Raw genomic sequence first — 57,671 nt, 5'->3', positions numbered from 1 at the left:
TGAACAGATAAGCCTTCTTTTTTCCATTTTTTATTTCCCGAATCATAGGCAGGTGCCGCTTCAAACTGAAGCGGAAATTGATTTTTAATGTTCCATGCCTTTTGAATGTACCCTAATGGCATACTGAAATTTACATCTTCATTTAAAACAAATCCCAGATCACCACTGCTTTTAAAAAGAACACCAACTCCATAAGTGGGATTGATATATTGGTTCATAAGGTCTCCGTTTTTAGTCTGAAAACCATTTAAAATATCCGTAACAGCTAAAGTAATCTGTTTTTTGTCATCAGCAGTCTGGGCATTGGAAAAGCTAAAGCTGCAAAGCAGAAATAGCAGAGTGTATATAATATTCTTTTTCATATCATGAGTTTAAAAATTCACCAGAAACATAATACCAACGTTCATGCATTTTTTGGAAGATGGAAAATTCATGGTGAATTTGTGGATGTCCATCCTCATCGGTATAGTAGGCTTTAAATTCTACCTGATTTAAAGCGGGTGTCCGGATAATTTCCAGTCGGGTCCATTGGTTGATTTCTCCCCACTCCTGAAGATCGCGGGTATTGTGGTATTTCCTTTTTCCGGGAAGAGTGGTTTCCATTAGATATTCACCATTCGGAATAGCGAATGCCGAAAATCGGGAACGCATCAATGCTTCTGCAGTGGGAGCATGTTTTTCTCCGGTATGATAGGGCTTACAGCATTCTTCATAGGTTTTTCCTGAGCAACAGGGACAATCCATATATCTGGTTTTAAATTTGAACCACAAAAATAATAAATATCAATAGAAACAGGCTTAGTCCGTTAAAAAAGATGAATAAATAAGTGATTGGGCAAAACATAAAAAAAGACGCATTCCTAAAGAATACGTCTGATTGTTTTATTTAATAAACCCTCTGTTTCTTAATAAAGGTTTGATATCCGGATCATGTCCTGTGAAATCTCTGAATGCCTGGTTAAGATCTACAGAATTTCCTACAGAAAGAATATATTTTCTGAAGCGGTCACCGTTTTCTCTGGTTAATCCGCCATTATTTTTAATCCATTCCCATGCATCGTTATCTAATGTTTCAGACCATAAATAAGCATAATATCCTGCTGAGTAGCCACCGCCCCAAATGTGAGCGAAATAAGGAGTATGGTATCTTGGAGGAACGGTTGATAACGTAAAGCCATGATTAGTTAAGGACTGTTTTTCAAAATCCAAAACAGGGATCAGCTGGCTGTCATTGGTTACAGAATGCCAGTCCATATCCAACGCTGCGGCAGAAACCAATTCTGTGGTCATATACCCCTGGTTGAAGGTAGACGCTTTTTTAATCTTTTCTACCAAAGTCTGTGGAATAGGTTGTTTTGTTTCAAAATGAACGGCATAATTTTTTAAGACAACCGGATCTAATGCCCAGTGTTCGTTAATTTGTGAAGGGAACTCTACAAAATCTCTCGGTACATTGGTTCCTGAAAGAGAAGGGTATTTCTGACTTGCAAACATCCCGTGGATAGAGTGACCAAATTCATGGAAAATAGTGGAAACATCATCATAGCTAATTAATGATGGTTTTCCAGGAGCTGGTTTCTGATAATTATAGCAGTTTACAATCACTGGTTTTGTTCCCATCAGATAAGACTGCTCTACAAAGTTGCTCATCCATGCCCCTCCATTTTTAGAATCTCTTGTATAGAAATCCAGATAGTAGATCGCAATAGATTTTCCATCATGATCAAAAACTTCATAAGTAACTACATCAGGATGATAAACAGGAAGGTCAGTTCTCTTTTTAAATGTCAGTCCATAGAATTTTTCAGCAGCAAAGAAAACTCCCTTTTCCAGAACTGTTGTGATTTCAAAATAAGGCTTTATTTCACTTTCATCAAGATCAAATTTCGCTTTTCTTACCTGTTCTGCATAGAAAGTCCAGTCCCATGGTTCTACTTTGAAACCACCTTTCTGCTGATCGATAAGATCCTGGATATCCTTGGCTTCCTGTCTGGCTGTTTCCACGGCAGGAGTGGCCACCTGATTCATCAGTTTGGTAGCTGCTTCCGGAGTTTTTGCCATCTGATCCTGAAGTTTCCATTCAGCGTAATTCTTTTTACCTAAAATCTGAGCTTTTTTAAGTCTGAGTTTAGCCAGTTTTTCAATGGTTTCTCTGGTATCGTTAGCATCACCCTTTTCTGCTCTTGTCCATGAAGCCTTAAACAGTTTTTCTCTGGTAGCTCTGTTTTTTAAATTTTGTAGAAGAGGCTGCTGTGTAGTATTCTGTAAAGCTAAAAGGTATTTTCCGGGCTGGCCTGCAGTTTTGGCATCGGCTGCTGCAGCAGCAATTTCATCAGCAGAAAGTCCATCCAGTTCTTTTGCGTCAGAAAAGAAGACCCCCCCTTGCTTTCTTGCTTCCAGCAATTTATTGGCATATTGAGTGGAAAGAGAAGCCAGCTCCTGATTGAATTGTTTTAATTTCTCTTTATCCGCTGCAGAAAGGTTAGCCCCTGCAATCTCAAAATTTTGTTTATAATATTGTACAAGTCTTTTACTTTCAGAATCCAGACCCTCTTCTTTGATGGATTTTATTCTTTTATAAAGATTTTCATTCAGGTACATTTTGTCTGAATGCGCAGCAAAGATAGGAGCATATTCCTCATCCAGGGCTTGTAGTGTAGGATTGGTATTGGCACTGGTAAGATTTGAAAAAACAATTTGTGCCCTTCTCAGGACTTCACCACTTTTTTCCAATGCTACAATAGTATTTTCGAAAGTAGCAGCAGCTGGATTATTTGCAATTTTTACAATTTCAGCTTCATGCTGTTTTAACCCAAAATCAAAAGCAGGTTTAAAATGTTCATTTTTAATTTTATCAAATTCCGGAGCTTCATATTGAAGTTTACTTTTCTTCATGAAAGGATTGGAAGATAAAGAGGGATCCGGTGCAGGAAGTTCCTGCTGAGTATCAGTTGGTTTCATTGTGGTACAAGATTGATTAAACGCCAAAGCAGAAATTAATAATACCGATGAAATATTCTTCATAAAATAGTTGTTATTAAAGTATAAAGATATTAAAAACTTGCATCATAGAAAGTATTTTACCCAAATGTATTTAGTGAAAAGACGGTATAGATATTTTCAAAGCTGACTTCACTTTTTACCTCACAGGAATCTTGGATATATTTTATCCATAAATGTCAGAAAAGCTTTTATTCTAAATACTTTAATTATTTTAAAATGATGTTATATACAAAGTTGACACAAGAAGAAAATCAAAGATTTTCGAAAAAAACCGTGTACTGATGTATGCTCTATGCATGTGACGTAAAAACCACTCAAGTGTCTGATATTTTGTGTTTTTATTGAAGAGTTTAACAGCCTTTTTAAATAAAATAAGATTAAATAATTGGTAAAATAAACTTAGTCATTCATCGTTTAGTGATGAGCAATAACAGGATTTTTGAAGAAGATGTAATATTTTTCATAATTTAGTTGTCGTTAAATAATACGATCAAAGTAATAATCTATAAAATAAATAAACATGAAAAAAAGGACTCTTTTTATTTTTTCTGCCTTAGTGGTATTGGCCTCATGTAATGAAAGACATGAGAAAAAAAACAGAGAAAAAGGTGATTGGGTAGATAAGGTGATCAATAAAGATAGCGGACCGGTACAGCAAAAGGAATTTAATGGTGATTTTGATGAAATTCAGGTTTCTCAGGCGATTGATGCTGAGGTAATAAAATCTGAAACAGAGAAAGTTGTTATTTCGGCTCCTCAAAGTATCATTAATGAGATTCTTGTGGACAATGAAGGAGGAAAGCTTCATATTCATTATAAGCCGGGGATCAGAGTGATGAATATCAATAAGGTGACTGCAAAAATTTATACCAAAGACTTTACAAAACTGATTGCAGGATCAGCCGCAAAAATAACGGTAAAGGATAAATTTACTCAGGAAAAAATAGATATTGAGATATCCAGTGCAGGAAGTGTTTCCGGGGATCTGGAAGCTAATGATTTTGAGATTACAGCAGGTAGCAGCAGTAATTTCAGTGGAAAAATCTGGGCTGTCAACCTTGATATAGAATCTTCATCAGGATCGAGTATTGAAATTTCAGGTAAGGCTAAACATGCGGATATCAATTCTTCTTCAGGAAGCAGCATATCGGCAAGAAGCGTTATTGCAGATAATGTAGAGGCTGAGGCTTCAAGTGGGGCAAGCGTTCAGATTAGTGCTGTTACGAGTGTAAAAGCAAGCGCTTCATCAGGTGGAAGTGTAGATATTACTAAAAAAGGAGAACTTAAAAATGTTACTAAAGAAGAAAGTAGTGGGGGAAGTGTAAATATTCAATAAATTAATCCTGGGATTCTTCCTCATCTTCTTCATCAGCAGATGAGGATCCTTCCCAATTTTTATTATCAAAATTAAGATTATCATAAGCTAATAATTCCTCCTCTCGCTGGAGGATTTCTTTTGTCGTAAATAATGCTATATCGTCATCATCCTTTGCCCTTGCCAGTTTTCTGATAGAAGCCTTATCAATAGCCATAAATCTTTGGCCAAGACGTCTGGCGGCATATTTTCTCATCCCTGCTTCATGAAGTACATCTACAGCCATATCTACCGCGGTACCTAATGTTTCCCGATAAATATGATTGATTCCGTTATTCAGGTAATTATAAGCATCAATTCTGTTTTTTGCTCTTACAAAAATCTTCACCCCCGGATAATGTTCACGGACAAGTTCGGCAATGAATTTATTGTCATCGGGATCATCCAGACATAAGATCAGAATTTCGGCGTCTTCAATACCTGCTGCCCTTAAAATTGGGATTCTGGTAGCATCACCGTAATATACTTTAAAACCATAGCTTCTCAGCAGCTTTACACGGTCTGAATCTCTGTCCAGAACTGTTGCTGACATTTTGTTTGCCTTTAAAAGACGTCCTACGGTACTTCCAAAATGTCCGAAACCTACAATAATAATTTTCTTTTGACTCACATCACTGTCCAGAATATTGAAATCATGTTCCTCCTCAGGAATTTCTTTAATGAATTTTGGGGTAATAAACTTATCATTTACAATAAGAAGGATAGGAGTGATGCACATGGTAATTGCTGTAACAGCCATTAATTGTGCATTCAGTTCAGGGCTCAACAGATAAAGGTCCGAAGCATAATTGATCAGGACAAAGGCAAATTCTCCCACCTGGGAAAGCGCAAATGCATAGAAAAGGCTTTGTGGAGTATCTATCCTGAAAAACTTCCCGATAGCGTATAAGACAATAAATTTTACCGTTACCACTGCAAAAACGGTACTAAATATAAATAAAGGATCCTGCTGGATAATATTAAAATTGATGGTAGAGCCTACGCTCACAAAAAATACAGCCAATAAAAGACCTTTAAAAGGATTGATCTGCGCTTCAAGCTCATGACGGAATTCACTGTTGGCCAGCATTACTCCTGCAAGAAAGGCACCCAATGCGGGAGAAAGACCAATAACGATCATTAGCTCAGAAACACCAATCACTAAAAATAGGGAAGAGGCAGTTAAGAGTTCTGTCATTCCTGATTTTGAAACATAGCGTAAAAAAGGAACAAATACATATCTTCCTAATAAAATCAACAGAGCTACTCCTATAATTACTGTTCCGGCCTGAAGCCACTCCGGAAGTTTTTGAATCAGAATCTGAATTTCATTATCATGATGTTTCGCTTTGTAGTTGGCAATGATGGGAAGTATTGCCAGAATAGGAATTACCGAAATATCCTGAAATAGCAACGTAGAGAATGAAGCTTCTCCTGCTGTCGTTTTAAAACTGTTTTTTTCCTGTAAAGTCTGCAGTACAATTGCTGTAGAAGAAAGAGCAAAACACATGGCCACGGCCACGGCCTTATCTACTCTCCAACCCACACTGATGAATATCACAAAAAGTAAAGAAATCGTAAGGACCATTTGTGTGAGACCCAGGCCCATGATTTTCTTACGCATATCCCAAAATTTTCGCGGTTCCAGCTCAAGTCCTACCAGAAATAAAAGCATGATCACCCCAAACTCACTGGCGTGCATAATATCATTTACATTATTTCCTGTAAGCCTGAGAACATAAGGACCAATGATGATCCCCCCTAAAATATAACCGATCACAGAACTTAGGCCGAATTTTCGGGCCAGTGGAACCATGATAATAGCTACACCTAGGAAAAGTAATGTGTTCATTGCTAAACTGGATTCCATATTCTATTGGTTGAGAAGTTCTGTAAATTCTTTTTTATGTAAAATGATTTCTTTTTTTGAAAGCTTATTGGCTTCGTAAACAATCTTAATATGTTTGATATCTGCTTTGAAAACCTTTAAAGAAACGATCAGTCCGCTGATCAGTTCATCAACGGTGTATTCATACGTTCCTGTTTTGCTGAAAGATCTTTCCTTTCCTCCGGTAGTGATCAGGATATAAACTTCTTTATTTTCTAAAGGATTATTTTTTCCCGGCTGAAGCCAATCTCTATCGAAAACTTCATCGATCCACAATCTTAATAATGGAGGCATTCCAAACCATATCAGTGGAAACTGGAAGACAAAGCGGTCATAATTGGCAAGACGTTTTCTCTCTCTGAAGGCGGCGATATGAAAATCGGGATATTCTTCATAAAGATCTCGTAAGGTATAATGCTGGTGGCGAACGTAGAAATTGATGAGCTCTACATTCGAATTAGAGTGCTCCAGATAGGGGTGAGCAAATACTACCAGCGTCTTCTTCATAATCCTGTTTTCAGTAAATATAGTAAAAAAATAATGGATAAAAGGTGGGTTTTGGTTTGATTTATTAATTTTTTAATATGGAAAAGGTAATTTACTGTTGAGAAAAAGCAAAAAAACAATAGTATTTTGAGTTTTTAAATAAAAAAATCAGGCCATACTGGCCTGATCTGTTTCTATGTATTGTTTCTGTGTTAAAGGGTTACCATCCGCCTGATGCGCCGCCGCCTCCAAAACTTCCGCCACCGCCGAAGCCTCCAAAGCCGCCGCCTCCACCGCCGGAACTTCCACCACCGAAGCCTCCGCCTCCAAAACTTCCAGGGAATGGGAAGAATCCACCAGGATAGTTTCTGCGTCCTCTTCTTGTGATAATGACATCATCATCGTCATCGTTGTTCCCTCTACCGGGGCCACCACCTCTGTTGCCAAAAAGAATGGCAATAATGATGAAAATGACAAAAGCAATGAGGAGTACTTTAAATGCGCTTCCATTACCGGACGGGGTTGTCGTTTCTTCAGGTTTAAATTTCCCCTGAACAGCTTCCATAATGGCTGAGGTACCGCGATTGATACCCTCATACCAAAGTCCTTTCCGGAAATTAGGGGTCACAATATAATCCAGAATCTGTCCTGCTACCGAAGCTGTGAGATATTGCTCTACAGCTCTTCCCTGCTGGATAGACATTGTTCTGTCTTCTGTAGCAACCAGGAAAACAACTCCATTATCTACTCCTTTTTTTCCGATCTTCCATTTCTGACCAAACATGGTGGCCAGAAAGTTCACATCTTCTCCTTTCGTAGACTTGATGATTACGACTTCAATTTCCGTTGAGGTTGAATCTGCAAATTTGATCAGCTTATTATTAAGCTCATCCTTTTCCTGCTGAGAAAGCAGTCCGGCTTCATCAAAAACCGGATATAGCACTGCCGGCTTTTCAGGAACAGTATATTGTGCTGATACAAAACTGTACAAGCAGATCAATAAAAATGAAAATACTATTTTAAGAGAACGTAATTTCATTCGGGAGTTGGTTTGGGTTTTCTCCTTCCACAGGAAAATATTTTTTGAGTTCAAGGCCTGTTTCCAGGATGGCACTTTTTAGTGCCTGGTGATAATTTCCTTTGGCAAATTCAGAGGTCACATAGTCATGCAAATGATCCCAGTAAGATTGCTGTACCTTTTCATGTATCCCGATATCTCCAATGATGGTCAGATATTTTTGTTCGAAATTAATATGAAAAAGCACGGCGTTTCTATCCGCTGTTTTATCCATACAAAGCTCTTTGAATACTTCAAATGCAGTTTTTGCATTTCGTTCTTCCGTATTGGAATCGATATGCACCCTGATCTCGCCTGTAGAATGATCTTCTGCTGACTGAATCGCTTCCACAAGGGAAGCGATTTGTTGATTTGTAAGGAAATTACTCATTATTTGAATACCTCAGGTGCCTTTTGAGCTCCTGCTTCAGCTTTGAAATAAGGTTTTTCTTTAAAGTTGGTAAAATTCGCCAAAATATTATTGGGGAAAGTTTTGATGGAGGTATTGTAATCCTGCGCAGCCTCATTGTAATATACAGTTTCTGTTCTGATACTGTTCTCAATAGCGGTATATTCTCTTTGGAAGTTGATATACTGCTGGTCTGCTTTTAGATTTGGATAAGACTCCACAACGGCCATCAATCGGCTTAAAGCTCCGGATAATTCTCCTTGTGCAGCCTGGAATTTAGCAATGTCAGCATCTGTCATATTCGTAGGGTCAACATTGATAGAAGTTGCTTTGGAACGTGCCTCAACCACTTGTGTTAAAGTTTCCTGTTCAAATTTTGAATAAGACTTAACTGTTCTTTCCAGGTTCGGGATAAGATTGGCTCTTTTCTGATATACGGTCTCTATATTAGACCATTTTGTGTTCACAGTCTGTTCTTTGGTCACGAAGTTATTATATCCGCTTTTTCCCCAAAAGAATAGAATTGCAACAATAACAAGGAGGGCAATACCAATTGTTCCGGCGCCCAGACATCCTTTATTTTTCATAGTTTATTTTTTTTTAATTTTTTGTGCTAATCAAATATACAAATTATGTGCTAATTTTGTAGAAAATTATTTGAATGACAACAATAGTGGTGGCAATGGGAGAGAAAAATGAAATTGGTTTTGAAAACCAGTTACTTTGGCATCTTCCCAAAGATTTAAAACATTTTAAAGATCTTACTTCGGGGCATCCGATTATTATGGGGAGAAAAACGTATGAAAGTATCGGGAAGCCTCTTCCTAACCGTACCAATATTGTTGTTTCAAGAAAGAAAGATTGGTTTGAAGAAGGAATTCTTATTGTAGGCAGCCTTAAAGAAGCGGTGAAGTTTGCAAAAAAAATAGATGAAGAAGTTTTTATTATTGGTGGTGGCAATATCTATGAGCAGACGATGGATGTGGTAGATAAACTTGAGGTAACCTTAGTAAAAGCTGATCTGAAGGCTGATACATTTTTCCCAAAAATTGATGGGAAGATCTGGAAAAAGACCAATGAAATCTGTCATGAGAAAGATGAGAAAAACGCTTATGATTTCTGCTTCCAGACGTTTGAAAAAATAAAGACCGAAGAGAAGGTGTAAACATCAATAGTCAGTTTTTGCTCTGCAAATGAATAGTGAATGTCTTTAGCTTACATAAAAATAAACAGACTAAGCATATTGACAATTCATAATTGACTTTTTTGGACTGTAAACCTTAAACTCTAAACCTTAAATTTATTATCTTTGCACTTCTAAAATTTAATAATGAATAAATACATAAAAATTGTAATAGCAGCTCTTCTTATCCTTACGGGAGTTTATATGATGTTTTTTACAAGAAATCTGGGCTGGGGGATTGTTGTTTTTCTTCTTGCAGCATTTCCGATCCTTCTTTTCTTTAAAAATGAATATATCCTTTTGGCTTTCTGGCAACTGAGAAAGCAGAATATGGAAAAAGCTGCAGAATGGCTGACTAAGATTACCAACTATCAGTCACAGCTTCACAAAACCCAATATGGATATTTCCACTATTTACTGGGATTAACGCAAGCTCAGGATCATCCTACCAAAGTAGAACCTTTGATGAAAAAAGCATTGGAGTACGGTTTAAATATGAAGCATGACAGAGCTATGGCTACTTTAAATCTTGCTGCATCGGCTATCTCTAAAGGAAGAAAGCAGGAAGGTCAGAAATTGTTGGAAGAAGCAAAAAGATTAGATACGGCAGGAATGATGACAGATCAGATCAAAATGATGAAAGATCAGTTGAAAATGCCTACGATGCAAAAGCATATGCATAATCCTAATATGAGACAAAGAGGGAAGTTCTACTAATTGATTTTCTCTTATACATTATAGACAAGGTCCTGATTTTTTCAGGACTTTTTTTTGTACTTATAGCGGAGGTCAAGTTTCTTACCGGAAAAAGGATTTGTAGGATAAATATTTTCTTTTACAAAGAGTAAAGGATCCCGTTTTTTGAATTTGTCCCGGCGACCATCGTCGTAAAAGTTATGTTTCCGATTTTTGTAGTGAACAGAACCCTATAGAAAATTACATTTCCGAATTATGGTCATAGCCATAAAACTTAGGCATCTGCCAGTGATATTTTACGGCAAAGGTTCTGATGGCAACGATCAGTAAAATAGTAAAGATCTGTATAAAAGTATAGGATAGTGGAGTGTATTTTGTCATCAGTAAAAATGCTGCCCCACCTACAATACAGGCGGTAGCATAGATCTCTTTTCTGAAAATCAACGGAATTCTGTTCAGTAATATATCCCGGATAATCCCACCAAAACAGCCGGTAATGGTTCCCAGTCCGATACAGATCAAAGGATGAATCCCTACGTTTAGCCCTTTTTGAATCCCAATAATGGTAAATAACCCCAATCCGAAACTATCAAAGATAAACAGGGTTACTTTAAAATTCTTTTCAAGAGATTTGAAGACCATTGAAAATATGCTGGTAATGAGGATCAATGCACACATGAGAAGATCATGCATCCAGAATACAGGAATGTCCAGCAGGAGATCCCTCACCGTTCCTCCACCTACAGAAGTAACAAAGGCAATAATAAGTACCCCAAACGGATCAAGCCGTTTTTGCATCGCTGCAAAACTTCCTGACATGGAAAAGGCAATGGTTCCAAGTACTTCTATGGCGAAATTGAACTGTTCGTGCATATAGTTATAAGTGATGAATAATAAGTAATGAGCAATGAGTAATAAAAATTATGCCATTTAAATTTGTGATAGTTTGAACTTATATTTGGTCATGACTTTTACTAATTCTTCACATTCTGTTTTTAAATATAGAATTTTTTCAGGATTTACATATTCTAATTCTTCAATGATCTTAAGCCAAAGCTGAGTTTGATCAATTTCTTCAACAATAATACATATTTTAGCAAATTTTTCTTTTTCAGATCTTGCTCTTGAAACAGCTCTGTAATTTGCTGCTACAAAAGTAGCTGACCGGATGATCTGTTTCCTTATTATTGAAAGGTCATCAGAATAGGGTAGTGAAGAAAGTGTTCTAATGATAGCAATAGAAAAGTTTTTAAAATCCATACTATCAAAATTACTTATTACTCATTGCCAGTTACCTATGTTTTATCTCTTCACTCTCACGGAATCGGGAACCATCAGTTCGTATTCTCCTCCGTGGGTGATGATTTCTCTTACAATGCTACTGCTGATAAAAGATTTACCTGATGAAGTTAATAAAAATACGGTTTCCAGTTTTTTGTGAGCTAATGTCCTGTTGGTATGAGCGATTGCTTTTTCAAATTCAAAATCAGCAGGATTTCTTAAACCTCTTAGAATGTACTGGGCATTTTTTTCAAAACAGTAATCTACTGTTAATCCTTCAAATGAATCTACTTCTACATTGGGGAATTCTGCCACAGAGTTTTGAATAAATTCCATCCTTTTTTCAAGAGGAAACATATATTTCTTCTGAGAATTCTGCCCAATGGCAATAATTAACTTATCAAATAGCGGTGCCGCTCTTTCTATAATATCGTAATGTCCCAAGGTAATAGGATCAAAAGATCCTGGGAAAACAGCAATTTTCATATCCTAGTTGTTTTCGTTTGATTTTTCGTAGAACAGCCTTAGGTTTTCAAGATTTAGGCTGCAGTTGTTATTTATAACCTGATTGGAAGATAGATTTAAAATCAAATCATTTCTTCCTATAACTTTTGAATTTGTATAAATTTTATCAATTGGATGAAATGTAATCTTACTTTCAAAATTCCCGTCCGCATTTTTTCTTATTATACCTGAAAACAATACTTTATTGTCTAAAGAGCTAATTTCAAAATAATTGGGAACTGTTTCATTATCAATAATCACATTTTGCTTTTTGACATAGCTGAAACACTTTTGGTCATCCAGGTAGATTGCTTCATTAGCAAAATTGATATGCTTCGGCTCAAGCTGATTTTTTGGCAAATGCAGTTTAAGCGGAGTAAAATCTTTTTGAGCTGATGCCAAAGAAGAAATAAATATTGAAATGGTAAGAAGTCTGATCATTGCATTTATTTATTAAGTGCTTTTTCAACTTCATTTCCGCAAAGATCCAAAAGGGAAATTCCATAATATTTTGCCTGCTGTGGAAGAATACTTGCAGGAGAGAATCCTGGATTGGTATTCATTTCAAGCATATAAGGAATTCCATCCATTAGAATATATTCACTTCTTGAAAATCCGCTCATTCCTAATGAATTGTAAGCTCTTTTTGCTATTTCTTCCACTCTTTTTGTGGTTTCTGCATCAATTCTTGCTGGAGTAATTTCTTCTGAAGCTCCTTCATATTTTGCTTCATAATCAAAAAACTCATTGGTAGGTACAATTTCGGTAATTCCCAGTACTATGGTTTCTCCTTTAAAGTCTATAACTCCTACAGAGACCTCCATTCCGTTCAGGAAGCTCTCAATCAGAATTTCATCATCTTCTTTGAAAGCTATTTCTGTAGCGGCAATCAATTCTGATTTTTCTTTTACTTTTGAAATTCCCAAAGATGATCCGGACTGGTTCGGTTTCACAAAAACCGGAAGACTTAATTCTTCTATAATTTTATCAACATTAATAGTTTCTCCTTTTCTTAAGTATACACTTTTGGCTGAAGGAATTCCATATTTTGATAATACAGCAAGGGTGTCTTTTTTATTGAAGGTAAGAGCACTCTGATAAAAATCGCATCCCGTATATCGCTGTCCTATTGCATCCCAATATGCTTGTAGAATTCCATTTTCTCCTGGAGTTCCATGGATGGTATTGAAGCAGACATCAAATTTTAATTTTTCACCATTATCTAAAATTACAGAAAAATCTCCTTTATTGATGTCGTATTTTTTATCATTTTCTCCCAAAAAGTACCATTCATCTTTTAGAATGACTACTTTATATACATCATATAGATTTCTGTCTAAAGAATCATAAATCAACTGTCCGCTTTTTAAGGAAACAACATATTCATCAGAATAGCCTCCCATTACTACGGCAACGCTTTTTTTGTTCATAACCATATAGTATCAATTAAGGCAAATTTAATCATTTTATGCAATGCAATATGGGAAAACTGGAAATTTTAAAATCAAAAATGAATTGTTAAATAAAAAGCACATTCTAAAATTATTAGTTATATTTGCGGTTGTAATAAAAGTATTTTTAAATATGCTTAAATCACTTTTCAATTGGAAAGTTTTACTTAATTTAGTAATAGCCATCGGCATTTTCGTGGGTCTGGTATGGCTCACATTTCGTTGGTTGGAATATCATACAAACCATGGACAGGAAATTCCTGTTCCTAATGTTGTTAATAAATCAGTGCATGATGCTATTAAAATATTAGATGATACCGGTCTTGAATATGAAGTGGACAGTGCCAATTATGATCCAAAATACAGACCTTTTCAGGTTCTTCAGATTTATCCGGCACCGGGTTCCCGTGTAAAAGACGGAAGAACGGTACGTTTGAAAGTTAATCCAAGAACATGGGCTCAGATTGCTGTGCCTGATGTTATCAATAAATATTCCGGACTGGCCTTCCAGAGACTGGATCAGGTGGGTCTTAAAATAGGCGATACCATCTATGAACCAAGTATTCAGAAAGATGCTCTTCTAAGAATATTATATAAAGGTAATGCCGTTAATCCGGGAACACGTTTACCTAGATTCTCTATCATAGATGTCGTAGTAGGAACAGGTCCTATGAGAAATATTTCTATTCCTAATGTAGTGGGACTTTCTGTAAAAGAAGCAAGAGCGGTTATTACAAAAGGAATGTTTGAAGTAGGATTGGTAGAACATGAAGATGGCAGCAATGACGAATCTGATATCATTTACTATCAGGATCCTGCTGCAGGAGATGTACGTGACCAGGGGATGCAGATCGATTTATGGGCAAGTAAGCGAACTCCGGCTGAGCTGAGAGCTAAAGTGGAGCAGCTGAATTCTATTTATCGTATGAAGGTAGATACTTCTTTGCCACCGGTACGATATGAGGAAGTTCACAATGAACCAAGCTTTGATCCTCCGGTAGCTCCGGCACCGGTACCCAAAAGGGAAACACCAAAACCTGAGCCTGTAAAAACAGAAACTCCTAAAACTCAGACTACAGCTCCTAAATCCACTGTTTCCGGAACAGAGAAGCCTAAAACCTCCTCCAGTAGCCCGGCAACAGGAAGCACAGCTAAGCCTGCTGCTTCTACAGCTACAGGCCAACAACCTGCTCAAAAGCCAAAGGCTAAAAAAGTAGTCGTAGAATAATATCAAAATAGTATAAATAAATACAGGCTTCAACTGCAAAATGTTGAGGCCTTTTGTGTAAAAAATATAAAACAATGTCAGAAGATAACGAAGATTTTTTAGATGAAGAATTATTAGATTCCAACAGTATTGAAAACATCGATATTGATGAAGAAAATAAAGGATTGTACGAACATCTTAATCTCACTGTTGACAATGGACAGGAGCCATTAAGAATAGATAAATTCCTGTTAATACACCGACAGAATTCTTCAAGAAATAAAATTTCCCAAACCTGCAGGGCCGGGAATGTAGTGGTGAACGGAAATCCGGTAAAACAGAATTACCGGGTAAAACCTGGTGATCAGATCTCTGTTTTACTGACGCGTCCTCCAAGAGAAAATGTCATTATTCCACAGGATATTCCTATTAATATAGTATATGAGGATGATGATTTAGTGGTTGTAGATAAAGAACCGGGAATGGTTGTTCATCCGGGATTTGGAAATTGGGACGGTACGCTGGTGAATGCATTGGCCTTTCACTTTGAAAAGAACGGAGAGAAATCTGATCTGGACAGGGTAGGGCTCGTACACAGGATTGATAAGGACACTTCCGGACTATTGGTAATTGCAAAAAATGAATATGCATTAAGCTTTTTAGCCAAGCAGTTTTTCAACAGAACCACTAAAAGGCTTTACTGGGCTTTTGTATGGGGAAATCCACAGGAAGATGAGGGAACAATAAAAGGTCATATCGGAAGGCATCCTAAAAATAGAATGCAGATGTCTGTTTATGAAGATGGAAGCCATGGAAAACATGCTGTTACCCATTATAAAGTCCTGGAAAGGTTCAGGTATATGACTTGGGTAGAATGTAAACTTGAGACCGGAAGAACCCATCAGATCCGTGCTCATTTCAAACATATTGGCCATACTTTGTTTAATGATGAAAGATATGAGGGGCATACTCCTTTAAGAGGAGTGAACCTTCCTAAGTATAAGCAGTTTATAAAAAATGTTTTTGAAATTCTGCCCAGACATGCACTTCATGCGCATACCCTAGGATTTATACACCCAACAACAAAAAAGGAATTATATTTTGAGAGCCCAATGCCCAAAGATATGGTGGATGCCGTAAAAAAATGGAGAAATTATTTAGAAAACTAAAAATATATTGAGATTTTTTTTATATTTGTTGAATTGAAATCAAGATTTGTTATGAGAAAACTATATGCTATCGTATGTTTAGCTCTTTTGTCAAATGCATACAAAGCACAGGAAACACTACCCTACTATCAGCAATATCTTATGGATGGTGAGTTCCTATTCAACCCAGCTCAATACGGAAAAACAGACTACGTACAGCTCAACGCTAATTATCAACAACAATTTTCAAAATTCAACAACTCTCCGAATGTACAATCAATCGGGATTAATGCGAATATTTTTGATAGAGTAGGTGCGGGTATTTCTGTTTTTAGAGATAGCAATGGGCCTATTTCTGCCGGAGGTATTACAGCGGGTGCTTCCTATTTTATTCCACTAAGCAGCGAAGGAGATAGAAAGGATCAATTCTCTTTTGGTACAAGTGTTAACTTCTATAACATGAATTTTGATTATTCAAAAATTAATACTGAGGAAGCTAATGACCCATTATTGAGAGGAGAAGAGAGCAACCTTTTTATGGTGTATGCTAACTTTGGTTTGGCTGCTACGTACAGAGGACTTTTCGGGGGAGTTTCCGTTAATGATATTGCTTTAAGTAATGATCAGTCTATTGTAAACGGATATGAACCATCACCTATTAAATTCTTTTTAAATTTAGGATACAACTGGAATATTGCTGATAATATTTCAATTGCACCATCAGCATTGATCAACTTAAATACCAACTCAACAAGAATGATTGACTGGAATTTAATGGCAACATTCTCCAATGAGATTAATGCATTTTCTTTTGGGGTAAGCTACAGAACTGTTCAAAACAGATTCGACAGCCAGGATTTGAGTATTTCTCCTATTGTAAAAGTGAGATTTAACAAATTTATGATCGGTGCCACTTATAACCTGGGAATGTCTGATATTCAGAAATCTGGAGGGAATAGCTTTATGCTTGGCCTTGGTTATAACTTTGACAACTTTATTAATGTTAGAGGATTTAGATATTAATCAATTTAATTTAAATAAATTTGAGCTCTGAATTTTTTCAGAGCTTTTTTTATGATATATATTCACATCCCATTCTGCAAGCAAAAATGCAGCTATTGTAATTTTCACTTTTCAACATCCCTGAATTTTAAGGATGAAATGCTTCAGGCTATGAAAACTGAAATGATGCTTCGGAAAGATGAATTACAGAACAAAACCCTACAATCTTTATATTTTGGTGGGGGGACACCTTCCATTCTTTCGGTAGATGAGATCCATTCTTTAATTGATGAAGCTTTAAAATACTTCAGCTTTGATAAAGACATAGAAATTACTCTGGAAGCTAACCCGGATGATCTGGATCAACGGTTTGTAAAACAACTGGCAGGAACTCCCGTGAATCGTTTATCTATTGGAACACAGAGTTTTTTTGAAGAAGATCTGAAACTGATGAACCGTGCTCACAGTGCTTCTGAAGCAGAAAGTTCTATTAAAAGGGCTCAGGATTTTGGCTTTGAAAATCTGAGTATTGACTTAATCTATGGTTCACCTACTTCAAATCTTGAGATCTGGAAGGAAAACCTGAATAAAACCATTGAATTAGAAGTTCCTCATATCTCGTCTTATGCTTTAACTGTAGAACCTAAGACAGCATTGGAAAACTGGATTTCAAAAGGAAAAGTGACCAGCCCGAAAGAAGAAGAGCAAAACAGAGAATTCTACTATCTCTCGGATTTTCTTAAGGATAATGGATTTGAGCATTATGAAGTTTCCAATTTTGCAAAACCCGGATTTTATTCCAGACACAATTCAGCATATTGGAAATATAAGGAATATCTTGGAATAGGTCCATCAGCACATTCCTATAACGGATTTGATGTCAGAAGCTGGAATATTGCCAATAATCCACAGTATATTAAAAAACTGGCGGTTAAAAATCTTGCCAAAGAAGAAGAATTACTGTCTCAGGAAGATCAGTTTAATGAGATGATCATGATTGGCCTGCGAACCATTTGGGGAGTAGACCTTACAAGCTTAAAGAATAAATTCTCCGATAAGGTAATGGATCATTTTCAAACGGAGATAAAATCTAAAATAGAAGAAGGCATTTTAATCATTGAAAAAGATCACCTGAAAATTCCCGAAAAGCATTGGTTTATGGCAGATGGTATTGCTTCGGATTTATTTCTGGTATAATGTTTATTAGTGTATATTTGAAGCCAGACTTTAAATAAAAACTAAAAGGAAGTTGTGAATGATAAAGCCAATGAGAAGTTTTTTTCTTCCTATCAGGAGAAGACATTCACATATGATCTTATTATACACAATAATAAAAAGGAAGTGATCACTATCGATATAAAGGATCAGATCCCTTTGAGTAAAGATGAATCCATCAAAATTGAGCTTCTTCAAAGCGATAATGCAGATGTTGATAAAGAGAAAGGTTTCTTGAGTTGGAATGTTAAAATCTCTCCGTCGGAAACCAAGAAATTTAGAGTAAGCTATAAAGTAAGGTATCCGAAAGATTTTTCACTTAGTAATCTTAAGTAAGTATCGGATTATTCACTATTTTTGTATAAAATTTCAGTTCACAATTTGAAAACTAAAAAACAAGATTATTCGCATCTTTCACCCAGCCAGCCTATCGGTATTTTTGATAGTGGTGTGGGAGGGCTTACTGTAGCTAAAGAGATCAAAAGACTTCTTCCTCACGAGGATCTGATCTATTTTGGAGATACCAAACACCTTCCTTATGGAGAAAAATCTAAGGAAGCAATTATTGAATACTCTACAAAGATCACCAATTTTCTGATGGAACAGAATTGTAAGGCCATAGTTATTGCCTGTAATACTGCTACTGCAAATGCTTTGAATGAAGTAATGCAGTCTGTGGGAGGTAAAGTTCCGGTGATAGACGTTATTAATCCTGTTGCTGAAAAAGTAGCTTACGAAATCCATAACAATGTTGGAGTGATTGCCACTAAAGCTACCGTAAATTCAGGATTGTATAAAAAGAGCATCCGAAAACAGAATAAATGGATCAAGGTAGATGAATTGGCAACGCCATTACTGGTTCCTGCTATTGAAGAAGGATTTAAGAATCATCCGATTACCCATGCTATTATTTACAATTATCTTAGTAACAATAAGCTGAAAAATATTGAAACATTAATTTTGGGGTGTACGCATTATCCACTTTTAATTGATGAGATCAAACAGTATTATGGAAACAGGGTTCGTGTGATTGATTCTCCAAATATTGTGGCCAATCATCTTAAAATTATCCTGGATAAATACCATCTTTTGAATGATAATAATCCGAAACCGAATTATCACTTTTACCTTTCAGATCTTACTAAGAATTTTGAGAAAATTTCCAAAAAATTCTTTGGTAAAACCATTGATTTGGAATTGAAAGTATTGTAAGTACATCCTGTTTTATAATTAAAAATAGAGGAGTAATATTTTTGATGTTCTCTAAGAGAAAAAATAAAGAAACTGCCGGTAATATTCATTTACCGGCAGTTTGCATTCTAAAAATATACTAAATGGGTACTGAATTTTAACCTAAGTTCAGTGAATAAAGGATTATTGACTGGGAATAATCCCTATTGGGCTGAAAAATAAGAAAACCAAAATAGTAAGGATGGCAATAAAAATGCAGGCTGGTTTTAAATATTTCCAATTTTCCACATTGACGGCTCCTGTATCTTCAATAACAAAATTATTTTCTCGGGGATAATATCTGCTGGCAATAATAAGGGTAAGAATAGTCACCACAAAGGCCACTGCCAGGCGATGTAAAAAATGAATGCGAAATCCCATTGCCTCCATTCCGAATTTCGAGAATAAATAAAGTAATGTGCCGGTTATTAATCCTATTTTAGCTGCTCTTGCAGATACTTTAGGTAATAGTAATCCCGCAATAATAATGGCGAAAATAGGCATGTTGAAGATGGAACTAAATTCCTGAAGAATAATATAGAGGCCTTTACCTGCCATACTGATAAATGGAGCGATGACCATAGACGCTATGGCCATGACGGTTCCACATTTTTTACCAAATTTTACGATTTCGGTTTCTGTGGCTTTCTGATTAAAATACCCTTTATAAATATCGATTGAAAATAAGGTCGAAGCACTGTTTAATGCTCCATTAAAGGTACTGAGAATAGCCCCTACTACAATAGCTGCAAAAATACCGATAAGACCCACCGGCAGAACTGCTTTTACCAGCTCGGGATAGGCATAATCAGGATCGTTTAAGCTGTTTTTAAAATAATAATAAGCGATAATGCCGGGAACTACGACAACAAAAGGAATAAATATCTTGAAAAATGCAGTCAACAGCACTCCTTTTTGTCCTTCAGCAAGATTCTTGGCTGCAAATGCCCGTTGAATGATAGATTGATTCATTGTCCAGTAAAATACCTGGGGAATAAACATTCCTGTAAAAAGTACTGAAAACGGTACATCAGAAGTTGATTCTCCTATAGCATTAAAACGGTCGGGAACAGCTTCAAAAACAGTATGAACTCCATTTGAAAAACTGCCGTCTCCAATTTTGTAGAAAGCAAGTATCGGGATTAGTGAACCTCCGATAATAAGACCTATCCCATTGATGAGATCTGATATGGCAACTGCTTTTAACCCTCCTAAAATAGCATATAAAGATCCCAATATACCAATCCCGACAACCATTATGACCATTGCTGTGAATTTATCAATGTGTAGATTTTCTGAGACATTGAAAATACTTTCCATCGTAATAGCACCTGTGTACAGTACAATGGGAAGAAGGGTAGTGATGTACAGCAGCAGAAATAATCCGGAACAAATTACACGGGTTTGTTTATCATAACGGAGTTCTAAAAACTCTGTAATAGTGACCAGTCCCATCTTGAGGTATCTGGGAAGAAAATATACCGCCATAAGCACCAAAGCTAAAGCGGCCAGAGTTTCCCAGGCCATTACTTCCATTCCAAAGGCATAGGCACTTCCATTGAGTCCTACCAAATGTTCTGTTGACAGATTGGTGAGGAGCAGGGAAGCTGTTATTAAAATAGCATTCAGATCCCGCCCTCCTAAAAAGTAGCCGATTGAGGAGTGGGCCATTTTTGTCTTTCTTGTGAATCTCCAGGAAATAAAGGCGACTCCGGCAGTAAATATGAAGAATGTGATTAATGTTGTAAGCATAGAGTTAAGTTTTTTTGATGACCATTGTAAAACATTATTTTCGTTATAGAAAAATCAGTTTTTGTTGTTCTAACGACTGCGCACAGGCATCAGCTAATAAGGAAGCCTTAAGAGCATCCTCTGCGGTGGAAGGAAATTCTTTTTTCTCCTTTATAGAAGTAATAAATGCTTTTGCTTCTTCTATATATGAATCTTTATATCTCTCCAGGAAAAAGGGTTCGAGTACACTGCTTTCAATAGCATTTTCAAAATAAAAACGGGTATGGCTGATCTTTTTATTCTCCACAGAGATCATTCCCTGATCTCCCAATATTTCCAACCGTTGATCATATCCATAGGAAGCTTTTCGGCTGTTATCTATATTACAGATCACCCCATTTTTAAACTTAATGGTAATAAGGGTTGTATCTGTATCTTCCGTAAAATTGCGGGAACCTATGGCAATGATCTGTTCAGCCTCACTTTCACTGATAAAACGGGCCATGTCCAGATCATGGATACTCATGTCATTGTAAATTCCTCCGGATTGTCTGGAATATTCCGCCGATGGCGGGAAAGGATCCCTGCTGGTGATTTTAATGATGACCGGCTTTCCTATTTTTTTTAGAGTTGCTTTGGCATTGGCAAAATCAGGGTCAAATCGTCGGTTAAAACCTACCATAAGACGGTGATTGATATCCGGATAAGAATCTATGATGGTTTGGATTTTATCTTTATCTGCATCCAGTGGTTTTTCACAGAATACATATTTATTGTTCCCTAAAGCTTCCATAACCTGAGTGAAATGATGGCTGGTGGGGGAGCATATCCATACGGCATCAATATCCAACCGACGCAGAATATTATGATAATCAGTATAGAAATGAGGAATCTGATACTCTTCAGCTGTTTTTTTTACGTGATCCAAAGAAATATCTGATAGCGCAACAACCTCAACATTTTTTATAGTTTTTAATGCTGCAAAGTGTACCTGTCCGATTCTTCCAAGTCCTATAATACCTATTTTTAATTGGGTGTCCACTGTATGTATAGTTGAATTTGTGTTTTTTTAACTTTTCTGTACTCCAATTTTTTCGAACCCGAACCCTTTTATTTGATATGGAACCTGGAATTAGAAGGTTCTGGACCAGGTTTTAGGCCAGCGTTCGATGACTACTTTTGTCTGGGTATAAAATTCGATGCCGTGGCGTCCTTGTGCATGAAGATCACCAAAGAAAGACTCTTTCCATCCTGAAAAAGGAAACTGCGCGACCGGTGCTGCTACCCCTACATTGATGCCTATGTTTCCGGCCATTGCTTCACTCCGGAATTGACGTGCTGAAAGACCGTCCTGAGTGAAAATACAGGCCATATTGCCATAACGTCCACTATTGATAAACCGAATAGAGTCTTCCATAGATTTGAAATTAAGCAGGCTCATTACCGGACCGAATATTTCCGTAGAAATAATTTCTTTATCTAGCGGAATATTTTCCAGGATAGTAGGATACAGGAAATTTCCACGATCAAATCCGGAAACATTTTTTTGAGTACCATCTACCAGAAAATTAGCACCTTCGGCAATTCCTTTTTGAATAAGCCCCTGAATTCTTGTTTTACTTTCCTGAGAAATCACAGGTCCCATTTCTATTCCGTCTTCAAGACCGTATCCTACTTTTCTGGACTTGGCGGCTTCTACCAGAGCATCTTTGATTTTTTTATCATCACCAACGGTAATTACGAGGGATGCCGCAAGACAGCGTTGGCCTGCACAGCCATATACTGAATCCGTAATGATTTTTGTAGTCATATCGATATCTGCATCAGGCATAATAACAATAGGGTTTTTAGCTCCTCCCTGAGCCTGGACGCGTTTTCCGTATTTGGCTCCTTCCGAGTAAATATATTTGGCTATGGGAGTAGAACCTACAAAGCTGATAGCCTTTACATCCGGATGCCGAAGCAGGCTATCTACAGAATCTTTTCCACCATGTACCAGACTTAAAAGGCCTTTCGGAAGATCTAAGTTCTTGTGGATAAGATCAAATACATACTGCATGGTGGCAGGTACTTTTTCTGAAGGCTTCAAGATGAAAGAGTTTCCCGTAGCGATTGCATAGGGAAGAAACCAAAAAGGAATCATTCCCGGGAAATTAAAAGGAGTAATACAGGCACAGACTCCCAGGGGCTGTCTGATCATGAATTCATCAATCCCCGGAGCTATATTTTCAGAGAACTCAGACTGATTGAGGACATATGTGGCACAGGCTACTTCCACATTTTCAATAGCACGCTGTATTTCACCCAAAGATTCTGCATAGGTTTTCCCACATTCATTGGTAATGAGCTTTGCAATCTCTTCCTTGTGGTCTTCTAATAACATTTTCATTTTGAATAAAGGCTGTACTCGCTTCATTGCCGGGACATCCTTCCATTCCAGATAAGCTTTTTGGGCATGCTGTATCGCTTTTTCCACATCTTTTACGGTATCCGGGCCGGAAGGAACCTGTGCAATGACCTCCTGCGTTGCCGGATTATGTACGGAGGTATATTGAGTGGAGATACTGCTCTGCCACTCTCCGTTGATGTAATTTTCTAATGTTTTCATCATTTGTATTGATTAGGTTTTATGTATTGCTGTTGTTGTTTTTTATTGGATTCATATTGTTTTCGGGCCTCAATAACCTCAGGGAAAACCGATATTTCAGGGATGGGAACTTCCCACCACGAATAAGCGTAACCCTGGAGTTTCCTGTCCCGGATGGTTTCTACATAAATAACTGTTGTTTCTTTATTATTTTTGGCTTTGATCAGACTTTCCTGAAACTCAGCCATATTTTTAGGACGGAATACTGCAGCTCCCAGGCTTTCTGCATTTTTTGCCAGATCAGTTGTCAGAGGGGGCCCATCAAGTTGGCCTGTTTTTTCATTTCTATAATTAAAATAAGTTCCAAACCCTTCTTCTCCAACAGCATTGGAAAGCCCACCTATTGAGGCATAGCCATTGTTGTTGATTAATATTAAGGTGATCTTAAATCCTTCCTGTAATGTGGTAATCAGATCAGAAGGCATCATAAGATAGGTGGCATCCCCACACATCACATAAATCTCCCGGTCAGGATCCGCCATTTTAGCCCCAAGACCTCCCGGAATTTCATATCCCATGCATGAATTTCCATACTCCAGGTGAAAGCCTTTAGAATTTTTGGTTCTCCACAATTTATGCAGATCTCCAGGCAATGAGCCTGCAGCACAGAGAATTACATCTTTATCTTCTATGAAATCATTGAGGGCTCCCATATATTCTGCCTGTACAGGGCGATCAGGATTTTCGCATGCATAGGCTTTTGTTACAATTTCATCCCATTCTTTATGATAGCCGTGAACTTTTTCGACGTACTTTTCTTCTGTGTGATAATCTCCCAACGCTTTACGTAATGCTTTAAGCGTTTCCCTTGCATCTCCCTGTAAAGGAACCGCAGAATGTTTGAAAGCATCAATTTCTGCAATATTGATATTGATAAAAGTGACATTGGGATTTTTCCATGCTGATTTGGAGGCAGACATAAAATCTCCATACCGGGTCCCTATTCCAATGACTACATCTGCTTCTTCAGCAATTCTATTGGCTCCTTTGGTACCAGTTCCCCCCATTGCCCCAAGATTGAGGGGATGTTCATAATGAAGAGATCCTTTTCCTGCATAGGTTTCAGCAACAGGAATTCCAAACTGTTCTGCAAAAGTTTTTAATTCTTCTTCTGCTTCAGAATAGATAACTCCTCCTCCTGCAATAAGCATTGGTTTTTTTGAATTTTTTATAAGGCTTACGGCATATTCTAATAATTGAAGATCCGGTACCGGCCTTGGAATATACCAGATTCTTTTTTCAAAAAGCTGAACAGGGAAATCATAGGCTTCCGTTTGTACATCATGTGGAAGAGCCAGTGTGACAGCTCCTGTCTCAGCAGGTGAAGTAAGAACACGCATAGCTTCCAGTAAAGATGAGGTGAGTTGTTCCGGGCGTTGGATGCGGTCCCAATATTTTGAAATGGGCTTAAAACAATCATTCACAGAAATATCCTGGGTTTGGGCAGATTCTAATTGCTGTAATAAAGGAGTTGCAGAGCGGGTCGCAAAAAAGTCTCCGGGTAACAATAATACGGGTAATCTATTAATGGTAGCACCGGCGGCAGCTGTAATCATATTAAGTGCTCCTGGGCCTATGGAGGTCGTGCAGGCAAATGTCTGCAGTCTGTTTTTCATTTTTGCATAGGCGGCAGCGGTATGGACCATGGCCTGCTCATGACGGGTTTGGTAATAGGTGAAATCTGGATTTTGTTTCAGAGCCTCTCCTAAACCAGCTACATTTCCGTGCCCGAAAATTCCGAAACACCCTGCGAAAAATAGCTGTTCTCTACCATCCCTTTTGGTGTACTGATTTTTTAAAAATTCAATAGTAGCCTGTGCTACCGTTAATCTTTTTGTTTCCATAATTCAACGGTTGATAGGGTTAAAAGCCTCCTTTATCTGTAATGAACTGAATTATTTCCTCATAAGTAGGCGCGTAATTGCTACATCCCTGCCTGGTTACAATCCATGCGCCGCAAGCATTAGCAAGACGGGCAGATTGATACGTATCCCAATTTTGGAGGTACCCATAAATAAACCCCGATGCAAATGCATCTCCTGCACCCAATACATTGACAACTTCTACCGGAAATCCCGGGATATCTTCCGTCTTTCCGTCAGGATAATAAGCGGTCACCCCCTTGGATCCTGTTTTAACCAAAAGAAGCTTTATTCCGGAGGATAAGACCTGTTTGATCACCCCATTGATATCACCTTCGATAGTTGGGGAAGAAATAGCACTGTCTTTAATTGTTACCTGATCGGAATCTGTAAGCCCCATTGCCAAAAGTTCTTCTTCTGTACCCATAACAATATCACAAAGAGGAAGGTATTGACGAAGGGTAACTCCAAATGCCCGTACATCATGCCATAGATTGGCTCTGAAATCGATGTCTAAAAAAATGGTTGTTCCTTTTGTTTTGGCTTTTTCGGTAGCATAGATAGCTGAACTTCGGGTAGGCTCTACGGATAATGCCGTACCTGTCATCAGGAAAGATTTATATTGGTCGAAATCTATTGTATTCACCATATCTATTGTGAGATAGTTATCTGGCGCTTTATCCCGATAAAAAACCAGAGGAAATTTATCAGGAGGTACAATGCCACAAACGACAGCCGTACTGGTAGTATCCCTGATGATATTGACATGGGACACATCTACATTTTCCTGCTTTAAGGTATGGGTAATAAAACCTCCAACAGGATCATTTCCAACTCCTGTTACTATACTTGTCTTGAGGCCGAGTCTTTGTGCTCCTACGGATATATTTACCGGAGATCCTCCAATGGCAGTGGTAAGTTCTTTGATGTCATTAAACTCTGCACCAATATTTTTAGAGTACAGGTCTATGCTGGCTCTTCCGAATGTTAGTAGATCAAATTTCATTTTACTTTATATTAATCGTGTTACTGATTATTCATGGCAGGAGTTACTAAAGGAAGACGGTGGTCTTTTCCTTTCCATGAATCAAAAATCCATTCATAGTCACTGTCGGGAGTATTGGCAAGTGACTGATCGGATCCCGCCAGAAAATTTAAATAATAACAATGATAGCCATGTACTGCTGTTACCGGATGGTATCCCCTGGGCACCAATACTGCATCATCATGTCTTACCCGTAATATCTCGTTTAAAGGATCCTGATGATCTTTTGTATAAATTTGCTGGATAGCATAAGCTTCAGGCTTTTGAAATTTATAGAAATAGATCTCTTCCAGTTGGGCTTCCCGCAATTTTCCATTATGATCAATAATTCTTTCATCATGCTTATGTGGGGGGAAGGAGCTCCAATTTCCGGATGGAGTATATACCTCCCGGCATACAAGTCGGGAACATCCAAATCCCGGCGGAATTAAATCATTGAATTGCCTGGTGGCATTATCTCCGCCAAAAATTACGGTGGGAGTTTCTTCCGGAGTAATCAGCTGAGGTTCAAAATCATGATCAGCACTACACCAACAATAGGCAATGTCTAGCGCCTCAGAGGTTGGTATAAGGGTGAATTGAGTTTCTCTGGGCAGATAAAGGGTATGGGCTACTCCTTGAAATACATTCTTTCTTCCATTTTTTGTTTCCCAGTTTCCTTTATTGCTTTCCACTCTGTAATTGCCGGATAATAATACAATTACCATTTCATTTCCTCCCGTATCACAGGTCCATGTTTCAGATGGACCCATAAGACGAGCTTCAAAATTTAGCCAGTTCCAGCCTGCATTTTCGGCAGAGATGCTCTGGTAAATTTTCTGTTTTTTGGATTTTACTATAAGATTCATTTGTGTTTTATTAGGCGCGTTCTGGTCTAAGAGATTAGATCGGCAATGGTGACAGGTTTTTTCTCTTTAAATGATTTCGTTAATGCTGTAGCCACTAAAGTGGCATTCGTTGCGTTATGCATTGTTAGTTCAGGTTGTTTATTTTCCAATACATGATCTACAAAAGATTGAATCTGTGTTAGAAATGCATGTTGGAATCTGTCAAAGAAAGTTTCCATTCCTTCTCTTCGGATGCCATGTTTGTCTGATATCTGAAGCATATTTTTTACTGGAGGATCACCAATTTTTAAGTTTCCTTCTGTGGCGAAAATTTCTGTACAGGTATTATGCCCGAAAGAGGAAATTCTGGAGGCCAGCAATACAGCCATAGTTCCATTTTGAAGCTCACACATAGCAGCTGTATTGTCTGCATCTCCTGCGAGGCCAAATTCAGGGAATCTGTACGCTCCTCCTAAAGCCCAAACTTTTTCTATTCTGGAACCCAGATACCAATGGGCCAGATCTATGTCGTGAACATTATAATCATGGAAAATTCCTCCACCAGTGGTACAAAATTCAATTTGAAATGGTGCAAAAGTATCTTTATCTATTGTTTGGGAACGTAAAAGATAGGGAGTTCCTACCAGTCCTTCATTAATTTTGATCTTAGCTTCTGCATAGCTGGAATCAAACCTCCGGACAAATCCTAACATGGTAATCCGGTCGGGATGTCTGGCTGTTATTTTCTCAACACGGAGGCAATCTTCTATATTGAGTGCTAAAGGTTTCTCACAGAAAACATGATAACCGGCTTCGAGAGCTTTAATGATTGCATCAGCATGTTGATCTGTTGAGGTAACAATAACTACAGCATCCATATCTTTTTGCTGATCAAGCATTTGGTCGTAGGAGGTGTATAGGTTGGGAACGTTATAGGTCTCTTTTACATAATCCAGCTCTTCCTTTCTTATACTGCATGCTGCAATCAGATTGGCATTTGGAACCAGATAGGTAAGGTTTTTTGCATATTCTTTACCCAGCCTACCCAATCCTACAATTCCAATATTCAATTTTTTCATAAATGTATTTTTCTTTTTTTAAAATTTTAAAGTTTCTGTCATGAATTGGTAGCCTTTCTGGGCATATTCAAAAGGGTTGGCTTTAGCGGGATCCTGTTCTGCCTCTACTACGATCCATCCTTTATAATCATTTTGATGTATAATTTGAGCCAGCGTATGCATATCGAGGTTACCATTTCCAGGGACAGTATATATACCTAGTTTTACAGCCTGTAAAAAGCTGTTGTTATCTTTATATACCTGTTCCTGAATATTTTTTCTTACATCTTTGAAATGGATATGGGCTGTCCGGCCAATGAATTTTTTTAATGCCTTAACCGGATCTTCATTGGCAAAAGCAAAATGGCCACAATCATAATTAAGTTTTACATATTCTTCTTTTGTTTCATTGAGCAGGCGGTCAGTTTCATCAATGGTCTGTATCATTGTTCCCATATGATGATGGTAGGAAAGGTGCATTCCAAAATCATTCAATGCTATTTTACCCAGTTCGTTCAGTCCATGGGTTAATTTTTTCCAATCTTCATCCGATGCTTTTTTCCGTTGTGTGATGGGGGTATTGTATTTCCCATGAATGGTATTCCCACATTCTGCGCCCCCCACTACTTTAGAATTGAAATATTTTAGAAAATGCAGCTGATTCATGAAATCCTGTTTTACCTGTTCATATGATTTAGCAGTCAGTTCATAACTAAACCATTGGTTGCAGATAGTAAGCCCTCTGATGTCGAGATATTTCTTTAAGATTACAGGATCTTTAGGGTATTTATTTCCAACTTCACAGCCTTTATAGCCGGCCAGGGCCATCTCACTGATGCATTGTTCGAAAGTAATATCTTTTCCCAGCTCAGGCATGTCATCATTAGTCCAGCCAATGGGAGCAATTCCTAATTGTATCATATGTGTTTTTTATATAGTTGTGTTTTATTAGTGTTGCCTAATATTTCAAACTTTTTAGCGATAAGAAGTTCGAGTTCCTGCATATATTGGATACCTGGTCTTAAAGGATCCAATTGATCGGGGTGATTTTGTAAATATTCTCTGAGAACTCTTATCCATAATATTCTAAGATCGGTAGCGATATTGAGTTTGCATATTCCGTAAGGGATGGCTTTTCTGATCTCTTCTTCCGTTATACCTTTTGCATCTTCTTTAATGTTTCCTCCCGCGGCATTTATTCGTTTTATTTCTTCGTAATCTATGGATGAAGCACCATGAAGCACAATAGGGAAGTTCGGAACTCTTTTCTGGATATCCTTCAGGAGATCGAAACGGAGCCCTTTGCCTCCGGAGAATTTATAAGCACCGTGGCTTGTTCCTACAGCAACAGCAAGACTGTCGCAGCCCGCCTCTTTTACAAAGTATTCCACGTCGGCAGGATTGGTATACAATGCGTTCTCTTCTTCTATATTAAGATGATCTTCCACACCACTCAGTACCCCAAGCTCTGCCTCAACAGAAATATTTTTAAGATGGGCTCTGTGGGATATTCTTTTTGTCCGTTCAATATTCTTTTCCAAAGGATCATGCGAGGCATCGATCATTACAGATGTATATTCTCCTGATTCAATAGCACTGTCAATATGCGGTTCATTACCGTGATCGAGATGCAGGGCGAAAAGAGCATCGGGATATATTTTAGCGGCAGCCTTTACGCAGTTGATCAGCATAAGAGGGTGCATGTATTCTCTGGCAACCGGAGTAGTCTGAATAATAAATGGAGCATTCATCTTTTGTGCTGTACTAAATAAAGCATGGATCTGCTCAGGCATCGAAATGTTGATCGCAGGAATACAAAACTTTCCGTAAGCTTCTTTAAAAAGGGTAACCGAGTTAGTTTTCATATAATTATTGAATTTATAAAAAATTAACTTGATTGTTTAATTTTTTATCATTGTGTTCGAACACGAATTTATATATTTATTTATAATTAGCAAAATATTTATTAAATATTTATTCTATTTTTAATTATTTGTAGATTTCATGGGAATTTGAGACGGGTAGAACAAAAGGAATGAAATGTTTTCTATATTTGTTGAAGACTTATTTACACTAAATCATATATTTTGACAATTAAGGAAATTGCCCGATTAGCGAATGTTTCCCCTGGAACAGTGGACCGTATACTGCATAACAGAGGGGGAGTGGCGGAAAGTACCCAAAAGAAAGTAATAGAAATAATAGAACAGGCAGGCGGATTCAAGCCTAATGTTATTGCCCGTAATTTGGCACTTAATAAAGTGTATCAGGTAGCGGTTTTAATGCCTTTGTTTAATGCGGCCAGTCCATTTTGGGAATATCCTAAAAAAGGAGTGCTTAAAGCGGTAGAAGAAGTTTCTAGCTATGGAATGAAAGTTTCCGTCTCCTATTTTGATGAATTTAATGTAGATTCTTACAATAAGGAATTAGATAAAATCCTGAAGAATAAAAATCTGGACGGGATTATCATAGCTCCACATTTTGCTAAAGAAACACAGGAAAGAAGTGCTGTATTGGATGCCCTTAATATTCCTTATCTGTTTTTGAATGTTCCCTTGAAAGGACTCAATAACATTTCTTTTGTAGGACAGGATTCTTTTGCAAGCGGGAGGCTTGCCGCCAAACTTTTCCACATCGCTCAAAATACGAATAAACCCCGGGTCTTAATAGTGGAGGTTTTGGAAGACTTTGAGAACTATTATGGATTGGATCAGCGGGTGAAAGGATTTATGAGCTTTTTCTCAGACCATACTTCTCATGTGGTCATTGAAAAATTAAGAGTTCCGAATAAAAATACTCAACTCTATTATAAATTGTTAGGGGAAAGCTTACATGCCCATGAAGATATTGGTGGAGTGTTCTTTCCCTCCAACTCCATAACCAAAGCAGGACGGTATTTTGAAACACACCAGATAAAGCTGGATCTGGTCGTTGGATATGATGTGACTGAGGAGAATAAAAAATATCTGAATCAGGATATTATTACTTTTCTTATTGGTCAGGAACCTTTTCAGCAAGGATATAAAAGTGTCAAACTTATGTTTGAACATCTTGTACATGGAGAAGAGCTGAATTCTTTTTATATGTCACCGGTACAAATTATAGCGAAAGAAAACCTGGAATATTATATGCATTGATCCATTCATATTCCAGGTTTTGTAAAGATATTTTTTATCCTTCTATAATTACTTTTTCAGCTTTCAGCCTTGTTTTCGGGTTGAATTTCGGTTGATTGGCATCTGTTTCTTCCCTTTGGCCAATGGCTACGGCGAACAGCGTTTCATACTTTTCATTTTTCAGAATATCATCATATTGTTCAGGTTCTATTCCTTCCATAGGAGTAGAGTCTATGCCCATTGCTGCACATGCAGATAGGAATATTCCTAATGATAAATATACCTGATGGGCTAGCCAGGATTTTACAGCTGCCTCACCTTTAGGTTTTACCCTGTTTCGGTAATAATTTACAGCTCCTTCCGGAAGATTCTCTTCAATTTGTCTTTCAAAATCTTGTGTATTTTTTAATACCTGGAAAATAATCAAATGACTGCAATCCAATACTTTTTCTTTATTGATGTAAGAGACTTCTGCCAATTGATTTTTAAGTTCAGAATTATTTGTAAAGATAAAATTCCATGGCTGGCTGTTGATAGAAGAAGGGCTAAGGTTCAGAATTTCCTGTAGCTCTTTCACTTGCTCTGCACTGATGCTTCCCTGTGGGTTATACTTTTTTACAGTATACCTTGTTTTCATTTTTTCTAAAAAACTCATAATTTTATACTATCATTTTTATAGTTACAAAATTAATTTAAGTTTATTAACTTTGCAATAACGGTAAAAAATGATAGTATAAAAAATGTACACAGTAGATAACAAATCATATCCTTGCTGCACCAGTGTAACGATGAGATTTATAGGAGGTAAGTGGAAAGCGGTAATCTTATATCATTTAATTGCAGGAGCCAAAAGATATAATGAAATAAGAAAGGAAATTCCCACCATTACGGAAAGAACGTTGAGCCTTCAGCTTAAACAGATGGAGGAAGATGGAATTATTGACAGAAAAGTGTTCACGGAAAAACCACCTTTAATGGTAGAATATACCTTAACTGATTTTGGGAAAACCCTGCTGCCTGTTTTGGAAGCAATTACAAACTGGGGGAAAAGTGCACCGGATATATCAAAAAAAATAATCAGGAATTAAATTTCCTGATTATCATTTTCTTTATTCGGCTCAAAAAAACTGAAACTTACATTTCCGTATTTTCTGGTATCTACCAGATTGGGATGCTCAAGCTTCATTCTGCTTTGATGCTCTACAATAAGAACTCCGTTTTCTTTTAAGTATTTATTATTTAATACTAAAGAAATCAGTTCATAATATTTTTTCTCCTCCATTTCGAATGGGGCATCTGAAAAAACAATTTCAAAAGATTTTTTATTTCTGAACTTTTTAAGCCAGTCGAAAACATCGTCTCTCTGTACGTTGATCTGAAGTGACATGTCCAATTCAGATGCTGTAGAATTAATGAAACCTGTGTGTTTAGGATTCATTTCTACGGAGGTTACATTCTTGCATCCTCTGGAAGCATATTCTAATGAAATGGAACCGATTCCCGCAAATAAATCAAGAACGGAAATGGACTGCATGTCATATTTGTTTTCCAGAATACTGAATAAAGCTTCCTTAGCAAAATCCGTAGTGGGTCTTACATCGAAGTTTTTTGGAGCGGCAATTTTTTTAGCTTTCCATTTTCCGGATATTATTCTGAACATATTTTTTTAGGGTTTATGTGGTAGATTATAAAAACAGGGTACATATTTCTGAGATTCCCTCTCTGTTTCCTGTAGCTGTAATCTAATTAAGTATAAAATTTTTGTTGGGAACATTGTCAAAAACTATTTTAAGATTTCTGACAAATTTTTGCAGCTCGGAAATGAATGTTTCATTTTCCGTGGTTTCTCCATAAGCGAAAAAGTTGGTATCATTGATTCCAAAACCTAATTTGCTTAACGTGAACATAATAAAGTAAAGGAAGTCAACCTCTGAATTGACATCCAGGTTGTTGTACAGGATTACTTTTTTTTGATCGATAGCAAAAAATTCACATTGATTATGGTAAAGATTGATGTGAATTTCTTTGTTATTTTTATTGTTGATAGAACTTAAAAACTTCTCTCCGGAAAAATTAAAATGCACCGGAACAGCCAGTTCTTTTATTTTTTTGTAATAATGTTTTGGAAAAGTATAGTAAAACTGGATATTGAATTTTTTGTTAATCGAAAGCATCAGCTCTTCTTTGTTCTTGTCTGCCGGAGCATTGAAGGCTATCAGGTCAAATCCTGCATCATGTTCTGAAAATCCTTCCGGCATCAGAGTAAAATGATTCAGTGCAGAAATGATCTGAATCTCATCAAAACGCTGTTTGATAAGAATATCATCAAGCTTTTCTTCAATAAGATTGGCTGGTGTTTCTTCTGTAACGAAATAAGATTTTTCCTCCAGAATGCTTTTATTCTTCACAATCTGGTAGATCAATCCGTCTTTGGTAAAAAGTAAATTAAGTACGTTCATATTTCAATTGCTGCAAATTTAGTGAAATTCTACCATTACCGCACCCGATTGGTGGTGAAGTATTTCCTTATTATAAAAATCAATATTCACCTGGCTTTCCAAAACATCCCGTACCATCCTCTGTAAAGTACCATCACCAATACCATGAACAATTTCAAGTCTTTTCAAATTGTTTTTTCTGCAGAAGGCCAACACTTCTGTCAATTTCTCCTTTTGAATAAACAGTCTTTCAAAACTGTCATAATCGCTGGGATTCTTTACTAAATTATGAAAATGAAGGTCCAGAACCAAATGATTTTTCTGATGTTTCTTAGAAATGATTTTTTTAGGTTCTGCTTTTCTTATGATTCTTATATTTTCATAAAGATCAGCATCTTTGGGAACCAGTTTTTCTTTTGGATATTGATGAGTAAAGCCGTATTCATCTTTAAAAACCACAATATTTCCTTTCGCGGAAGTTACCACTCCGCTTAAATCTTCATCTACCACAGAAACTTTATCGCCAATCTTCATAATTTTTTAAGACTTGTCTGGATCACTAATTTGTACAAAGGTAAAAAGTAAAATGTATTGAAGGCAAGCTCCTTTATTCTCAAGCCCTCAAACTCTTCACACTCTCGGTCCCAATTCAATAATCTCAAGGTCTTTTATTTCTTCCCCATCAACGACAAACCGCATCATGGTTCTCATCTTGTGCCATCCCTGTTTTCCACAAGCTCCGGGATTGAGGTGTAAAAGGCTGTTCTTTTCATCATACATAGCCTTTAAAATATGGGAATGTCCCGAGATAAACAGTTTTGGAGCCTTGTGGGTTATTTCATTCCTGGTTAATGGAGTATATTTTCCGGGATATCCTCCAATATGGATCATCAAAACTTCCAGTTTTTCACAAAGAAAACGGTTTACTTCAGGAAATTCAGAACGGATCTGAGCGTTGTCTATATTCCCGTAAACCCCTTTTAGCGGTTTTATTTTTTCCAGCTGTTCTATAACATCCATGCTTCCAAAGTCGCCACAATGCCAGACTTCATCTGCCTGGGATGCATATTCTAAGATTCGGTCATCAATATAAGAATGGGAGTCGGAGAGGAGAAGGATTTTTGTCATTATCTCAATGTTCTTTCGGTAATATTTTCGTCGTATTTTTCTTTAAAAATAGCAATACGCTCAGTATTAAGTTCGCCATCACGGTTAATAACCCTTTCTTTTAAGAGCCATCTTACTACTTTTTCCATTCCCTTTCTGGAGTTCATAAAGTTGGAGACTTTCCCCAGATCCGTAGACTCAACTTTTACTTTTGCCGTCAAAAAATTAAGGATAAAGAAATCATCTCTTACATTACTTGGCGTTTCATTATCCATGTATTTGTAAAGCAAAATTTCCTGATCATCTTTCATAGAGAAAAATGAATATTGTGCAAGACTGATTTTTTCGGCCTTCAGGATTTGTTTTCCATCCACCATTACTTTGTCATCCTTGATACTTACGTCCTGAGAAAAATATAAATTACAGCTTATCATCAGTAAGAATAAAGCTAATAATCTGTTTATTGCCATTTTTAATGCTTTTAGACTGCAAATATAAAGAAGCTTTGATGTTATTTACTAAATTTGGGAAAATTAAAAAAGCAATGAGGCATAAACTTTCTTTTTTTATTTTTCTTTTAACGGTGGGGATAGCTAATGCCCAGGTTGAAGAAAAAAAACTGGATGAATTAATCCAGAATACATTAAAGACCTTCGATGTTCCGGGAATGTCAGTAGGTATTGTAAAAGATGGAAAAGTAACCTATTCAAAAGGTTTCGGACTACGTTCTCTTACCACAAAACAACCTATGGATGATAATACTCTGGTGGGTATAGCTTCCAACTCCAAAGGGTTTACCTGCGTAGCATTGGCTATTTTGGCAGATGAAGGAAAGCTGAACTGGGATGATAAAGTTTCTCAATATATCCCTGAATTCCAAATGTACGATCCATACGTTTCTCAAAATATAACCATAAAGGATCTGATTACTCACAGAGCCGGGCTAGGGCTGGGACAGGGAGATCTGATGTTCTTTCCGGAAGGAGGAAACCTGACGGTTAACGATATTGTTCACAATGTAAGATATCTGAAGCCTGAAAATGCTTTCAGAACGAAATTAGATTACAATAATATCATGTTCATTGTAGCTGGAGAAGTTATCCACAGAATTTCCGGATTAAGCTGGGCCGAATTTATTGAGCAGAGAATTATGAAGCCGGTAGGGATGACATCGAGTTTTGGAAGCTACAACAGAGCGAAAGCTAGCCCCAATAAAATTGATGCACATGCCCCTGTAGATGGGAAAGCAATTGCTGTTCCCCACGATTGGAATGAAACCGGTAATGCGGCAGGAGGAATCATGAGTAATATCAAAGATATGACCATGTGGGCAGAATGTCTATTGAATAATTTTACAACGAAAGACGGTAAAAAATTAGTCTCTGATAAGAATGTTCAGCAGCTTTGGAGTTTACAGATTCCAGATAGAGTGGCCGCAAAAAATCCATATGATACCAGTTTTTACGGATATGGGTTAGGATGGTTTTTAAGTGATGTTAAAGGTCATAAGCAGGTTCAGCATACCGGTGGACTTATAGGTACGGTGACACAATTTACCCTGATTCCTGATTTGAAACTTGGAATTGTGGTATTAACCAATCAGCAATCCGGAGCTGCTTTCAATACAATTACCAATACGGTGAAAGATTCCTATCTGGGAGTAGCAGACAGAAACTGGCTGAAAACTTATGGTGAGAGAATGTCTAAAATAAATGCAGAATATGATAAGCAAAAGAAAGAAGCTTATGTAAAATCTGAGACTTTTAAAAAAGATAAAGGACTTCAGCCAAAAGCAGAACAGTTTACCGGAACTTATCATGACATCTGGTTTGGGGATGTAGAGATTGCCCAACAAGGAAATACCTACAGAATATTGTGTAAAAATTCTCCAAGATTGAAAGGTGAGCTGCTTTCCTATTCCAACAATTCTTTCATTGTAAAATGGGATGACAGAAGCTATGATGCAGATGCTTTTATTGTTTTCAGCTATGATGAGAATGGAAAAGCACAATCCGCGAAACTGAAAGCCATTTCCGATGTTACAGATTTCAGTTTTGATTTTGATGATCTTGATCTGAAAAGGAAATAAACAGTCTTTTCAATTTAAAATAAAAAACCCATATTTATTTATATCTTTATTGTAAATAAATATGGGTTTACTCTTTTGTAAATGAAAGTGTTAAATGTTTTTAGGGTAAATGGATATTATAGCTGATATTGCCATGAAAAATAGAACTTTTATTCTCCTGTTTTTTACATTTCTTTTAGTTTCCTTCGGTTGGATAAATACTGTATCAGCACAAGATAAGATTCCTGTTCTAAAAGCGACCCATGAGAATGCTGTGATTTATGATGGTGAAAATGTAAAGCTAAACTGGAAACTGGATCCGAAAGTACGTCCGGATATTTATTATGTAAATCTACCATATAAAAAAAGTAAGGTAAAGTTGGTTACCGACCAGGAGGCAATAAGTTTCAAGACCCAATATGGAAAAAGTCATGATCTGATTGTTTTACTCAACGGTAAAGACAGTTGCTTTGTTCGTATTCTGGCTAAAGAAGATCCTTCCTTTATTGTATTGACACAAAATAAAAATAAGCCTTATCCTTTGGAAATTCCGTTTACAATGACCGGGTCCCGGATTTACTTTAAAGGGCTTTTGAATCAGAAAGAAGAAGTGAATATACAATTTGATCTTGGGGCGGGTACTTCCTGTGTCAACAAGCAGTCCTCCGAAAAATTAAAACTGTTGTTTTCAGGAAAATCAATGGTCAGCAATACACAGGGGATCAATGAAGCACGTACAAGTTCTGAAAATAGAATACAGATAGGTGATGCTGTCTGGAACGCTGTCCCTTTAACAGAAGTAGGTAATATGAAACCCGATGAAGATCTTATTGTGGGAAACAGTTTTTTTAGGGATAAAATTATAGAGATCAATTATGACAGAAAGGTCTTTTTAGTTTATAATGAGCTGCCGAAAAAGGCAAAGGATTTCACAAAGCAGGCTGTATTTTATGAACAGCACCGTCCAAAATTTAAAGCAGAAATAACCCAGAATAATAGAAAATATTCTTTCTGGTTTCTTTTCGATACCGGACGTGAGGGGACCATGCTTATTGGAGATGATTTTACAAGAGAGGGGGAAAACTGGGAAAATCTGAAAGAGCTGCAGATGCTGAATGAAAGAAAACTTATCCGATTGGATGCTTTTATAGGAGGGAGAGCGTTTAAGGATATTGTCACCAATGCAGCGGACCCTTTAAAACCAACTGGAAGACCCACTTTATTTGGAAATCAGATTCTCAGTCAGTTTAATGTGATATTGGATAATAAGGAAGGAATGCTTTATTTACAACCCAATGGGCGAAGTCATGAACCTTATTCAGATTATAACAGATACTTGAAAGAAGTAGGTCATAAATAATAAGAAATGTAGATTTATTGGAGTACATTTATGTCCTGCTCAGCTCTTGAAAGCTCTGAATTAAGGTGCTGTTTTGCAAAAAAGTTTTTTAAGGCAAGTAAGCGTTTTTTATAATCGTAATGAATGCTTGAATTCAGTTTTCGCTGACAAAGTGAACAGGCTCTGGCAAGGTGATAATCTGTTTCAGGGAGTGCATTGCTTCCGTTCATTACACAGTTGGCATTCAGGCAGTGGCTGATACTGAACATATGTCCAATCTCGTGTGAACCCACTTAAAAGGCTCTTATTGAAATTGGAGTCTGTTAAATGACCACCTGCAAACCTGTACATAGATGTTACTCCCACACCATCTTCATAAGAAGTCTACCCGAAAACATAATTACAGTCCACTTTTGGGAAAAGATCTTTCTCTGTAATCCCCATGAATACTACAGCATCTTTAGGTTTTCTTTTGATCAGAATACTGTCCAGAATATAGCCGGCCAACATCTGCTCTTGTCCTTGTTTTGAAATTCTTTTGCCTTTTTCAGGAAAAATAGTATTTGGTAAGGCTGGTAATATTTTTGTTTCCAGCTGGAAATATATTCTGAGATATTCTTTTGTGAGTTCGATTTCCTTTTTCTGAAGTTCACTAAATTCTCCAATAGGCTGAAGATAAATAGTATTTTTTCCTGGTTTCGGTTTTATTTTTTTGATTTTTGAAAATCTTCAAATTGCTGGATTTTTTCCTGATGATTATTTCTCCAGCTTCCTGATTGGGGCTCAGAAAGTTTTATATCATTGGCAGCAATAGCTTCAAAATACGTTTTCTCCCTTTTTTGGCAAGAAAAAAAGAAGGTACATAATACTGAATAAAGAATTATTGAAAAGAAGCTATATTTTTCCCGGTTCATAAAAGAAAAGAAGTTTCTTTTTGGCTCCGTCAAATTCAGACCATGAAGTACAGTCTACTTCAAACCCTGCGACACCACAGGTCGGAAAATGAAAAATATCTTCAGAAATAGAATTGGCGAAATTTGAAATTCCGTTATTGTGGGAGAAAAAGGCAACTGAGGAAAGGTTGTCGTCCAGATCATAAATTACAGACTCAAAATTTCTTTCTGAAGGATTATAGAGTTTTTCATCAGTAGAAAAATTAAGCTGATATGTTTGGTTAAAAATTTTGCAGGTATTCAACGCACGGACTGCCGGGCTTGAAATAAAATGATCAATAGAGATCTGATGATTTTTCAGGAACCTGGACATGTTCATAGCGTCTTCTAAACCTTTGTCTGCTAAAGGTCTGTCAAAATCCTCCGTTTCTTCCGGCCAGTCGCTTTTTGCATGTCGTACGAGGATGAGTTTCTTCATATATTTGTTTTTTGGAGGATTAAAATTATAAAAAAAATAATGGAATAAAACATGATTTATATAAAAAAACTGCGTTATGAATAAAATCATTAAATTTTACTAAATTTGCAAAATTATGGGACAAATCCTTGCGATAGACTATGGAAAGGCGCGTTGTGGCATTGCTGCAACAGATGATATGCAGATTATAGCCAGTGGACTGGATACTGTAGAGACCCGTTTTCTCATGGAATTTTTGAAAAAATATTTCAGCGAAAATAAGGTGGATGAAGTAGTAGTTGGGCTTCCCATAGATTTGAAAGGGAATATTTCAGAAGTGGAAACGGATATTTTAAAATTCATTGAAGAATTTAAGAAAGAATTTTCGGATATTGCAGTCCATCGTTTTGATGAAAGATTTACTTCCAAAATGGCCTCATTTTTTATTTCCCAAAGTGGGAAAAGCAAAAAAAAGAGACAGGAAAAAGGATTAATAGATAAAGTAAGTGCAACAATCATATTGCAGAATTTTTTAGAACAAAGATTAAGATGATTTTACCGATAAGAGCTTTTGGGGATCCTGTTTTGAGAAAAGTAGGAAAAGATATAGATAAAGATTATCCCGAATTACAGGAATTACTGGATAATATGTTCGAAACGATGTACAGTGCAAATGGCATTGGTCTTGCTGCACCTCAAATCGGATTGGATATCCGTCTGTTTATAATAGATGTGACGCCCCTTGCGGATGATGAGGATTATGAAGATATTAAAGATGAGTTGGCAGAGTTCAAGAAAGTGTTCATCAACGCCAGAATTCTTGAAGAATCAGGGGAAGAATGGAAATTTAATGAAGGTTGTCTGTCTATTCCGGATGTAAGAGAAGATGTGAAAAGAAAAGGAACCATCGTCATTGAATATTATGACGAAAATTTTGTAAAACATACAGAAACTTTTTCCGATATTAGAGCCCGCGTAATTCAACATGAATACGATCATATTGAAGGGGTTTTATTTACCGATCATCTGAGTGCACTGAAGAAGAAGCTCGTAAAGGGAAAACTGACAAAGATCTCTCAAGGTGAGGTAAGCATTGGTTACAAAATGAGATTTCCAAAATAATTTAAACAAGGATTAAAACGAATAATAAAAGGCAAAAAGCTGAAAGCTGATTGCAGAATTTACAAAAAATAAAATTATGCTGTTAGAAAAAATAATTTCAATTTCTGGAAAACCAGGACTTTTCAAATTAGTTTCTCAATTAAGAAACGGATTCATTATTGAAGATGTTACAAACAAGAAAAAAGTAAGCATTGGTAACTCTAGCCAGGTAAGCTTATTGGATAATATTGCAATGTTTACATTTGATAAAGAAGTTCCTTTGTTCGAGGTTTTTGAAAATGTTGCTAAAAACAATGATTATAAAGAAACTATTTCTCACAAATCTTCTGATGCTGAATTGAAGGAATTTATGTTGTCTTCTCTTCCTAATTATGATACAGAAAGAGTATACGCATCTGACATCAAGAAATTGGCTCAGTGGTACAATATTCTTCACAAAGCGGGGTATATCACTCCTGAAAGCTTTGTAAAAGCAGAGCCTGAAACTTTGGAAGGTGAGCCTGCAGAAGAAGTGAGCATTGAAAAGGAAACTAAAAAAGCTGCTCCTAAAGCAGAAAAGCCTGCTGCTCCAAAAGTGAAAGCTACTTCAGCTGCAAAATCAGCTCCGAAAAGTACACACACTAAAAAAGGATAATCCAATCACCGGATTTTACAATACAACCTTGTTGAGAATTTTCTTGACAAGGTTTTTTCTTTTGTGGAGGAGAATCAAGATGCCAGACTTCAGATATTGTATGTTTTGGATACAACTTTAAGCCAGGAGAGAATTCTGCTTAGCAAGTGAATAGTTGCTATCTCTAAAAATTAACAAGTGTAGCGGATTGACCATTCACAATTCCTCTGCTTCATACTTTCAACCCTTAACTTTCAACTCCAAGGCTTGCACTAAAGTCAAAATAACCCTTACATTTGTATAAGTTTGAATTTCCCATTACTTATGAATACAAAACAGGAAAAGCTGGAAGCTTTCGGAAGACTACTGGATATTATGGATGATCTGCGTGAAAAGTGCCCGTGGGATCAAAAACAGACCCTACAGTCGCTTCGTCATCTGACTCTTGAAGAGACTTACGAACTTTCAGATGCAATACTTCAGGAAGATTTACAGGAAATAAAGAAAGAATTGGGAGATGTATTGCTTCATCTTGTTTTCTATTCTAAAATAGGATCTGAGAAGGGAAGTTTTGATGTTGCAGATGTGATCAATTCTCTTAATGAAAAATTGATTTTCCGTCATCCTCATATTTATGGGGATACTGAAGTAAAAGATGAAGAAGAGGTAAAACAGAACTGGGAGAAATTAAAATTAAAGGAAGGTAATACATCTATCCTTGGAGGAGTTCCGAAAAGTCTTCCAAGTATGGTAAAAGCCTACAGAATCCAGGATAAGGTAAAAGGGATTGGTTTTGAATTTCATGATGCGGAAGATGCGTGGGCAAAGGTAGATGAAGAAATTCAGGAGTTTCATGAGGAAACAGATCCTGATAAAAAAGAACAGGAACTGGGAGATGTGTTTTTCTCATTGATCAACTATGCAAGGATTTCAGGCATTAATCCTGATTCTGCACTGGAAAGAACAAATCTGAAATTTATTTCAAGATTTCAAAAAATGGAAGTACTGGCTAATGAGCAGGATTTAAAACTTGTCGATATGTCCCTTGAAGAAATGGATGTTCTTTGGGAAAAAGCAAAGCTTCTTTCATAAAGTCGTATTTGGAACAATTAATGCTTCTTATTTTTATTACAATTTTAAAAAAATACAACATGTTGAGATTTCTTATTTTACCTATTTCACTTTTACTGAGCTGCAATCCTAAGGCGCAGAATCAACCCACTAATGATGATAAATTGAAAGTACAGTATACCTTACCTAAAAAGTTAAAGGAAGTTTCCGGGATTACTTTGTCTCAGGATAAAAAAACTGCCTGGGTCATAGAAGACAGCGGAAATAAAAATGCTGTATACGGACTTAATGATAAAGGAGAATTGATGGCCCGTATTCCGGTTGAAAATGCTGAAAATACAGATTGGGAAGATATTATCTCAGATGCACAGGGAAATATATATATCGGAGATTTCGGTAACAATGATAATAGCAGGCAGGATCTTGCTATTTTGAAAACCGATCTGAAAGATATCACTCAGACAACCACCAAAGTGATTCAGACGACAAAATTTCATTATGAGGGACAGACAGAATTTCCTCCCAAAAAATCAAATTTATTATATGACTGCGAGGCTTTTGTAGAAATGGATGGTAATTTCTATCTTTTTACTAAAAATAGAAGCAAGGGTTTTGATGGAACCTTCCTTGTTTTTAAAGTTCCTAATAAAGAAGGGGACTTTGAAGCGAAATTAATCGGAAGATTAAAACTTGATGGAGGTTATAATGATGCTGCTATTACTTCTGCAACAATTAACAGTACCAAAGATAAAATTGTACTGCTGACTCATAAAAATATTCATGTTCTTACCGGGTTTACAGCAGAGGATTTCAGTCCTGCCAAAGTTCAGAAAATACCATTAGATCACAATTCGCAAAAAGAAGCCATTGTTTTCCTTAATGACAAAACACTAATAATTGCTGATGAAAGGGCTAAGACCGAAGGAGGAAATGTATACCAGCTTGCTTTTTAAATGCATTAATATTTTATAAATAGAAAACCACAGAAAATATCTGTGGTTTTTTTGTTGATTTATTTAAGGTTTCTTTTTTAGAATTCTTGTAGGTTTTTGAATTTCATTATACAAAGCTTCCAATTCTTTAGGCGGATGACCTGAGTCAAAAGTTGCAGAGGTATATGTTGTCCCGCCCGAAGTAATAATAATGGTAGTAGCCAAAGCGCTATCAGAATATCTTCCTGTTGTGGGGGATTGGAGTTTGGATATAGAAGATAAATCAAGTGCTTCTGCCTGTTTGGAAATGCTTTCCCATTCAGAAGGAGAGATAGAAGAATTGGTTGGGTCTGCATTATTGGAGGTGTAGACTTTAGAGGTAGCTGTGAAAGTCACACTATCATTAACTCCTCTTGTTTGTTCGATTAATTGTACTTTTTCAATTTTCCCTTGTTTTGTATTTATGGTTAAATTTTTTCCGTTGTTTTCACTTTTATTTTGATTAATACAACTTATAATTGAAAATATGAATATAAAATTAATTAATATAAAATGTTTTTTCATTGAATTATTTTTATGTAATTGGTGTTTTTTGTTGTGTGTTTTTGTTTAGCTTATGCCTTTGTTTATGTATATCCTAAATTATAAAAAGAATATGAGAAAAGCTGCTATTTCAATTTTTTTATGCTATAAAAATTTCTGAAAGTATTAAATTCATCAAGAAATAGTACAAACATATTTATAAATAAAAAAACTCAGGGCAACCTGAGTTTTTTTTATTTCGTTATTTATTCATTTAAAATTTCATTCCAATACCTGCTGAAATCCTTCCGCCATCTGAACCGTAAAAATAGTTTAACCTTGCAGAGATCATTTCGGCAAGACTTAGCCAAACGCCTGCCCCTGCAGATTGGTGCCATTTTCTTGAATATTCACCATCATTCCATACACGTCCGATATCGTAGCCTACCAAAATTCCCAGATTAGCAGGGATAATATTATTTCTGATTCTTCCAAAATCCCATCGGATCTCTGAATTATTGATAAAGTATGATCTACCGGAGAATCTTTCATTTCTGAATGCTCTCATTCCATTGTTTCCACCAATAGTTGCAGCCTGATAAAACTCAAAACTATCATTATTAATCCACATGGCATGACTGGAATTGGCAAAAACAAAATTTCCTTTTTTATCAATTCTGTGGTCAATGGCCAGCTTACCTTTCAGGGTGAGGAAATTTCGGTTAAAATTTGATAAGATTGCTTTCCAGTCGGCATTAAGCATGAATTCCATTCCAAGGGTAGGGAAGGCTATATTATCTGAATTTTTATAGCTGAATGTATAATTGGCCCCTACAAACTGCTGGCTACTGAAGACTTCAGGTCTTACATCGGGAGATTGGTTGATGAATCTTCCTTCCTTTACCTGTACTTTATTGTCTTCAAAGGTAAGCTGAATCTGATGATTAAGATTCATCCAGCTTTTCTTGGAGATTGAAGGAGCTACATTGAATTTGGAAATTCTGGCTCTATTGTATTCTCTTTCTGTATTTTCTTTGTCATATGGGCTTTCATTGGATAAGCCAAAGAAGTTCTGAGAAAACCTTGGTGTGGTATAGGCAGCATCTATATTGAAATCCCATCCTGAAATTGCCTGTTTGAAAATCCCTTTATAGGTAAGACTAAACCCAGCCGTAGCAGTATAGAAGTTGGCTTTTAAACTGTGTTTTTGGGTGTAGGGATCGCGAATAAAGTTATTCACGGTATAATTAGCTAAAACACCAACAATTACCCCGTCATCAGGGTTATAGTCAAAGTTAGGATACCCGGCAAATGAATTGTATTTCGGGTGTTTATAATTGTAGCTGTTGAGGTCATAATCATCAGAAATATTCTTGGTGGCATTGCCGGCATTGTAAGTATTCTTCTGTGATTTAAAATCATAGATTTTCACTTTTCTTCCGTCTGCCACATTATATACATCGTGGTTATATCCACCAATCAATCTGATATTCATCTTAGGATTTCCGGTTCCTGTTACTTCATAAATGTCGTCATCTTCCAGCCCATAAATCCATAGTTCTTTTGTTTTTGAATCATCATACGTTTTTTCAAAAACCAATTCATTTTTATCTTTGTTTTTACCTAATTTATACTGTTGTACAAGTACAGACTTCCCATTCTTTGTAATGACGAATTTATCAGGATTTATGGTTCCTGCCAGTGGAACTTTTTTCTGAAGTACATCATAATAGTCAAAAGCGTAATTCTGTAATTTGGTTTTTCTTATTTTCAGTTTTTTCTGAATATCGGCAATGGTTTCGTCCTGTACTTCTTTGGGAAGATTTTTGAACGCTTCATCAATATCGGAATCGGTAAGATGTTCCTGGATGTATTTTGCCTGTGCTACCCATTCTTCCTGTGTAGATCCTTTTAGAAATACCAAATCCATTGGATAAGGCTCCATACTTAGCCATTTTACACTACTGATATCATCTGTGAATGTTTTCATATGGCGGATGGCCGGAACATTCATAATAAGTTTGAATGCAGCTCCATCATATTTACTGAAAGCCTGATCCCTGTCTTTAGGGATTGGTTTATAAATCACTTTATCACCTTTCTCATATTCAGCCCATTTCCATTGATCAGAATGGCGGTCCCAATCCCCGATTAGCATATCAAAGATCCGGGCTCTCATATAGGATTCTTTATCAACAGAATATTTATAGTTTTTGATAAGGTTTTTCAGTACATCATCAGTTGATACAATATCTTTTGCGTTATCCAGTGAGGCTAAGGTTTTGGGATCTGAAGAAAAACGTTCCTCAATCATGTACAGTTCATCTCCATAGTTTTGGTTGTATCTTCCTAAAGCCTGTTGCTTAGGAATATAATACAATTTTGGATTGCTGTGGAAAATCCCCAGCTTATCCGCCATATTTCCAACTGAAAAAGGAGTGAAAGGGTGATTGGTGGTATAAAAGTCTAGTAAGAACTTTTCAGGAAAAGTATCGGTAAGTTCCTCTCCAAATGTACTTTTGGTAAAAGCCATATTGTTGAGAAAGCGGATAGCGCTTTTTTTCACACCCCGCATTACAAATTCCTGTCCGTCTGAAGATTGTAATCTTAAACTGTTTGATTGATTTCCTCCTCCTTCTCTGAAAGGGATAAAACCACCATTAAGTTCCGAAAGATTGGCTGTAGGAGCTTCAACAGGGATTCCATAATATCTTCTGTAGTGATCTCCCCAAAGCCACCTGTAGAATTTTCTTTTTTGGGTTAGCTGGAGTGGATAGATAGTGGAAGATATTGTTGACGGAAAAGAATTTGGAAAGTTATTCACAAACACATCCGGTTTTGAAATGACTGAGATCTGAGTCAGCTTCTGAAGCTGTGTATCTTTTGTTGAAAAGAATTCAACATCGGTACTTTGGTCATTTCTGATATTTAAAACGGCAAAACCATTTCCTCCATAAGAAAAATCTGTTTTTTCAACAATGGTAGACGGATCAATTTTGGAACCTGCACCACTGATGATCTGTCTTAGATTTCCATCTTCATGATATTGAAGATTGTGATCATGTCCGGAAACAAAGATGATATTTTCTTTATCCTGAACAATACTTTTCAACCGGTTGGCAAGATCTGCATAATGCTGGTTATTGATATCCTGAAGGCTTGCTCCCGATGAACTTCTCAATATATTGATGGCGCTGGCCACAATGGGAACAGGGATTTTACTTTTAAGAGGGTAGAGATGAGATTTTGCAGAGCTGAATCCTGCATGAGTTCCACTGCTGATAATGGGATGGTGCAGGGCCACAATAATTCTTTTGCCCTGATTTTTGATGACCAGGTCTTTAAACTCTGTGAAAAAATCTTCACGGGTTTTTATATTGCAGTTTTTATTAATTCCCGGGTAGTTATCCCAGTTGGCAATAACCCATTCCGTATCAATAGCAATTAATTTAATATCCTTGGATACGTTGATATCATCAATAGGGCAGCCACTTTTAGGTAAAAAGGGCTTTTTATCATTGAAATAACTCTTTACAAAAGCTTCCTGGGCTTTTAATCCATCCATACCGCTGTACCAGTCGTGGTTTCCCGGAATCACCAATGTTTTTCCTTTGAAGTTTTTTGTGATAGAAAGCTGATTGTCGAGTTTTTGTTTGGCAAGATTATAGTCTTTATCAGTTTCTTTAGGCATTCCATTAGGGTAAATATTATCACCCAAAAAGATCAGCATAGAGTTGCTGTTTGCCGAATCCAGCTTGCCTTTCAGTAAGTTCAATGTTTTCTGTGCCTGAACTTCATCTGCGTTTCCGGCGTCACCAATCAGGAAAAGCTTAAAATCGTTTTCAGATTTTATATCAGAATCTTTTACTTCAAATAAGTTTTTGCCTTTTTGTACGTTATAGGTTGCACAGGAGTAAAGGGCTCCTGCGGATAATACTGTCCTTAGAACAATAGAAGTATTTTTTAGATGAGTTTTAAAGGATAAATTCATAAATTTACAATAACAAAAATTCAGGAATGAGCATTCTACACAAAGCTAAAAATTATGTTGAAATCTTATTCAAAGATAAGTTATCTTCGGTATATTTTTATCATAATTTTATTCATACTGCCTACACCGTAAACAAGGCAGAAGAAATCATGAAAAACACTCCTGTTTCCGAAGCGGATCAGGAGAAGGTACTTGTGGCACTTTGGTTCCATGATACCGGCTACATAGAATGTGCGATGAATCATGAAGAGAGGGGGGTAGAGATTATGAAGGATTTTTTACATCAGGAAAATTACCCTGAAGACTATATCGGAGATGTTGAAAAGCTGATCCTGGCAACAAAAATTACTTATGAACCTCAGAATCTACTTGAAAAAATAGTGAAGGATGCTGATTTCAGTCATTTTGCCGGTCATGATTACAATGATATTTCTGATGCCTTGAGAAAGGAATGGGAACTTACCAATGTAAAATGTTTTTCTAACGACGAATGGAACGCCGGAAATCTGGATATGCTGAAAAACAGACATACTTTTTATACAGATTATGCGAAAGAAAACTGGGAACCTTTAAAAAATAAGAATATCAAAAAGATTGAAAAAAAGCTGGAAAAAGAAGCTGAGAAGAAAGAAGATAAAAAAGATAATTCTGAAGGGAAAAAAGAAAAGGAAAAATCTGACAGAAGCGTAGATACGTTATTCAGGGTAACCCTTAATAATCATACGAGATTGAGTGATATTGCCGACAGTAAAGCAAATATTCTGCTGTCTGTAAATGCCGTGATTATTTCCGTATGTCTTTCCGTATTGGTTCCGAAGCTGGACGCTCCTAAAAACTCACACCTGATTCTTCCGAGTTTTATATTGCTGTTGTCCAGTGTACTTACTATCGTCTTTGCGATATTATCTACTAAACCCAATGTTACTAAAACGACGTTTACTCCTCAGGATATTGCTAACAGAAAAGTAAACCTGCTGTTTTTTGGTAACTTCCATCAAATGTTATTTGATGATTATCACAATGCTATGAAAGACCTGATCAAAGACAGAGATTACATTTATGATTCTATGGTTAAGGATCTCTATTATCTCGGCAAAGTGCTTGACAGGAAATACAAGCTGTTGTCTATAACGTATAAAGTCTTTATGGCGGGGATTATTATTTCTGTTCTGTCTTTTGGCGTTGCATTCTTTAGCATTTAACCCAAAAAATATATTATAATGGTCAGCCGGCGTTGAGTTGGCTGACTGTTTTATTTACAGTGAAGAGGATTTCTACTTAATGAAGCTTTTATTGAAAACAGGAAGTATGAAAAAAGAAATATTGGCACTGATATTATTGTCTTTCCTCACCAGTTGTGTCACAACGAGAAAATCAGTAACATATCATATTTCAACTTTAGAAAATATAAGAACATTTCAACCAACAAAAGAAGAATCTCGGATAATTGATTCATTAAAATCGGAAGCTATAACGTCTTTAGAGAAATGTGTTAAAATTCATGGTGCTGCTTGTATTGATGACGTGGAATTAATGGGTCTGCATGAAGCTAATTTTAAAGGTGGAAATGCTAAATTTCGGGAGAGAATATTTCAAAACTTTAAAATTCCGAAAAATGCGAAAAAAGGAGAGAATAGGTTTCGTGTAACAATTGGTAAACAGGATACTATTGAAAATGTAGATATTCTAAGTTATACTGATGACGATACTAAAAAAGAGATTGAAAGGATTTTCAAATTAATAGAACTCAATGCTTGGGTGTCAGCAAAAGTACACAGGTTTCCAATAAAAGAGGAATTCGAAATGAGCATTTTTATTGATGATAAAAAGTAAACATATCATGAACAGTTTACTGTTATTTTTTATTTTAATGAAACTCTCAGTGCCAGCAACCCTGTGATCCCCTGAAGATCTTCAACTTTTAGAAATTCTACATTAGGTTGTAAAATTTCTTTGTTCTGAAGTTTTGAGATGTATTCCAGGTATTCCTTCTGGTTTTCCATCCCGAAATAAACAATCGTGATTTTTCCGGGAGCGGTAATTCTTTCCGAAGAGTCTTTCACATGGGCTTTATCGAGACGTTTTTTTATGATTTCATAATAAGAATTGTAAGCACCATCTACATCAAAGCGTTTTTCATCCATTCTGAATCGGATGTCTATTTTTTCATTGTATACAAAGATCAGTGAAGCTATATCCAACTGAATCGGAAGGTCCTGTTTAAAGGACTGAAACTCGATTTCCATTTTGCAGATGGTTTTTAGCTGCGAATATCTTAGCTTGTGAACTACTTTTGACGTGTAATGAAGCTCCGGAGCTATGGTAGTACCAATGTACAGGTTGTGTTCCACCCCATCAGACTTAAATCTTTCATAATAATGTGGAAAGATCTGTTGAGCTTTCACCTGGCTTTCATCCAGCATATCTGCCAGCTTCCTGTTGACAAGAGTGATAGAATCGTCCAGTTTTTTTCTGTGATTATAAAACAAGTCAGTTTGAACCCGTACCTGCAGGAAGTAATCTTTAATTTTAGCTTTTAATTCTCTGGATGATCTTACCTCCAGCTTCCCCTGTAAGAACGGATGGATTTCTTCTCTCAATAATCTTTGAAAACGCTGCTCGGTGTCAGCTTTGATTTCATTATTCAGTTCATTTTCAAAAACATCTAATGCCAGCATAAACTTTTCAGAATCAGAATTGGTTAACGTTAAAATATCGATTAACCATTCAATCTGCTGGTTGAGGTCCTGAAGCATCAGTTTAAAACGCTTTTCCGAAGAAGAACGGATGTCTGAAACTCCAAATAAAGGGGTTAGATTTTTAAATGATATTTCCTTTAAAGTATATATTTTTTTTCCAAGCGATGCTGTAAAATATTTCTCAGCTTCATTTCTGAATTTCCATACCACACTGTCATGAATAGAGGTATATTCACGTTGGATAATCGCTTCAATCTGGTAGTTTTTCTCAAAGTAAAATCTGCTTAAAGAGAAGAGGATCATATCGGAGAAAAACTCCATTTTTTTAAGTTTTAAGCCATTAAAACTTCCAGCCAGAGGAGATGTGAATTCCATGATCGCAAGGAGTTCATTATCTTTCATGATGGGAATGACCATAAAACTGTTGACATTATTGTCCTTTAATATACTGAAAGAAGGAAGCTGTCTGACATTTTCATCCAGATTATTGACATTGGAAACGACAATGGGTTTTGAATTGTGGTTTAAGTTATTGAACGTGTTTTTACGTGTTTCTTCATCAAATGTATTGATCCAGAAATCAAGGATATGATTGGTTAGAAGACTTTCGTAAATCGGGAGTTTATCAAGTTTCTGTTCTTTCTTATTGAAGGTCATCAATCCGAAATTAAGATCTGATACCTCAAAATAGGATTTGAAAATTTCAGTCAGGTTTTCATCCGGATTTAAATCTTCAGGATCAATCTCTATCATACTTGATTTCAGATCTGATAAGGCGACTTCGGAAGTGCAGTCTACCAGTGAAATAATTGTAAACCCCTTTAATATCCAGGATTGCGAAGGGAAATACTTTTTCCACAATTTAAAGTCATCAAGATTTTCCAACAGCATTTCCAAAATATCATCCGATGGTATTTTTGCCTCTTCTGTGGGATAAATTTCAGTAAAGTCTGAATTTACTGTTATTTTATAATGTTTCATGATTCCCTGTTTATTAGGGATATCATAATAAAAAGGGATTGTACTTTTGATATCTTTCTTAAAGTAGCTCTGAAGAATCAGGCAGCAGCAGAAAACATAAAATTCATTGTCACTAATATTTCTAAGCTCTATCTCAAAGTCTTTTCCGGCGTCCTTAAGGATGTTTTTAAACCTTTCAGTATAATTAAAAGTAATATTAGAAAGGGGAATGCTTGCTGCTTTGATCTCATTATGGGTAAGGCCGGTAGGGAAGAGGTCAGCAAGGAGAAGCCTGATAAGGTCTTCATGTTTTTCCAACAGGGTGGTATCCTGAAAGCCTTCTTTAAGCTCAGTGAAATTTTTTGTCCTGTCGATAAGGGATTCAGCATAATTGACCCGGTACTCTAGACGGTCGTTATAACGGATATGCTCCAATACATCCAAATATTTTTTGAACGATATATAAACCTGAAAGGGAGAGTCTTTTTTGTAAAGATTAGCCAAGTGCTGAAATTTAAAGTAAAGTTATGAAAAAAGTTGTCTTCAATAGGTCTGAGACAACTTTTATTATTTTAAAAATACATTAATTGTTTGGTGTTCAGAGTTTCTGATTTTTATGATAAGTACTAGAATTTAACATTATATCCCAGTATAAACTGTGCTCCGAAGATGTTGAAATGTTGAGCATCATGGCTGGATTACTGATATCTACCATTAGATGTTACCGTATTATAAACTTCATCATACGTTTTATCTGACAGTTTTTCAATTTCATATTTTTCACTGATTCCAACTATTGATTCCATTAAGTCACCTTCCATAGTGATTGTACCAGATTTTTTAGATAGGGTAAGAGATTTCCCATCGGAAATATCTTTTAGTCTGAGTTCATCTTTTGATTCGCTAAATATTTCTAATTTTTTTTGAACATTCTCCACATAAGAATCGATAGAAAGTGTTGCACTTTTCCCATGGATGTGTAGATGAATCTGTCCCCAGGCTCTGGGATCTGCAGTTTCATCTTTTAATCTTAAAAATGAACCTGAATATTTCCCATTCCAGATAGATCCTGTTTCCTGTACAGAAGCTTGACCTGGATTTTCTTCCGTTTTTGTTTTCTGTATTTGCTGCCCTGTGACAATCTTCTCACGCCTTGGACTGGAATTGGGTTCGGGAGTGTTTTTATTACCATGGGTTTCCTTGCAGGAAATAATCTGGAGAGCACTAACGAGCAATAAAATTTGAGATACTTTCATATTATTATGAGCATTTTTTATGAAAGTTTAATTTATTTATTACATTTCACTAACGTTGTAGTATTTCCTTGGCTAAAAGGATTGTTAATAAATAGTTCTTCTTTTTCAAAACCTAACCAATGTATTGATATTTTATTTTCATCAATACCCTCAATCACTGCAATCACATCTCCTTTTGTAAGTGAAGTGATTTTTTTTACATCTACTCCTTCTCCAATAATATTTGTTCCTATATATTTTATTAATTTGTAATCTGGGGAAATTTCGACCATCATCTTTGAAACAAGTTTTGTATTATTAAACATGTTTAATTCTCCCTCGTTCTTATTATAAAATAAAATATTACTTACATGATCATCAGTATTGCACTTAGTTTTCCATATTCCTAAAACATTAATTTTATTTTTATTATATGACTGTGCGTTCCCTTCCAATGAGAAGAGAAAAATAAATAACAATATAAAAGTGATATTGTTTACCTGCATTTTTTTATATCAAAATTACTTTGTCTGTAATTTTTAATTTTAAGGAGAACATCTTTTTAGAATGATTTCTTTGGTTTTGCTTTCCTGCTGGAAATTAGTTTCTTTACATTCTCTCTGCTTTGTTGTTTTGTTGTAAAATCCGTACCAGTAGAAAAGCATAGTATTTTCATCAATTATCTTCAGATATGCTATAGGTTCATTATTTACATATTCTTTCCAGTTGAGCCCTCTTCCAATGTTTCCGATATCTTCCGGAACTTCTTTTAGTGTATAGGCAATACCTTTTTCAAAATCATATTTCTTGAGTTCTTTCATATCGATATAAATTTGATTGTACAAAACCGTCAGTGATGCCTCATTGCCATCGATAGATAAGCTTCCGGCTCCTTTTTTACAGTCTACCTGCCAGTTTCCATCAGGAGAGTATTCTTCTTCTTTTGGGGAGGTTTTATCTTCAACACTTTTTATATTTATTGGGCCTTTTGATTGTTGTAAAGTATCATTTTCCTGTATTGAATATGCTACTGAAGTATCAGATTTTGTTTTTTTAATTTGAACAACCTCTTGTTTTTTTTCTTTACAGGAAAGTAGTAATAAAAATCCAATTGTATATAGTATTTTACGTACGCACATCGTTTAAGGAGAATATGTTTTTATCACTTTGCCATCATTAGAAACCTTAATTATTTTAGAAAAACTATTTTAATTTTTGAAAAAATTCAGCAGTTACATCTTCAAATTTAATTTTTCCGAAGTTCTTTTCTGTCCAGACCTTCATTGGAATACTTCTTTCATGATTGCTCTTGTCGAAATAGCTTTCCCCATATTTATGGAGGTAAATTTCATTTCCGATAACCTTAAAGGTGATATATGCGCTCACCAATACATTATAATCTGAGCAGTCCTGATGCTCGATCGTAAAGTAATTATTTTTCACCGCCACTGTACTGAAGCCCTCAGAAATACAAGTATTTCGTTTTTCAAAAACCAAATGGTCATTGCTTTTCCATAAGGTATTCCCTTTGTAGATCTTTATAGGCAGATTAAAATGCAGCTGGTCATATGCATCTTTATCTGAATTGTTTTTTAAAACTTCAATTCTGTATTTTATCTGATCGTTATTGAAGCTTGCATTAGCGTTAAAGACAGCCTGTTCTGTGGTTGAGCCTGCTATATTTACAAGAACACGAATTTCGTCCAAGCTTTTATACTGTGGCGTATAAATTTCTTTGATGACCATATCAGGCTGCGATGTACTTCCCTTAAAATAAATGAATGGTAATTCACGTTGATCCTTAGGCATTGTATAATCACCATCCCTTTCAAAATTGTTGTTTAATGAAACCAGGATTTTCTTGTCAGCATCTGTTACCAATTCTTTTATATCTCCAGGATATCCCCAAAATGTTTTTCCAGGATATCGGGTATCCTGTAGGGCTGGGTTAAAGTAGAGCAGGGGAATTTGTTTTCCATTTTGAATGTCATAGATGACGTAGTCAATTCCATCTTCATACCCAATAGCTCTGATGATTTCATATTGTTTATCATTATCAATATTTATCAACCATTTTTTGTTGATAGAACCCCATGGATAAGAGAATTGATACAAAAGTTTACCATTTTTAAACCAATACTCATAAGATGTTGTAGCATCAGCATCTGAGGTTGTTATAACTGTTTCCTGTTCATTGTCACCATCAATATCAATCTTTTCTTTACTTACTACTTTCTGATCTTTGGGAATAAGCTGTTCAATTTTAGGGTCTCTATCAGAGGGCTTATTACCGATTTTCTGTCCTGAAGTTTCCTTACAGGATAGAAAGAATATGTTAACAATGATAAGGTATTTTGAAATTTTCATAAATTATAATCCATTTTGTGAGTTACGATCAGGGTTTGTTTTAACAGATTTTCCAAGTTCCGGTATTTCAGTTAAAGGGTTGAATGAAGGTTTAGACATTTGTTCTGTACGAACTTCAAAATGCAAATGTGCCATTTTTGAAGCTTGTCCTGAGGCATTACCTGTTTGTCCGGTTTTCCCGATTTCCTTACCTGCCTTAAATTGCCCTGTTTTATATTCTGAAAGGTGACAATACATAAAGTAGTATTTTTTTCCATTGTAGGTTCCTTCTAAGAATGTTCTGTGGCCATATCCTCCCGGATCAGCCCTATAGGTTACTTCTCCATCAATACAGGCATATACCGGGGTTCCAACTGGTGCATACAGGTCTAAACCATCATGCTTGCCACCTGACCTTCCATGGAAATCACTTTTCCCTGGTGACCACTGGGTGTCTGAGTACCATCCTCTTAATTCCATATTATCAAGTGGGTTATGCCATGCGGAATCTGTCTCAGCTTCATTACCATTGCATTCGGATACTTTAAAAACTCGGACCATTTGTTGTAAATGTCCCCATCTAGCCTCTCTGGATGAAGTATTACTGTTGACGATATTTACTATGTTATCAAAGTTTTTTCTTGCGATTCCTTTTTCAGCTTCGCTTTGACAGCCATAATCTTTCCAATAAGCCATACTGGCTACGGTACCTTCGTTTAAATTATTGATATTATCAGCATCTATAGCTATACCAAAGGCAGGATAATCACTGGTTAATCGGGCATTTATTTTATCATACTTTTCTTTCCCTGTTATCTGGATGATTCCACGTCCTCTGTATTTCCATCCATCACCACTGGCTGCATTCCCGTTACCATTTCTGTTAGCATATGCATTATTCGCAATCGCTACCGGATTGGAAGGGTGCGTGGCTGTTCTTCCGTCTCTGTCAGAACGTTCTCTATTGTGGTGATAATAGCTAAATAAGACATCATATCTATTCTTTTTAGCATTCCATACTCCTTTATATAAAGCATCCGCTGAGTATCTAAGGTTCTCTCCATCACTAACATTCATTGATGTACCTATTTCTTCTCTTACCTGAGCAAAGAAATGTGCTTTTTGTTGACAGGTATTTAACCCTAGTTTGCTATTGGCTTTATTAAAGGCTTCTTGTAGTGTTTTCTTTTTATCCTCACTTGCGCCAGTAAATATAGCATTAAGTTCTTCCATTGTTAAAACTCCACAACGTGGACACTTTTTAGAAATTTCAAAATACGCTCCCTCTTTATTCAGGAACTTCTTATCATGTTGTTTCTCACCCTGTGCTTTTGCGTGTAGATACAGGAATTCCGGCACCTTTTTCAGTAATTTAAAGGTGATAGTATCTCCGGCTTTGTAATCCTTTATGGTTAAAACTTTTCCTATTTCTTCTATACTGGAGGTTTTGCCCTCTTCTATTTTAGGGTTTTTGGCATTGCCTTTCTGGGCATTTGTGAGGATAATTTTTGCTGTGGAAGCCTTTTGTGTTTCATTAGTTATGTTGGTAGTACTTCCAAATGTATAGGTATAGGTTCCATCTTCTTTTCCTTTGCTGATCTTATCTTTCCACTGTTTCAGCTCTTCTTCGGATTTCGGACGGAGGTGAATAGGAATTTTTACGAGATTGTCTTTTACGGTTCCTGAGAATTCTGTTTTTTCGGTTCCCGGAACTTCTCCTCCGGCAGGCGTTTTCTGTTCCATTTGTTCTTCAGTAATTTCCAGAACAGGGAGAACAGCATCTGCTGAACCTTTGATAATTCCGTCTTTTTCTTTAATGGATATGGTGACCTGTTTTCCGTCCAGAAGCATAGTTCTGGCAACCAGGTAGAGTTTATCATCCAATGGAGCACTGTCAACCTTTTTAAAATCGACCCCCAGCTTGAAGGTTTTAAAAGTTACAGTCTTTTGATTGGTTGTATCTTTTCCATAAGCTTCGGCGGTTAATGCAGCAGCAATCACTTCAAGAGTGGTATATTTCTTTGAGGATTTCAGGTTCTCTTTAATTTTATTAAGAATGGTTTGGGCCACTTTATTTTTTTCTTCTGCAGTAGCTGTTTTGTTGCCACTTTTGCTTCCTCCGAAAGTATAGGTATGAGTTCCGTCCTCTTCTCCTGTTTTTCTGGTATATTCTTTTTTTGCAAAATAGGCATCCAGAAGGTCTTCAACCCTTACCTGATTGATGACGGTAGGAGAGACTCCTCCTGATGGTGGTGGTGTTACCGGTTGGGTGTTATTGATTTGCCCATGAGCTGTTTGTGGCTCAGGATACTGTTGAGGTGACGGAGCAGGTTGTTGTTGAGGTTGTTGAGGTTGTTGTTGTTGTTGTTGTTGTTGTTGTTGTTGTTGTTGTTGTTGTTGTTGTTGTTGTTGTTGTTGTTGTTGTTGTTGTTGTTGTTGTTGTTGTTGTTGTTGTTGTTGAGGTTGACCCGGTGCAGG

59 protein-coding genes (1 of these 59 running past the window's edge) are annotated in these 57,671 nt (G+C 36.4%); 20 read left to right on the top strand and 39 right to left on the bottom strand.

Annotated elements, in window-relative coordinates:
* From JML65_RS19485 to JML65_RS19475, 3 genes are all read right to left on the bottom strand, one after another.
* Positions 1-362, bottom strand: the 5' portion of a protein-coding gene (locus tag JML65_RS19485) for a hypothetical protein (RefSeq protein WP_202271787.1). The gene continues 232 nt to the left of window position 1, outside the view; only the first 362 of its 594 coding nucleotides appear in the window; it begins with the start codon at positions 360-362; the stop codon falls past the left edge of the window.
* Between the two features lies 1 nt (position 363).
* Entirely contained in the window at positions 364-744 is a 381-nt protein-coding gene (locus tag JML65_RS19480; protein WP_202271786.1) for a YchJ family protein, read from the bottom strand.
* Between the two features lie 138 nt (positions 745-882).
* Positions 883-3,024, bottom strand: a complete 2,142-nt coding sequence (locus JML65_RS19475; protein ID WP_202271785.1) for a M3 family metallopeptidase — start codon at positions 3,022-3,024, stop codon at positions 883-885.
* Between the two features lie 499 nt (positions 3,025-3,523).
* On the opposite strand from JML65_RS19475, the gene JML65_RS19470 reads away from it, so the two are divergent.
* Entirely contained in the window at positions 3,524-4,339 is an 816-nt protein-coding gene (locus JML65_RS19470; protein ID WP_202271784.1) for a GIN domain-containing protein, read from the top strand.
* A gap of 1 nt (position 4,340) precedes the next feature.
* On the opposite strand, the gene JML65_RS19465 is transcribed toward JML65_RS19470, so the two are convergent.
* From JML65_RS19465 to JML65_RS19445, 5 genes are all read right to left on the bottom strand, one after another.
* Entirely contained in the window at positions 4,341-6,227 is a 1,887-nt protein-coding gene (locus JML65_RS19465; protein ID WP_084086835.1) for a monovalent cation:proton antiporter-2 (CPA2) family protein, read from the bottom strand.
* 3 nt (positions 6,228-6,230) lie between these two features.
* Entirely contained in the window at positions 6,231-6,752 is a 522-nt protein-coding gene (locus JML65_RS19460) for an NAD(P)H-dependent oxidoreductase (RefSeq protein WP_047493104.1), read from the bottom strand.
* A 199-nt stretch (positions 6,753-6,951) separates the two neighbouring features.
* On the bottom strand, positions 6,952-7,770 hold the full coding sequence (locus JML65_RS19455) for a TPM domain-containing protein (protein ID WP_202271783.1): 819 nt from the start codon (positions 7,768-7,770) through the stop codon (positions 6,952-6,954).
* Entirely contained in the window at positions 7,751-8,179 is a 429-nt protein-coding gene (locus tag JML65_RS19450; protein WP_202271782.1) for a TPM domain-containing protein, read from the bottom strand. The genes JML65_RS19455 and JML65_RS19450 overlap by 20 nt, the downstream gene beginning before the upstream one ends.
* Complete coding sequence (locus JML65_RS19445) at positions 8,179-8,784, bottom strand: LemA family protein (RefSeq protein WP_047493113.1); 606 nt, start codon at positions 8,782-8,784, stop codon at positions 8,179-8,181. The genes JML65_RS19450 and JML65_RS19445 overlap by 1 nt, the downstream gene beginning before the upstream one ends.
* A gap of 74 nt (positions 8,785-8,858) precedes the next feature.
* Between JML65_RS19445 and JML65_RS19440 the strand changes: the two genes are divergently transcribed.
* Together JML65_RS19440 and JML65_RS19435 are read left to right on the top strand one after the other, a co-directional pair.
* Positions 8,859-9,362: a dihydrofolate reductase gene (locus tag JML65_RS19440; RefSeq protein ID WP_202271781.1), complete on the top strand. Its 504-nt coding sequence runs from the start codon at positions 8,859-8,861 to the stop codon at positions 9,360-9,362.
* A 165-nt stretch (positions 9,363-9,527) separates the two neighbouring features.
* The gene (locus JML65_RS19435; RefSeq protein ID WP_047493121.1) at positions 9,528-10,097 is read left to right on the top strand and encodes a tetratricopeptide repeat protein; all 570 of its coding nucleotides are present in this window, start codon (positions 9,528-9,530) and stop codon (positions 10,095-10,097) included.
* 219 nt (positions 10,098-10,316) lie between these two features.
* Here the strand turns inward: JML65_RS19435 and JML65_RS19430 are convergent, their stop codons facing one another.
* From JML65_RS19430 to JML65_RS19410, 5 genes are read right to left on the bottom strand one after another with little or no spacing between them, the layout of a single operon-like run.
* The gene (locus JML65_RS19430) at positions 10,317-10,949 is read right to left on the bottom strand and encodes a trimeric intracellular cation channel family protein (protein ID WP_047493124.1); all 633 of its coding nucleotides are present in this window, start codon (positions 10,947-10,949) and stop codon (positions 10,317-10,319) included.
* A 57-nt stretch (positions 10,950-11,006) separates the two neighbouring features.
* Positions 11,007-11,336, bottom strand: coding sequence for a four helix bundle protein (locus JML65_RS19425; protein ID WP_202271780.1), 330 nt, complete (start codon positions 11,334-11,336; stop codon positions 11,007-11,009).
* Positions 11,337-11,378: 42 nt separating this feature from the next.
* The gene (gene coaD, locus JML65_RS19420; protein ID WP_047493126.1) at positions 11,379-11,843 is read right to left on the bottom strand and encodes a pantetheine-phosphate adenylyltransferase; all 465 of its coding nucleotides are present in this window, start codon (positions 11,841-11,843) and stop codon (positions 11,379-11,381) included.
* Positions 11,844-11,846: 3 nt separating this feature from the next.
* Positions 11,847-12,302 (bottom strand): hypothetical protein, encoded by a 456-nt coding sequence (locus JML65_RS19415; protein ID WP_047493130.1) that lies wholly within the window; start codon positions 12,300-12,302, stop codon positions 11,847-11,849.
* A gap of 5 nt (positions 12,303-12,307) precedes the next feature.
* Positions 12,308-13,291 carry a D-alanine--D-alanine ligase gene (locus JML65_RS19410; RefSeq protein WP_047493217.1) on the bottom strand — a complete coding sequence of 328 codons (984 nt, stop codon included), beginning with the start codon at positions 13,289-13,291 and terminating at the stop codon, positions 12,308-12,310.
* 154 nt (positions 13,292-13,445) lie between these two features.
* Here JML65_RS19410 and JML65_RS19405 point away from each other — a divergent pair, with 154 nt between their 5' ends.
* From JML65_RS19405 to murI, 6 genes are all read left to right on the top strand, one after another.
* Positions 13,446-14,540, top strand: coding sequence for a PASTA domain-containing protein (locus JML65_RS19405; protein WP_047493220.1), 1,095 nt, complete (start codon positions 13,446-13,448; stop codon positions 14,538-14,540).
* A gap of 74 nt (positions 14,541-14,614) precedes the next feature.
* Complete coding sequence (locus JML65_RS19400) at positions 14,615-15,688, top strand: RluA family pseudouridine synthase (RefSeq protein ID WP_047493136.1); 1,074 nt, start codon at positions 14,615-14,617, stop codon at positions 15,686-15,688.
* Positions 15,689-15,739: 51 nt separating this feature from the next.
* Positions 15,740-16,690: a PorP/SprF family type IX secretion system membrane protein gene (locus tag JML65_RS19395; protein WP_047493137.1), complete on the top strand. Its 951-nt coding sequence runs from the start codon at positions 15,740-15,742 to the stop codon at positions 16,688-16,690.
* Between the two features lie 51 nt (positions 16,691-16,741).
* The gene (hemW, locus tag JML65_RS19390) at positions 16,742-17,866 is read left to right on the top strand and encodes a radical SAM family heme chaperone HemW (protein WP_202271779.1); all 1,125 of its coding nucleotides are present in this window, start codon (positions 16,742-16,744) and stop codon (positions 17,864-17,866) included.
* A 54-nt stretch (positions 17,867-17,920) separates the two neighbouring features.
* The gene (locus JML65_RS19385) at positions 17,921-18,220 is read left to right on the top strand and encodes a DUF4139 domain-containing protein (protein ID WP_202271778.1); all 300 of its coding nucleotides are present in this window, start codon (positions 17,921-17,923) and stop codon (positions 18,218-18,220) included.
* 45 nt (positions 18,221-18,265) lie between these two features.
* Positions 18,266-19,096 carry a glutamate racemase gene (murI, locus tag JML65_RS19380; RefSeq protein ID WP_047493144.1) on the top strand — a complete coding sequence of 277 codons (831 nt, stop codon included), beginning with the start codon at positions 18,266-18,268 and terminating at the stop codon, positions 19,094-19,096.
* A gap of 162 nt (positions 19,097-19,258) precedes the next feature.
* Here the strand turns inward: murI and JML65_RS19375 are convergent, their stop codons facing one another.
* The 9 genes from JML65_RS19375 to JML65_RS19335 form a co-directional block, all read right to left on the bottom strand.
* On the bottom strand, positions 19,259-20,866 hold the full coding sequence (locus JML65_RS19375; protein WP_202271777.1) for a solute:sodium symporter family transporter: 1,608 nt from the start codon (positions 20,864-20,866) through the stop codon (positions 19,259-19,261).
* A gap of 43 nt (positions 20,867-20,909) precedes the next feature.
* A complete protein-coding gene (gene iolG, locus JML65_RS19370; RefSeq protein ID WP_202271776.1) occupies positions 20,910-21,887 on the bottom strand; it encodes an inositol 2-dehydrogenase in 978 nt (325 codons plus the stop codon).
* A 90-nt stretch (positions 21,888-21,977) separates the two neighbouring features.
* Positions 21,978-23,456: a CoA-acylating methylmalonate-semialdehyde dehydrogenase gene (locus JML65_RS19365; RefSeq protein ID WP_202271775.1), complete on the bottom strand. Its 1,479-nt coding sequence runs from the start codon at positions 23,454-23,456 to the stop codon at positions 21,978-21,980.
* Positions 23,453-25,336 carry a 3D-(3,5/4)-trihydroxycyclohexane-1,2-dione acylhydrolase (decyclizing) gene (gene iolD, locus JML65_RS19360; protein WP_202271774.1) on the bottom strand — a complete coding sequence of 628 codons (1,884 nt, stop codon included), beginning with the start codon at positions 25,334-25,336 and terminating at the stop codon, positions 23,453-23,455. The genes JML65_RS19365 and iolD overlap by 4 nt, the downstream gene beginning before the upstream one ends.
* A 19-nt stretch (positions 25,337-25,355) precedes the next feature.
* Complete coding sequence (iolC, locus tag JML65_RS19355) at positions 25,356-26,360, bottom strand: 5-dehydro-2-deoxygluconokinase (RefSeq protein ID WP_202271773.1); 1,005 nt, start codon at positions 26,358-26,360, stop codon at positions 25,356-25,358.
* A 20-nt stretch (positions 26,361-26,380) separates the two neighbouring features.
* Entirely contained in the window at positions 26,381-27,247 is an 867-nt protein-coding gene (iolB, locus tag JML65_RS19350) for a 5-deoxy-glucuronate isomerase (protein WP_202271772.1), read from the bottom strand.
* 26 nt (positions 27,248-27,273) lie between these two features.
* Positions 27,274-28,305, bottom strand: a complete 1,032-nt coding sequence (locus JML65_RS19345) for a Gfo/Idh/MocA family oxidoreductase (RefSeq protein ID WP_202271771.1) — start codon at positions 28,303-28,305, stop codon at positions 27,274-27,276.
* A gap of 18 nt (positions 28,306-28,323) precedes the next feature.
* Positions 28,324-29,205: a myo-inosose-2 dehydratase gene (iolE, locus tag JML65_RS19340; RefSeq protein WP_202271770.1), complete on the bottom strand. Its 882-nt coding sequence runs from the start codon at positions 29,203-29,205 to the stop codon at positions 28,324-28,326.
* The gene (locus JML65_RS19335) at positions 29,202-30,149 is read right to left on the bottom strand and encodes a ketose-bisphosphate aldolase (RefSeq protein WP_202271769.1); all 948 of its coding nucleotides are present in this window, start codon (positions 30,147-30,149) and stop codon (positions 29,202-29,204) included. The genes iolE and JML65_RS19335 overlap by 4 nt, the downstream gene beginning before the upstream one ends.
* Before the next feature lie 222 nt (positions 30,150-30,371).
* Here JML65_RS19335 and JML65_RS19330 point away from each other — a divergent pair, with 222 nt between their 5' ends.
* Entirely contained in the window at positions 30,372-31,421 is a 1,050-nt protein-coding gene (locus JML65_RS19330; protein ID WP_202271768.1) for a substrate-binding domain-containing protein, read from the top strand.
* Between the two features lie 34 nt (positions 31,422-31,455).
* Here JML65_RS19330 and JML65_RS19325 read toward each other — a convergent pair whose 3' ends face one another.
* Complete coding sequence (locus tag JML65_RS19325) at positions 31,456-32,055, bottom strand: nitroreductase family protein (protein ID WP_202271767.1); 600 nt, start codon at positions 32,053-32,055, stop codon at positions 31,456-31,458.
* A gap of 85 nt (positions 32,056-32,140) precedes the next feature.
* On the opposite strand from JML65_RS19325, the gene JML65_RS19320 reads away from it, so the two are divergent.
* Positions 32,141-32,488 carry a winged helix-turn-helix transcriptional regulator gene (locus tag JML65_RS19320; protein ID WP_047493179.1) on the top strand — a complete coding sequence of 116 codons (348 nt, stop codon included), beginning with the start codon at positions 32,141-32,143 and terminating at the stop codon, positions 32,486-32,488.
* On the opposite strand, the gene rsmD is transcribed toward JML65_RS19320, so the two are convergent.
* The 5 genes from rsmD to JML65_RS19295 all read right to left on the bottom strand — a co-directional run bounded on the left by rsmD (position 32,485) and on the right by JML65_RS19295 (position 35,415).
* Complete coding sequence (gene rsmD, locus JML65_RS19315; RefSeq protein WP_047493182.1) at positions 32,485-33,060, bottom strand: 16S rRNA (guanine(966)-N(2))-methyltransferase RsmD; 576 nt, start codon at positions 33,058-33,060, stop codon at positions 32,485-32,487. The two genes, JML65_RS19320 and rsmD, sit on opposite strands and share 4 nt — an antisense overlap.
* A gap of 82 nt (positions 33,061-33,142) precedes the next feature.
* Entirely contained in the window at positions 33,143-33,859 is a 717-nt protein-coding gene (locus tag JML65_RS19310; protein WP_202271766.1) for a DUF3822 family protein, read from the bottom strand.
* Positions 33,860-33,877: 18 nt separating this feature from the next.
* Positions 33,878-34,372, bottom strand: a complete 495-nt coding sequence (locus JML65_RS19305) for a Smr/MutS family protein (RefSeq protein ID WP_202271765.1) — start codon at positions 34,370-34,372, stop codon at positions 33,878-33,880.
* A 96-nt stretch (positions 34,373-34,468) separates the two neighbouring features.
* Positions 34,469-34,966, bottom strand: a complete 498-nt coding sequence (locus JML65_RS19300; RefSeq protein ID WP_202271764.1) for a metallophosphoesterase family protein — start codon at positions 34,964-34,966, stop codon at positions 34,469-34,471.
* Positions 34,966-35,415 (bottom strand): hypothetical protein, encoded by a 450-nt coding sequence (locus JML65_RS19295; protein ID WP_202271763.1) that lies wholly within the window; start codon positions 35,413-35,415, stop codon positions 34,966-34,968. Before JML65_RS19295 ends, JML65_RS19300 begins: the two co-directional genes overlap by 1 nt.
* 74 nt (positions 35,416-35,489) lie before the next feature.
* Here JML65_RS19295 and JML65_RS19290 point away from each other — a divergent pair, with 74 nt between their 5' ends.
* A complete protein-coding gene (locus tag JML65_RS19290; RefSeq protein WP_202271800.1) occupies positions 35,490-37,034 on the top strand; it encodes a serine hydrolase in 1,545 nt (514 codons plus the stop codon).
* 109 nt (positions 37,035-37,143) lie between these two features.
* Positions 37,144-38,373 (top strand): retropepsin-like aspartic protease, encoded by a 1,230-nt coding sequence (locus JML65_RS19285; protein ID WP_202271762.1) that lies wholly within the window; start codon positions 37,144-37,146, stop codon positions 38,371-38,373.
* Between the two features lie 14 nt (positions 38,374-38,387).
* Here the strand turns inward: JML65_RS19285 and JML65_RS23910 are convergent, their stop codons facing one another.
* The 3 genes from JML65_RS23910 to JML65_RS19275 all read right to left on the bottom strand — a co-directional run bounded on the left by JML65_RS23910 (position 38,388) and on the right by JML65_RS19275 (position 39,723).
* A complete protein-coding gene (locus tag JML65_RS23910) occupies positions 38,388-38,645 on the bottom strand; it encodes a hypothetical protein (RefSeq protein WP_317194087.1) in 258 nt (85 codons plus the stop codon).
* Positions 38,646-38,736: 91 nt separating this feature from the next.
* The gene (locus JML65_RS24035) at positions 38,737-38,862 is read right to left on the bottom strand and encodes a hypothetical protein (protein ID WP_262896503.1); all 126 of its coding nucleotides are present in this window, start codon (positions 38,860-38,862) and stop codon (positions 38,737-38,739) included.
* Positions 38,863-39,246: 384 nt separating this feature from the next.
* Positions 39,247-39,723 carry a SixA phosphatase family protein gene (locus JML65_RS19275; protein ID WP_047493226.1) on the bottom strand — a complete coding sequence of 159 codons (477 nt, stop codon included), beginning with the start codon at positions 39,721-39,723 and terminating at the stop codon, positions 39,247-39,249.
* A gap of 115 nt (positions 39,724-39,838) precedes the next feature.
* Between JML65_RS19275 and ruvX the strand changes: the two genes are divergently transcribed.
* The 5 genes from ruvX to JML65_RS19250 all read left to right on the top strand — a co-directional run bounded on the left by ruvX (position 39,839) and on the right by JML65_RS19250 (position 43,461).
* A complete protein-coding gene (gene ruvX / locus JML65_RS19270; protein WP_047493204.1) occupies positions 39,839-40,255 on the top strand; it encodes a Holliday junction resolvase RuvX in 417 nt (138 codons plus the stop codon).
* Complete coding sequence (def, locus tag JML65_RS19265; RefSeq protein WP_047493205.1) at positions 40,252-40,824, top strand: peptide deformylase; 573 nt, start codon at positions 40,252-40,254, stop codon at positions 40,822-40,824. The genes ruvX and def overlap by 4 nt, the downstream gene beginning before the upstream one ends.
* A gap of 76 nt (positions 40,825-40,900) precedes the next feature.
* On the top strand, positions 40,901-41,458 hold the full coding sequence (locus JML65_RS19260; RefSeq protein ID WP_084086817.1) for a DUF5606 domain-containing protein: 558 nt from the start codon (positions 40,901-40,903) through the stop codon (positions 41,456-41,458).
* A gap of 303 nt (positions 41,459-41,761) precedes the next feature.
* On the top strand, positions 41,762-42,529 hold the full coding sequence (mazG, locus tag JML65_RS19255; RefSeq protein ID WP_202271761.1) for a nucleoside triphosphate pyrophosphohydrolase: 768 nt from the start codon (positions 41,762-41,764) through the stop codon (positions 42,527-42,529).
* Between the two features lie 59 nt (positions 42,530-42,588).
* Positions 42,589-43,461, top strand: a complete 873-nt coding sequence (locus JML65_RS19250; protein WP_047493229.1) for a hypothetical protein — start codon at positions 42,589-42,591, stop codon at positions 43,459-43,461.
* 63 nt (positions 43,462-43,524) lie between these two features.
* Here JML65_RS19250 and JML65_RS19245 read toward each other — a convergent pair whose 3' ends face one another.
* A complete protein-coding gene (locus JML65_RS19245) occupies positions 43,525-44,004 on the bottom strand; it encodes a hypothetical protein (protein ID WP_052188721.1) in 480 nt (159 codons plus the stop codon).
* 232 nt (positions 44,005-44,236) lie between these two features.
* Positions 44,237-47,953 carry a metallophosphoesterase gene (locus JML65_RS19240; protein WP_202271760.1) on the bottom strand — a complete coding sequence of 1,239 codons (3,717 nt, stop codon included), beginning with the start codon at positions 47,951-47,953 and terminating at the stop codon, positions 44,237-44,239.
* 26 nt (positions 47,954-47,979) lie between these two features.
* Here JML65_RS19240 and JML65_RS19235 point away from each other — a divergent pair, with 26 nt between their 5' ends.
* Positions 47,980-49,155, top strand: a complete 1,176-nt coding sequence (locus JML65_RS19235; protein WP_047494313.1) for a Pycsar system effector family protein — start codon at positions 47,980-47,982, stop codon at positions 49,153-49,155.
* A gap of 106 nt (positions 49,156-49,261) precedes the next feature.
* Positions 49,262-49,786: a hypothetical protein gene (locus JML65_RS19230; protein WP_123863307.1), complete on the top strand. Its 525-nt coding sequence runs from the start codon at positions 49,262-49,264 to the stop codon at positions 49,784-49,786.
* A gap of 29 nt (positions 49,787-49,815) precedes the next feature.
* Here JML65_RS19230 and JML65_RS19225 read toward each other — a convergent pair whose 3' ends face one another.
* From JML65_RS19225 to JML65_RS19200, 6 genes are all read right to left on the bottom strand, one after another.
* Positions 49,816-52,116, bottom strand: coding sequence for a GAF domain-containing protein (locus tag JML65_RS19225; protein ID WP_115918147.1), 2,301 nt, complete (start codon positions 52,114-52,116; stop codon positions 49,816-49,818).
* Between the two features lie 194 nt (positions 52,117-52,310).
* Positions 52,311-52,868 (bottom strand): hypothetical protein, encoded by a 558-nt coding sequence (locus tag JML65_RS19220; RefSeq protein ID WP_202271759.1) that lies wholly within the window; start codon positions 52,866-52,868, stop codon positions 52,311-52,313.
* Between the two features lie 32 nt (positions 52,869-52,900).
* Positions 52,901-53,353, bottom strand: coding sequence for a hypothetical protein (locus JML65_RS19215; RefSeq protein WP_202271758.1), 453 nt, complete (start codon positions 53,351-53,353; stop codon positions 52,901-52,903).
* A gap of 39 nt (positions 53,354-53,392) precedes the next feature.
* On the bottom strand, positions 53,393-53,986 hold the full coding sequence (locus tag JML65_RS19210) for a hypothetical protein (protein WP_202271757.1): 594 nt from the start codon (positions 53,984-53,986) through the stop codon (positions 53,393-53,395).
* 64 nt (positions 53,987-54,050) lie between these two features.
* Positions 54,051-55,214, bottom strand: coding sequence for a hypothetical protein (locus JML65_RS19205; RefSeq protein WP_115918139.1), 1,164 nt, complete (start codon positions 55,212-55,214; stop codon positions 54,051-54,053).
* Between the two features lie 3 nt (positions 55,215-55,217).
* Positions 55,218-57,671 (bottom strand): peptidoglycan DD-metalloendopeptidase family protein (locus JML65_RS19200; protein ID WP_202271756.1); only part of this gene is annotated, 2,454 nt, incomplete at its 5' end.

This window comes from Chryseobacterium sp. KMC2, from assembly GCF_016756935.1.
GTDB classification, from domain to species: domain Bacteria; phylum Bacteroidota; class Bacteroidia; order Flavobacteriales; family Weeksellaceae; genus Chryseobacterium; species Chryseobacterium rhizosphaerae.
The sequence above is the reverse complement of the archived record's forward strand: the minus strand, read 5'-3'. Positions and strand labels throughout refer to the sequence as shown.

Bases quoted from the DNA above. Each gene is read 5' to 3' on its own strand.
- def (WP_047493205.1), top strand. From the start codon at position 40,252: ATGATTTTACCGATAAGAGCTTTTGGGGATCCTGTTTTGAGAAAAGTA.
- JML65_RS19210 (WP_202271757.1), bottom strand. From the start codon at position 53,986: ATGTGCGTACGTAAAATACTATATACAATTGGATTTTTATTACTACTT.
- JML65_RS19220 (WP_202271759.1), bottom strand. From the start codon at position 52,868: ATGAAAGTATCTCAAATTTTATTGCTCGTTAGTGCTCTCCAGATTATT.
- iolC (WP_202271773.1), bottom strand. From the start codon at position 26,360: ATGAAATTTGATCTACTAACATTCGGAAGAGCCAGCATAGACCTGTAC.
- JML65_RS19440 (WP_202271781.1), top strand. From the start codon at position 8,859: ATGACAACAATAGTGGTGGCAATGGGAGAGAAAAATGAAATTGGTTTT.
- JML65_RS19295 (WP_202271763.1), bottom strand. From the start codon at position 35,415: ATGGCAATAAACAGATTATTAGCTTTATTCTTACTGATGATAAGCTGT.
- JML65_RS19290 (WP_202271800.1), top strand. From the start codon at position 35,490: ATGAGGCATAAACTTTCTTTTTTTATTTTTCTTTTAACGGTGGGGATA.
- JML65_RS19320 (WP_047493179.1), top strand. From the start codon at position 32,141: ATGTACACAGTAGATAACAAATCATATCCTTGCTGCACCAGTGTAACG.
- JML65_RS19325 (WP_202271767.1), bottom strand. From the start codon at position 32,055: ATGAGTTTTTTAGAAAAAATGAAAACAAGGTATACTGTAAAAAAGTAT.
- JML65_RS19345 (WP_202271771.1), bottom strand. From the start codon at position 28,305: ATGAAAAAATTGAATATTGGAATTGTAGGATTGGGTAGGCTGGGTAAA.
- JML65_RS19230 (WP_123863307.1), top strand. From the start codon at position 49,262: ATGAAAAAAGAAATATTGGCACTGATATTATTGTCTTTCCTCACCAGT.
- JML65_RS19365 (WP_202271775.1), bottom strand. From the start codon at position 23,456: ATGATGAAAACATTAGAAAATTACATCAACGGAGAGTGGCAGAGCAGT.
- JML65_RS19285 (WP_202271762.1), top strand. From the start codon at position 37,144: ATGGATATTATAGCTGATATTGCCATGAAAAATAGAACTTTTATTCTC.
- JML65_RS19465 (WP_084086835.1), bottom strand. From the start codon at position 6,227: ATGGAATCCAGTTTAGCAATGAACACATTACTTTTCCTAGGTGTAGCT.
- JML65_RS19215 (WP_202271758.1), bottom strand. From the start codon at position 53,353: ATGCAGGTAAACAATATCACTTTTATATTGTTATTTATTTTTCTCTTC.
- JML65_RS19475 (WP_202271785.1), bottom strand. From the start codon at position 3,024: ATGAAGAATATTTCATCGGTATTATTAATTTCTGCTTTGGCGTTTAAT.
- JML65_RS19310 (WP_202271766.1), bottom strand. From the start codon at position 33,859: ATGAACGTACTTAATTTACTTTTTACCAAAGACGGATTGATCTACCAG.
- JML65_RS19445 (WP_047493113.1), bottom strand. From the start codon at position 8,784: ATGAAAAATAAAGGATGTCTGGGCGCCGGAACAATTGGTATTGCCCTC.
- JML65_RS19395 (WP_047493137.1), top strand. From the start codon at position 15,740: ATGAGAAAACTATATGCTATCGTATGTTTAGCTCTTTTGTCAAATGCA.
- JML65_RS19405 (WP_047493220.1), top strand. From the start codon at position 13,446: ATGCTTAAATCACTTTTCAATTGGAAAGTTTTACTTAATTTAGTAATA.
- JML65_RS19375 (WP_202271777.1), bottom strand. From the start codon at position 20,866: ATGCTTACAACATTAATCACATTCTTCATATTTACTGCCGGAGTCGCC.
- JML65_RS24035 (WP_262896503.1), bottom strand. From the start codon at position 38,862: ATGTTGGCCGGCTATATTCTGGACAGTATTCTGATCAAAAGAAAACCT.
- JML65_RS19245 (WP_052188721.1), bottom strand. From the start codon at position 44,004: ATGAAAAAACATTTTATATTAATTAATTTTATATTCATATTTTCAATT.
- JML65_RS19400 (WP_047493136.1), top strand. From the start codon at position 14,615: ATGTCAGAAGATAACGAAGATTTTTTAGATGAAGAATTATTAGATTCC.
- JML65_RS19415 (WP_047493130.1), bottom strand. From the start codon at position 12,302: ATGATCAGACTTCTTACCATTTCAATATTTATTTCTTCTTTGGCATCA.
- JML65_RS19250 (WP_047493229.1), top strand. From the start codon at position 42,589: ATGTTGAGATTTCTTATTTTACCTATTTCACTTTTACTGAGCTGCAAT.
- rsmD (WP_047493182.1), bottom strand. From the start codon at position 33,060: ATGTTCAGAATAATATCCGGAAAATGGAAAGCTAAAAAAATTGCCGCT.
- iolE (WP_202271770.1), bottom strand. From the start codon at position 29,205: ATGATACAATTAGGAATTGCTCCCATTGGCTGGACTAATGATGACATG.
- JML65_RS19260 (WP_084086817.1), top strand. From the start codon at position 40,901: ATGCTGTTAGAAAAAATAATTTCAATTTCTGGAAAACCAGGACTTTTC.
- ruvX (WP_047493204.1), top strand. From the start codon at position 39,839: ATGGGACAAATCCTTGCGATAGACTATGGAAAGGCGCGTTGTGGCATT.
- JML65_RS19240 (WP_202271760.1), bottom strand. From the start codon at position 47,953: ATGAATTTATCCTTTAAAACTCATCTAAAAAATACTTCTATTGTTCTA.
- JML65_RS19335 (WP_202271769.1), bottom strand. From the start codon at position 30,149: ATGAAAACTAACTCGGTTACCCTTTTTAAAGAAGCTTACGGAAAGTTT.
- JML65_RS19205 (WP_115918139.1), bottom strand. From the start codon at position 55,214: ATGAAAATTTCAAAATACCTTATCATTGTTAACATATTCTTTCTATCC.
- JML65_RS19470 (WP_202271784.1), top strand. From the start codon at position 3,524: ATGAAAAAAAGGACTCTTTTTATTTTTTCTGCCTTAGTGGTATTGGCC.
- JML65_RS19435 (WP_047493121.1), top strand. From the start codon at position 9,528: ATGAATAAATACATAAAAATTGTAATAGCAGCTCTTCTTATCCTTACG.
- JML65_RS19450 (WP_202271782.1), bottom strand. From the start codon at position 8,179: ATGAGTAATTTCCTTACAAATCAACAAATCGCTTCCCTTGTGGAAGCG.
- JML65_RS19410 (WP_047493217.1), bottom strand. From the start codon at position 13,291: ATGAACAAAAAAAGCGTTGCCGTAGTAATGGGAGGCTATTCTGATGAA.
- JML65_RS19235 (WP_047494313.1), top strand. From the start codon at position 47,980: ATGAGCATTCTACACAAAGCTAAAAATTATGTTGAAATCTTATTCAAA.
- JML65_RS19300 (WP_202271764.1), bottom strand. From the start codon at position 34,966: ATGACAAAAATCCTTCTCCTCTCCGACTCCCATTCTTATATTGATGAC.
- coaD (WP_047493126.1), bottom strand. From the start codon at position 11,843: ATGAAAATTGCTGTTTTCCCAGGATCTTTTGATCCTATTACCTTGGGA.
- JML65_RS19305 (WP_202271765.1), bottom strand. From the start codon at position 34,372: ATGAAGATTGGCGATAAAGTTTCTGTGGTAGATGAAGATTTAAGCGGA.
- iolD (WP_202271774.1), bottom strand. From the start codon at position 25,336: ATGGAAACAAAAAGATTAACGGTAGCACAGGCTACTATTGAATTTTTA.
- JML65_RS19275 (WP_047493226.1), bottom strand. From the start codon at position 39,723: ATGAAGAAACTCATCCTCGTACGACATGCAAAAAGCGACTGGCCGGAA.
- JML65_RS19430 (WP_047493124.1), bottom strand. From the start codon at position 10,949: ATGCACGAACAGTTCAATTTCGCCATAGAAGTACTTGGAACCATTGCC.
- JML65_RS19460 (WP_047493104.1), bottom strand. From the start codon at position 6,752: ATGAAGAAGACGCTGGTAGTATTTGCTCACCCCTATCTGGAGCACTCT.
- mazG (WP_202271761.1), top strand. From the start codon at position 41,762: ATGAATACAAAACAGGAAAAGCTGGAAGCTTTCGGAAGACTACTGGAT.
- JML65_RS19425 (WP_202271780.1), bottom strand. From the start codon at position 11,336: ATGGATTTTAAAAACTTTTCTATTGCTATCATTAGAACACTTTCTTCA.
- JML65_RS19455 (WP_202271783.1), bottom strand. From the start codon at position 7,770: ATGAAATTACGTTCTCTTAAAATAGTATTTTCATTTTTATTGATCTGC.
- iolB (WP_202271772.1), bottom strand. From the start codon at position 27,247: ATGAATCTTATAGTAAAATCCAAAAAACAGAAAATTTACCAGAGCATC.
- JML65_RS19480 (WP_202271786.1), bottom strand. From the start codon at position 744: ATGGATTGTCCCTGTTGCTCAGGAAAAACCTATGAAGAATGCTGTAAG.
- hemW (WP_202271779.1), top strand. From the start codon at position 16,742: ATGATATATATTCACATCCCATTCTGCAAGCAAAAATGCAGCTATTGT.